Here is a 54,959-nt window from a genome sequence, read left to right on the forward strand (position 1 = left end):
CGTCGCCGATACGCTCAAGCAACCTACCCGGAGACACCGCGGGCCGCGGCATCGTCTCCCTATTTGGTCTTGCTCCCGGTGGGGTTTGCCGTGCCGGTCCGTTGCCGGACTCGCGGTGCGCTCTTACCGCACCATTTCACCCTTGCCCGCATCCCGAAGGACCGCTGGCGGTATCTTTCTGTTGCACTTTCCGTCGACTCGCGCCGCCCAGGCGTTACCTGGCACCGTGCCCTGTGGAGCCCGGACTTTCCTCGGCATGCGCCCCCATCGAAACGGGAACGCATGACGCGACTGTCTGACCGGCTCTGCGCGGGCATTGTCGCACGAACCGCAGTGCACCCTCCGTCGCGTTTCCGCCGCCGGCGCATCGACCCTCGCGTGAAACACTTCCCGCGCCCGGTTGCGCTACGCTAGGCCTGCCGGCGGTCGACCGCCCGCCAGCGACGACAGGACGTCCTTTCCCGCCCGCCGTGGCCCGGATCATGCCGGGTCGCCGGCATCGTCCGATGCGAGGATCACCGATTGCCGATTGCGCGCGCAGCACGAGACACCCCCGGGACGACCGCCACCGCTCGGCGCAGAACATCCCGCCTGTCGCGTACCACCGTTTTCGCCTTGGCTCTGCTGCTCGTCGGTGTCGTCTGCGAGACCGTCGCCGCGACCGGCGATGGCGCCACCGACCAGCGTCATCCGCTGGAAGTGCGGGCGCTGACCGAACCGCGCGAGGTGCTTGCGGCACTCCCCGCCGCCCGCGGCGCGCTCGCGAAGAACGATCACGAAGGCCTGGCGAAGCTCGCGTTGGCGGAGGCCAATGCCTGCCGCGTCATCGCGGACTATCGCTGCCAGCGCCGCGCCGGCAGCGCCGCCATGGCCGAAGCCGACCGTACCGCGAGCGTCTATCTGCAGGTCCGCGCGCGGATCGCGCAGGGACGCGCGCTGTCGCGGCTCGGCGACTACAACAGCGCCGGGCGCACCCTGGCCGAAGCGCAGCAGCGCCTCGGCACGGCGCCCGACGACGAACTGATGGCCGATGTGCTGCTGGCGTATTCGTCCATCAGCGAGCGGCTGGGCAAACTCGACGAATCCTACCGGTACGCGAAACAGGGGCTGGACCACGCCCCCGCCGCCCGCCTCCCGGAAATGCGGCTGCGGTTGCTGCGCAACATGGCGCACATCGCCTCCGACCAGGGGCGGCCGGAGGAAGCGCGTGCGTTGATGCAGGAAGCCAAGGCGATCCTGCCGACCAACCGCGACCCCAAGCTGACCGCGGAAGTCCTGCTGGAGGAAGCGCGCGCGGCGCGTGCGATGAACGACGCCGATGCGGTCGAGGATCTGGGCAGACGCATCAGCCGCATCGGCGACGACCTGCAGAACACCCAATTGCACGGGCTCGGCTACGAAACCACGGCGCAGGCGCTGCAGATCCGCGGCGAAAACGTCGCGGCGCTGGCGCTGTACCGCAAAGCACGTGCCGAATTCGCCGAATTGAAACTGCAGCAGGACGAGTTGCGCACGACGCGTGCGATCGTCGACCTGCAGCTCAAGGGCACGCAGCCGGAGACGCTGCCCGAGTCGATCGCGCGACTGATCGCGCTGGGCGACCAGACCAATCGCACGGAGCGCGAAGCGGCGGCCGCGGACTTCGAGGAACGCCTGCGGTACGCCGAGAGCGACGCCGAGCTCGCGCGCGCCAACGCCAAGGCCGAGAACGAACGGCTGCGCGCGGCGGTCAGCGAGAACCGGTTCCGCTTCACGCTGGTGGTCGGACTCCTCGTGCTGTGCACGCTCGGCGTGGTCGTGGCCCTGTACGCCCAGCAGCGCAGGCACGCGGCGATGATGCGCGAGCGCGGGCGCGAAATGGAGATCGCGATCTCCACCGATTTCCTCACCTCCGTCTACAGCCGCCGCTACATCACCGAAGCGGGAGAGCGCGCCTTCCAGCGCACGCGCGACGATCCGAGCGGCCATGGGCTCGCGGTGGCGATCGTCGACATCGACCACTTCAAACGGATCAACGACCGCTTCGGGCATGCGGTCGGCGACGACGTCCTGAAGGCCGTTTCCGCCGCGATGCGGGCGGTCTGTCGCGATTCCGACCTGCTCGGCCGCTACGGCGGCGAAGAGTTCGCGGTGCTGTTGAACGGCATCCAGCCCGGACATGTGGCCCCCGCTGCCGAACGCCTGCGGGCGGCGGTCGCCGGCGCCATCCTGTCTCACGAGGGCGAGACCATCGCGCCGACCGCATCGATCGGCATCGCCTGCCTCACGCCCGAAGATCGCGACTTCGATCAATTGCTGATCCGCGCGGATCGCGCGCTGTACGAAGCGAAGGCGCAGGGGCGGAACCGGGTGGTGCTCGCCTGAGGGATGCGCGGTCGCGACTCAGCCGGTCGCGACCGCGTACAGCGCCTTCCTCGGCGCGCCGGTCAGCTCCGCAGCCAGCTTCGCCGCGGTCGACGGCGGCAGGTGTTCGATCAATTTGGCGTAGACGCGTCGGCCTTCGGCGAGCTGCGCGTCGGCCTCATCGGTGATGCCCTGGATCAGCAGCACGAACTCGCCCTTGCGCTGGTCGGCGTCGGCGACGACCCGGGCATGGAGTGCGGCAAGGCTGCCGTCGAGCACGGTTTCGAACAATTTGGTGAGTTCGCGGGCGATCGCGGCGGGACGGTCGGGACCGAAGGCGGCGACGGCGTCGGCGAGGGTCTCGTCGATCCGGTGCGAGGATTCGTAGAAGATCAGCGTGCGCGCTTCGCCGGCCAGCCGCGCGAGGCGCTCCCGGCGGGCGCCGGCCTTGGCCGGGAGAAAGCCTTCGAAGGCGAAGCGATCGCTGGGCAGCCCGGCGACGCTGAGCGCGGCGATCAGCGCGCTGGGGCCGGGAATCGGGCTGACCCGGAGGCCGGCCGCGCGGGCGGCGGCGACCACGCGGAAGCCCGGATCACTGACCAGCGGGGTGCCGGCGTCGGAGACCAGGGCCAGCGATTCCCCGGCCTGCAGCCGGGCGACGATGCGCTCGGCCAGGCCGGCCTCGTTGTGTTCGTGCAGGGCGACCAGCGACTGCTCGACGCCGTAGTGCGCGAGCAACTGGCGGGTGTGGCGGGTGTCTTCGGCGCAGATCGCGGCCACCCCGCGCAGGGTGTCCAGCGCCCGCGGCGACAGATCGCCGAGGTTGCCGATGGGCGTGGCGACGACGAAAAGGGTTCCGGCGGCGCGCGCGGCGGTGGGGCTGGACATGGCGTGCGGCTCGCTCGGCTTCGTCGTGGGCGGGTAGAATCCTAACAGGCGGTCGATCGACCCCTATTCACTATTCCAAGGGTTGCGGCGATGGCGAAGGCGATGCGGTCGAAAAAGACGATGGCGTGGTTGTGTGCAGGCATGATGACCCTGGGCCTGTCCGCCTGCGTGCCGACCCAGACCAAGCCGAACAAACCGGTCGCCCATCGCGTGAATCCGGCCATCGCCCAGGCCTCGGCGCTGGCGAAGAACCACGAAACCCTGAGCGGCCAGGCGAAGACCGACGCCGCGCACGAGATCGAGCGCCTGATCGCCGGTCTCGACAACGCGACCCTCAGCGCCGAGGCGGCGATGATCGGCAGCGGCGATCCGGTCTACAACTTCATCGGCCGCGAACTGCTGCGCCGCGGGCTGCCGCTGCCGCGGCCGTTCGACCGCGAAGGCAACTGGCGCTTCAACGCCGGCGACCGCGCGCCCGCCGACCGCGACGGCTATCGCCCGCCGCGCAAGCTCGCGGTGCTGCTGCCGCTGACCGGCAGCATGGCCACCGCCGCCTCGCCGGTGCGCGACGGCCTGCTCGCCGGTTACTACGGCGAACACCGCCAGCGCCCGGAAATGGTCTTCTACGACACCACCGGCACCCCGGCCGGCGCGGTCGCCGCCTATCAGAAAGCCGCCGCCGAGGGCGCCGATTACGTGCTCGGCCCGCTGGGCCGCGACGAAGTGGGCGCGCTGTTCAAGGACACGTCGCTGACCGTGCCGTTGCTCGCCCTCAATCGCGGCCCCGTCGCGCCGCCGAACGGCAACGCCAGCTTCGCGCTGGCGCCCGAGGACGACGGCATCGCGGCCGCCGAATATCTGCTGTCGCGCAAGGTGCGTCGCGTGCTGGTGCTGGTCGGCGGCGACGACGGCATGCGCCGCAGCGTCGCCGCGTTCCGCGAGCACCTGGGCAGCCGCGGCGGCAGCGTGGTCGACACCGTGGTCGTCGCCGAGAAGCCCGCGGACAGCACCGCGGCGCTGCAGGCCGCGATGCAGAAGGAAGGCGGCGTCGACGCAGTGTTCATCGCACTCAAGGGCGCACAGGCACGCGCACTGGCGCCGCAGCTCGCCGCGGCCGGCCTCGGCGCGAAGCCGCGCGTGGCCACCGCGCAATTGCTGTCGGGCACCGGCAAACCGGAGCAGGACAAGGCGCTGGACGGCATCGCCTTTCCGGCCGAAACCTGGTCCGTGCAGGGCATCCACGGGCTGCCGTCGGCGGAAGCCACCGGCAAGGGCCTGAACACGGCGCGCGGCCCGGCCGCCAAACTGTTCGCGTTCGGCTACGACGCCTGGCTGCTCACCGGTTATCTCGAACGCCTCGCGAGCGACGCCAACGGCAAGGTCGACGGCGCCACCGGCGCGCTGCGCATCGACGGCTTCGGCAACATCGTCCGCAGCCCGGCCTGGTCGACCTTCAGCGACGGCCAGGTCGTCGTCGCGCGCAGTGGCGACTGAAAACCGGCGCACGCAGGGCGCGCGCATCGAAGCGCTCGCCCGCGATTTCCTGCAGGACCGGGGCCTCACGCCGGTCGCCGCCAACGCGAACTACCGCGGCGGCGAACTCGATCTGGTGATGCGCGACGGCGACACGCTGGTGTTCGTCGAAGTGCGCTATCGCCGAAGCGCGGGTTTCGGCGGCGGTGCGGCATCGATCGGTGCCGCCAAGCGGCGCAGGACCGTGCTTGCGGCCGAACTCTTCCTCGCCGGTCACCGCGAATACGCCCGCCTGCCCTGCCGCTTCGACGTGATCGATGCCAGCGGCGATGCCGACGCGCCCGATTTCGACTGGCTGCGCGACGCGTTCCGCGCGGACGACGCGTGATCCGCGAACGCTTCCACGGCCTTGGCGAAGCGCCGACCGGGATGCTGGCGGTCGATCGCGTCTGCTGGTTCTTCGCGGTCTGAACCGCGGCCATGCCGACCATCTTCACCCACGTCGCCGTGCCGCTCGCGCTGGCACTCGCGCTCGGCCGCAAGGCGCTGTCGCCGCGACTGGTGGCCGCCGGTGCGTTCGTCTCGATCCTGCCGGACTTCGACACCGTCGCATTCAAGCTCGGCATCGCCTACGCCGATCAGTTCGGGCATCGCGGCGCCAGCCATTCGCTGGCGATCGCGCTGGCGGTCGGCCTGCTCGGCGCGATGGTCGCGCCGTGGCTGCGGACGACGCGCGGACGGGCGTGCTGTTTCCTCGCGTTCTGCACCGCGTCGCATCCGCTGCTGGATGCGCTGACCAGCGGCGGACTCGGCGTCGCGCTGCTGTGGCCGTGGTCGCACGAGCGCTTCTTCGCGCCGTGGCGGCCGATCGCGGTGTCGCCGATCGGCGTCGGGTTTTTCAGCGCCCGCGGCATCGCGGTGCTGTGGTCGGAATTGCAGTGGGTGTGGTTCCCGTGCGCGATGCTGGCGCTGCAATGGGCGGCGATCCGCAAGCATGTCGTCGAACGCCGCGCCTGGCGGCAACGACCGTAGCCGCGAGGCATACAATCCGGTCATGAGCGACCTGCCCGACGACCTGCTCCGCACCCTCGCCGCAGCGCTCGGCGACGGCTTCCGCCTCGATGCGGACGAGCGGTTGACCTACGGTTACGACAATTCGCGGCGGCATGCGCTGCCGGATGCGGTCGCGCTGCCGACCACCCGCGAACAGGTCGTCGCGCTGGTCCGCGCATGCCGCACGCATCGCGTGCCGGTGATCGCGCGCGGGCGCGGCACCAACACCACCGGCGCGGCGGTGCCGACCGCAGGCGGCATCGTGGTCTCGTTCGAACGCATGCGACGGATCGTCGACGTGCGCCCCGGCGACCGCTGCGCGGTGGTCGAACCGGGCGTGCTGAACGGCGATCTGCAGCGCGCGCTGAAGGCGCACGGGCTGTTCTGGCCACCGGACCCGACCAGCGCCGACTTCTCCACCGTCGGCGGCAATCTCGCCTGCAACGCCGGTGGTCCGCGCGCGGTGAAATACGGCGCCAGCCGCGACAACGTGCTGGCCCTGACCGCGGTGACCGGCAGCGGCGCACTGATCCACTGCGGCAGCGCGACCACCAAGGGCGCGACCGGTTACGACCTGCAGCGGCTGCTGGTCGGCAGCGAAGGCACGCTGGCGCTGATCGTCGAAGCGATGCTGAAACTCGCGCCGCTGCCGGCATCGCGTCGCGCCATCCGCGCGCGCTATCGCGACGTCGAATCGGCCGCGGCCGCAGTGGCGCGACTGATGGCGCAGCCGACGACGCCGTCGATGCTCGAATTCATGGACGGCGACGCGGTGCGGCTGGCGCGCGAGATCGGCGGCGCCGATCTGCCCGCGGACACCGGCGCGCTGCTGATGATCGAAGCGGACGGCGACGCGCACACGCTGCCGCATGCCATCGACGCATTGATCAGCGCGGCCAGGGGCGATGGCTGCCTGGAAGCATTGCCCGCCGCCGACGAGGCCGCGCGCGAACGCCTGTGGGCCGCACGCAAGGCGCTGTCCCCGGCCCTGCGCAGTCTCGCGCCGGGCAAGATCAACGAAGACGTGGTGGTGCCGGTGTCGCGCATCCCCGCGCTGGTCGCGGGCGTCCGCACGATCGCGCGCGACCGCGCGCTGCCGATCGTCTGCTTCGGACATGCCGGCAACGGCAACCTGCACGTGAATCTGATGTACGACCCCGCCGACGCGGATCAGCGCGCGCGCGCGCAGACCGCGATGGCCGACGTGTTCGCGCTGACGCTCTCGCTCGGCGGCACGCTCTCCGGCGAGCACGGCATCGGCCTGGCGAAGCGCGACTTCATGCCGCAGGCCATCGACGCGCCGACGCTGGCGATGATGCGCGCGGTGAAAACGGCGTTCGACCCTGACGGCATCCTCAACCCGGGCAAACTGTTGCCGCCGTGAGCGATCCGCCGCGCGGTGCGGCCGATCAATCCACGAAGTGATCGTAGCCGCGAGCCGGCGGCGACCATTCGACACCCGTCGCATCGCGGACGACGATGCGTCCCGCGTCCGCGGCGACGATCCGCCCGATCCGCGTCGCGGCGACGTCGCAGCAATCCATCGCGGCCTGCACGGCGAGGCGCGCGGTCTTCGGCGCGGTGAAGCAGAGTTCGTAATCGTCGCCACCCGCGGCCTGCAGCGCGCGCAGCGTCGCGCGATCGCAGGCGGCGCGCAGCGCGTCCGACGCCGGCAGCGCATCGATGTCGATCTCGGCGCCGACGCGGCTCATCGCGCAGACATGGCCGAGATCGGCGAGCAGACCGTCGGAGACGTCGATGCAGGCATGGGCGATGCCGGCCAGCGCCCGTCCCGCGGCGACCCGCGGCGTCGGCCGGTCGAGGCGCGCGCGCAGCGTCGCATCGATGGCCTCGCCCGCCCGCCACTGCCGCAACGCACCCGCGGCATCGCCGAGCGTGCCGGTGACCCACACGTCGTCGTCGACGCGCGCACCGTCGCGACGCAATGCGCCGCGCGGTTCGATCAGGCCATGCGCGGTCACGCACACCGAGAGCGGTCCGCGCGTGGTGTCGCCGCCGACCAGCGCGACCGCGTGTTGCGCGGCGAGCGCGAGGAACCCATCGAGGAAGGCATCGATCCAGGCCGCGTCGGACTGCGGCAACGACAGCGACAGCGTGCACCACGCCGGCTGCGCGCCCATCGCAGCGAGATCGGACAGATTCACCGCCAGCGCTTTCCAGCCGATGTCGGCGGCCGCGGTCTCCGCCGGGAAATGCACGCCCGCGTTCAGCGTATCCATGGCCACGACCAGATGCCGGTCCGGCGGTGGCACGAGGATCGCGGCATCGTCGCCGATGCCGAGCATCACGTCGTCGCGAACCGCGATGCGTGCGCGGATGCGGGCGATGAGGTCGAATTCGGAAGCGCGGGCGGCCATGCGCTATGGTGACACAGGCCCGTCGAACGCTTCGGCGCTCGACGCCCGGCGCCTTCGCTCGACCGATTGGCGAAGCCGGAGGGTTTCTGGAACCATACCGGCTCGCCCGCCGCGACGGTCCCGCGGCGATGCATTTCGGCGGCATGGAGGACGTGGATGACGGACAACCTGTTCAGGCCGGAGGTGAGCCAGGCGCGCGGGGATGCCTGGCTCGGCACCACGCGCCTGCCGTCGACGCGGATCGCCTGGCCGATGACCCTGCTCGCGCTGGCGCTGATCGCCTGCGTGGCCGCGCTGCTGATCTTCGGCCAGCACGTGCGCAAGGTGCGCGTGCAGGGCCTGCTGGTGCCGTCGCAGGGCCTGCTCGCGGCGGTCGCGCCGAACACCGGCGTGGTGACCGCAGTGAAGATCGCGGAAGGCGACACCGTCGATGCGCGTCAGCCGCTGATCGAAATCGCGTCCTCGGTCGAAGGCGCGCGCTGGTCCGCCGGCGAGGCCGGCGCCACCGTCGCCGGCCAGCTCGAACGCCAGCGCGGGCTGATCGAAGCGGACATGGACGTGCTCGCCGCCACCCAAGCGCGCGACACCGGCGCATTGCGCGATCGTCTGGTCGCGCTGCGCGGCGAAATCGCCGCCACCGAACGCACGCTGCAGTTGCGCGAACGCCAGGCGACGCAGGCGCGCGAACTGCTGGAACGCATCCGTCCGCTGCAGCGCGAACGCATCGTCAGCGACGTGCAGATCGCGCAGTACGAAGCCGCCGCCACCGAGGCGCGCGCCGCCGCCGAGGATGCGCGCCAGGCGCGCTCGCAGGCGCAGCGGCGGCTCGACGACGCCGAGACCGCGTTGTCGGCCATCCAGTCGTCGTCGACGCTGCGACGCAACGATCTCGAACGGCGGTTGGCCGATTTGTCGCAGGTCGCCGCGCGCAACGCCGCCGACGGCGGCGCGCTGGTGCGCGCGCCGCGCCGCGGCATCGTCTCCGGGCTGGCGGTGGAGGCCGGACAGTCGGTCGCCCGCGGACAGCGTCTGCTGTCGCTGATTCCGGAGGGCTCGGTGCTGCACGCCGAACTGTGGGCGCCGAGCGATGCGATCGGCGAGCTGGGGCCGGGCACGCGCGTGGCGCTGCGCTACCGCGCGTTTCCGTTCCGCCGCTACGGCGTGCAGTCCGGACACGTGGTGTCGGTCTCGCGCTCGGCGCTGTCGCCGGAGGAAATCCGCAGTCGCAACGGCCTGAAGACCGACGCGCCGGCCTATCGCGTGCTGGTCGCGCTCGACCCGCAGGTCGACCGCAGCAACGGCCGCGCGCTGCCGCTGCGCGCGAGCATGACGCTGGACGCCGATCTGCTGCTGGAAAAGCGCCGGCTCTACGAATACGTGTTCTTCCCCGGCGGCAACACCGGCGAACGCGGCGGGAGCGGCACATGAGCGGCTTCGGGCGGCGCGGCGAGTTGCCGGTGATCCAGCAGAACGAGATCGCCGAATGCGGCCTCGCCTGTCTGGCGATGATCGCGGCGTATCACGGCCACGATGTCGACATGGCCGGCATGCGCCGGCGCTTCGCGGTGTCGATCAAGGGCGCGACGCTCTCGCGGCTCATCGCCATCGCCGACCGTCTCGATCTGGGCGCGCGGCCGCTGCGCGCCGAGCCCGAACATCTGTCCGACCTGCGCATGCCCTGCATCCTGCACTGGGACATGAATCATTTCGTGGTGCTGAAACGCGTCGCGCGCGGCATGGCCGAGATCCACGATCCGGCGCGCGGCGCGGTGACGATGCCGATGGCCGAGCTTGGCCGTCACTTCACCGGCATCGCGCTGGAGCTCACGCCGACCGCGGAGTTCCGCCCGGTGCGCGCGCGCGAACCGATCCGCCTGCGCGCGCTGATCGGCGATGTCGTCGGCTGGCGGCGCGCGCTGGTGCAGGTGTTTTCGCTGGCGCTGGCGCTCGAACTGTTCACCCTGCTGCTGCCGATGTCGATGCAGTGGGTGATCGACCGCGTGCTGGTCTCGGCCGATGCCGAACTGCTGACCCTGCTCGCGCTCGGGTTTCTCGCTGCCGTCGTGTTCCAGTCGGCGATCGCGGCCGTGCGCGGCTGGGTGGTGGCCGACATCGCCGCCGCGTTCGAGGCGCAATGGTCGACGCACCTCGCCGGGCATCTGCTGCGGCTGCCGCTGACGTTCTTCGCGAAGCGCAGCGTCGGCGAAGTGCTGTCGCGGTTCCTGTCGGTGCAGAGCGTGCAGCAGACGCTGAGCACGAGTTTCGTCGAAGCCCTGCTCGACGGCCTGACCGTGGTCCTGGTGCTCGCGCTGCTGCTGGTCTATTCGCCGACGCTGACGGTGTGGGTGATCGTCGGCTTCGCGGTGTACGCGCTGCTGCGCGCATGGAGCTACCGGCGGCTGTGGCGGCTGAAGGAAGGCCATCTCGCCGCCCTCGCCCGCCAGCAGTCGCTGCTGATCGAATCGGTGCACGGCGTGCAGGCGATCAAGCTCGCGAACCAGCACGCGGAACGGCGCGCGCGGCTGGCGAACGCGGCCAACGACGCCTCGCGCCAGGACGCGGCGGTGCGGCGCGCGACCGCCACCTACTCGGCGCTGTCGCGGCTGGTGTTCGGCGCGCAGCGCGTGCTGCTGACCTGGCTCGGCGCGAAGATGGCGCTCGACGGCGGCATGACCGCGGGCACGCTGGTGCTGTGCGTCGCGTATGCCGACATGTTCGCCGCGCGCGCCGGCGGGCTGATCGACAAATTCATCGATCTGCGCCTGCTCGGCGTGCACGCGCGGCGGATCGCGGACATCGCACAGCAGGCGCCGGAGCGCGACACCGTCGGCGAATACGCCGGCCCGACGCCGGAACCGTCGCTGGAGGTGGAGAACCTCGGCTTCCGCTACGGCGAGGACGAAAACTGGATCGTGCGCGACTGTTCCTTCCGCATCGCAGCGGGCGAATCGGTCGCGATCGTCGGCCCGTCCGGCGCCGGCAAGACCACCCTGGCCAAGCTGCTGCTGGGCCTGCTGCCGCCCGACGAAGGCACGGTGCGGATCGGCGGCGTCGACATCGCCCGCTACGGGCTGTCGGCGTTCCGCGCGCGGGTCGGCGCGGTGATGCAGGACGATGCGCTGTTCGCCGGCTCCATCGCCGACAACATCGCCTTCTTCGACCGCGGCGCGCAGCCGGACGCCGTGATGGCCGCCGCGCGACGCGCCGGCATCCACGACGACATCGCGGCGATGCCGATGGGCTACGAGACCCTGGTCGGCGACATGGGCTCGGCCTTGTCCGGCGGGCAGAAGCAGCGCGTGCTGTTGGCGCGGGCGCTGTTCCGCAACCCGGACATCCTGCTGCTCGACGAGGCCACCAGTCATCTCGATGTCGCGCGCGAGCGCCGGATCAACGCCGAGATCGCGGCGCTGCGCATCACCCGGCTGATCATCGCCCACCGTCCGGAAACCATCCGCAGCGCGGACCGCGTGCTGATGGTCGACAACGGGCGCGTCGAAGCGTGGTCGCAGGCGCAGTTCCACGCACGCTCGCATTCGCCGTCCTTGTCGGAATGCGACGCCGTCGACATCCGCTTACGGGAAGTTAACACCCGTCCGGATCGCGCCGAATAGACTCGAATCGTTCCCGCACGGCGCCGACACGGACGCTGCGGGAGCCGGGTCCGGACGTCGTTCCGGATCGTGGTCCGCGTCGCCTGCGATCGCTCCGATCGACGGCGACGCATCAGGACACGATCGTCGGCGAAGGACACCGCAGTACCGCGGCCGGAATTTTCCGGCCGCCGATTCTTCCTCAGGATGATTGAAGGAGTGCACGCAATGTCGAAGTTCGACGAGTCCCAGGACACCACCGTCCGTCCGATCGCCCGTACCGTCGCGCGCGAACTGTCGCAGCAGGAGATCGAGCAGATCGCCGGCGGCAAGTTCCCGATCCACACCCACGCCACCGGCCCGAACGGCGACGATCCGGGCGATCCGGGTACCGCCATCTGAGTTCCAGATCGGTCGCGATTCGACCCGCATGCCGGTGACTCGCCGGCACGCGACACATCGCCCGACACGCCGCGCGACCGCAAGGCGCGCGGCGTTTTCATGTCGTCCCAGCGCCGCGACGGAGCGCGCATGCCGACCCACGCCAGCCCCGGAAACGCACACCTGCGACACGACCGACAACCGCTGATCCTTTCAGGTCTGGCGCACGACGTGCATGCCGCCGCCGTGTGCTGGGCCCTGCGCCGCAGCGGTTACCGGCCGGTCTGGGCGCGGACCCTGGCCGACGACGCGATGACGCCGGTATCGCTGCATGCCGACGATCGCGACGGCCTGCGCTTTTCCGGCGGAATCGATCCCGCGCGCACCTCCAGCGTGTGGTACCGCCGACCGCGTCTGCCTGATGCCTTCGACCGCGTGGCGCCCGCCGATCTCGATTTCGTGCGCGACGAATGGAAACGCCACGTCGAAAACGTGCATGCGACCTGCGCGGCGGCCGGCGACGTGCTCTGGGTCAATCGCCCCGACCGCGGGCGCGCGGCCGAGAACAAACTGCTGCAACTGCAGGCGGCGCATCGCTGCGGTCTGCGCTTCCCCGCGACCCTGATCTCGTCGGATCCCGACGAGATCAGGCGTTTCTTCGCCGCGCACGAACGCATCGTCTACAAGCCGTTCGCGACCCACAGCTGGCGCGATGGCGACGGCCGGATCTACAGCACCTACACCCGCGCGCTCGATGCCGAGGCGTTGCAGGACGACGCCGCGCTGCGGCTCTGCCCCGGCATCTACCAGGCCTGCGTACGCAAGCGCTACGACCTGCGCGTGACCGTCGTCGGGCATCGCATCTTCGCCGTGCGCATCGATACGCCGGCCGCGGAGGACGGCGTCGTCGACTGGCGCGCCGCGTCCCTCGGCGGCGGGTCGATGTCGTCTCGGGTGGCGCTTCCGCACGCTTGGGAAGTCGCGGTGCGCCGGCTGATGAGTACGCTCGGCCTGGTCTTCGGCTGCATCGATCTGGTGGCCGACGAACACGACGAACTGCATTTCATCGAGATCAACCAGGCCGGCCAGTTCCTGTTCGTGGAACACGACGTCCCTGGCGTGCCGCTGCTGCGCGCGGTCGCGGCGATGCTCGCGGAAGGTCGCCCGGACTATGCCCTGGACACCATCGCCGACGTGTCCTACGCCGGCTTCCTCGAAGACCCGGAGCAGCAGGCCTGGTGGGCCGAAGTCGCCCCCGGCATCCGCGGCGCGGACGGCAGGATCCCCGGGGTCAGCGAGGAATGATCGCGTCGAGGCTCAGCGCCGCGACGCCTGCATCTCGACGCTGCGCAACACCGCGGCGACATGGTCGAGCACGCCGTTGACATAGGTGTGGCCGTGCTCGGAACCGAAACGCTTCACCGACTCCACCGCTTCGTTCAACACCACGCGGTACGGCACGTCCGGGCGATGCTTCAGCTCGTAGGCGGCGATCCGCAGCGCAGCGCGTTCGATCGGATCCACTTCCTCGATCGTGCGGTCCAGATGCGGTTCCAGCGCGGCGTCGAGATCGGCGCGATGCGTTTCGATGCCGTGGATGATGTCTTCGAAATAGGCGAGATCCGCGATTTCGCGGGCCTGCTCGTGCGCGAACTGGGTGACGATGTCGCGCGCGGTGGCGCCCGACAGCTGCCATGCGTACACCGCCTGCAGCGCGCGTCGGCGCGCGCGGGTGCGCAGTACGGGATCGACGCCGTCAGGCCGGCGATGATGCGGTTTGCTCATGAGCGGGCCTCCGAAGCGGGCCAGGGACGGCCCGCGCGTTGCTGCGCGGAGCGCTGCAACGGAGTCGCGTCCGGACCTGCGCCGGACGCGGCGAGCGAGCGTCGGACAGGATGTCCGATCGCGCGCGAAAGCATGGCACGGCGATGATGCGGTTTGCTCACGACAATTTCTCCATCAGGTTCGCCATCTCGATCGCGACCAGCGCCGCCTCTTCGCCCTTGTTGCCGTGATTGCCGCCGGCGCGGGCCTCGGCGTGTTCGTAGTGATCGACCGCGAGCACGCCGTTGGCGACCGGCAGGCCGAAGTCCAGCGACACCCGCATCAGCGCGTCGGAACAACCGTCGGCGACCTGCTCGTAATGGCGGGTGTCGCCGCGGACCACGCAGCCCAGCGCCAGGATCGCGACATGGCCACCGGCCGCGGCCAGACGCGCGGCGGTCACCGGCAGTTCCCAGGCGCCCGGCACGCGGATCACGTCCACCGCATCCTCGGCCACGCCGTGGGCGAGGAAGGCCTCGCGCGCGCCCGCCACCAGTTGCTCGGTGATCCGCGGGTTCCAGCGGCTGGCGATGATCGCGAAACGGGCGCCCTCGGGGGCACGCAGATCGCCTTCGAAGTGAGGCATGCGGAGGGCTCGATACGGGGCTCCGCATTATAGGGTGCGCCCCGGCGCACCGGCTCTCCCCGGGGCGAAGATCGCGGCCGATGGCGAAGGATCCGGGCCCCTCAGGGCGCCACGTACTCCACCACTTCCAGCCCGAAGCCGGCCAGGCCGACTTGTTTGCGCGGCGTTCCCAGCACCCGCAACCGGCCCAGGCCCAGATCGGCCAGGATCTGGCTGCCGGCGCCGTTGCGCCGCCATTCGGCCATCGCGCCGCCGCGGGCGGCCGGCGTCTGGCCCTGATCGCCGCGGATGCGAGCGAGCAGGTGCTCCGGCGTCTGCGGCTCGCCCAGCAGCACCAGCGCGCCGCGGCCTTCGGCGGCGATCCGGGCCAGCACATCGCCCACCGCCGGCCCGAAATCGGCCCGCCGCCAGTGCAGGGCATCGGCCAGCGGATTCTGCATGTGCACCCGCACCAGGGTCGGCACGGCGGCATCGGCCTCGCCCTTCAGCAGCGCGAAATGCAGGCAGCGGCTGATCTGGTCGCGATAGGTATGGAGCTGGAACGGCCCGTGCTCGGTCTCGATGCCGCGCACGTCCAGCCGCTCGATGGTGTGCTCGTTGTGCAGGCGATAGCGGATCAGTTCCTCGATCGAGCCCATCTTCAGCCCGTGCTCGCGCGCGAAGACTTCGAGCTGCGGCCGGCGCGCCATGCTGCCGTCGACGTTGAGGATCTCCACCAGCACGCCCGCGGGTTCGAAACCCGCCAGCAGCGCCAGATCGCTCGCGGCCTCGGTGTGGCCCGCGCGGTTGAGCACGCCGCCGGGCTGCGCCATCAGCGGGAAGATGTGGCCCGGCTGCGACAGATCCTCGGGCCTCGCGTCGGGCCGGACCGCGGTGCGGATGGTGTGCGCGCGATCGTAGGCGCTGATGCCGGTGGTCACGCCCTCGGCGGCCTCGATGCTCACGGTGAAGTTGGTGCCGTGCGGCGAGGTGTTGTCGCGCACCATCGGCGGCAGGCCGAGCTGGCGGCAGCGCTCGCGGATCAGCGACAGGCACACCAGGCCGCGCGCGTGCGTGACCATGAAATTGATGTCCTGCGGCCGCACCAGTTCGGCGGCCATGATCAGGTCGCCCTCGTTCTCGCGGTCTTCGTCGTCGACGATGACCACCATGCGGCCGGCGCGGATTTCTTCGAGCAGCTCGGGAATGCTTGCGAAACTCATGACACCTCTCGTGCGGACAGCAGTCGCTCGACGTAGCGCGCGACCAGATCGACTTCCAGGTTCACCGCGTCGCCGACCGCGGTGCCCGCGAATGCGGTGTGCGACACGGTATGCGGGATCAGCGCGACCTCGAAGCCGGCATCGTCCACCGCGTTGACGGTGAGACTGACGCCGTCGACGCAGATCGATCCCTTGGTCGCGATGTACTTCAGCAGCGGCGCCGGCGCGGCGAAGCGCCAGCGCTGCGCGCGCGCGTCGGCATGCACCGACAGCACGCGACCGATGCCGTCGACATGGCCGCTGACCAGATGACCGCCGAGACGGTCGGTGGGGCGCATCGCGCGTTCGAGGTTCACCGCATGGCCGACCGCCAGCCCGCCGAGCGTGGTCAGCGCCAGCGTCTCGGTGGACGCATCGGCGGCGAAGGACGCCGCATCGAACTCGACCACGGTGAGGCAGACGCCGCTCACCGCGATGCTCTCGCCCAGCGCCACGTCGGCGAACGGCAGGGTGCCGACGCCGATGCGCAGGCGCAGATCGCCGCCGCGCGGTTCCAGCGCGAGCACCTGGCCCACGCCCTCCACCAATCCGGTAAACATCAGGGTTTCCTTCTCGCATGTACGAACAGCGGCCAACGCAGCGGCACCGGGCCGGCATCGCCCCAGGCCTGCGCGATCGCCCAGGCGTGCGCGGCGACCGGGTCGACGCCATGCGCCTCGCGATGGCGCTTCACCGCGGAGTAACTGGAAAAATAGTCGAGCATGCGCAACAGCGGCCACGCGACCGCGATATCGGACGGCGGCGGCTCGGCGGCTTCGACGGCCACGAAGGGGAACGCGATGTCGGCATAGGCGCGATCCACCAGATGGCGCTCGGCCGGCCACGCATCGCGGATGCGCGCGGCGAACGCGCCGACGCTGTCGCGCAGCGCATCCGGGACCTCGATGTCCTGATAGCCCCAGGCCACCAGCACGCCGCCCGGCCGCAGCACGCGCGCGCATTCGGCGAAGAACGCGCCGCGATCGAACCAGTGCAGCGCCTGCGCGACGCAGACCGCGTCGACGCTGGCATCGGCGAGGCTGCAGCGTTCGGCCGGCTCCATCGCGAAGCGTACGTTGCCGATCTCCGGCGCCTGCGCGATCTGCTGCGCGCTGGGATCGGTCGCGAACACTTCGGCGAACACCGATGCCAGCCCGGCGGTGGCCTGACCGCTGCCGCAGCCGGCCTCCCAGACGCGGCCGTGCGCCGGCGCGATGTCCGCGATCCAGTCGAACAGGGCCTGCGGATAATCGGGACGCGCGCTGGCGTACTGCGCGGCGACCGCCGAGAAGTGATCGGAAAAATGGTCGGGCGAACGAGCGTCCCCCGGCCCCGGATGGCCGGTCCCGCTCACGCCTCGCGCTCCGGCCGCAGCAGCAGGCGCAGATCGTCGCCGAGATGGCGGGTCTCCACCGTCCGCAGGTGCAGGCGCTGGGCCATGTCGTCGATGCGCAGGCCGTCGAACAGCGGGCGCGCCTCGGCGCCGAGCAGGATCGGCGCGACATACAGCAGCACTTCGTCGACCAGCCCGGCACGCAGCAACGCACCCGCCAGGGTCGCGCCGGCTTCGACCTGGACCTCGTTGATCTCGCGCGCGGCCAACGCCTGCAGCACCGCATCGAGATCGAGCAGGCCGTCGCGCATGCCCACCGCCGCGTGCGCGGCGTCGAACATCCGCGGCGGCTTGGCGTCGGGCGCATGGAAATACAGGGTGGACGCATCGCCGGCGCGGACATGGCCGCGGCCGACGGTGGCGAGGCCCGGATCCAGCACCACGCGCAGCGGCGGCACGAACGGCGTGTCGTCGTCGAAGCGCACGGTCAGCTGCGGATCGTCGGCCAGCACGGTGCCGGCGCCGGTAAGCAGCGCGCCGGCACGCGCACGCCAGCGCATCACGTCGCGGCGCGACGCTTCGCCGCTGATCCATTTCGAGTCGCCGTTGGCGAGCGCGGTGCGGCCGTCGAGACTCATCGCCAACTTCACCCGCACCCACGGGCGCCTGCGCTCGATCCGCGACAGGAAGCCATGATTCAAGCGTCGCGCGGCGGCGGCCATCAATCCGTGTCCGACCACGATGCCGGCCGCACGCAGGCGCTCGAAACCGGCGCCGTCGACCTGCGGGAACGGGTCGCGCATCGCCGCGATGACGCGGCCGACGCCGGCGGCGATCAGGGCATCGGCGCAGGGCCCGGTGCGCCCGGTGTGCGCGCAGGGTTCCAGGGTCACGTAGACCGTGGCGCCGCGCGCGCGATCGCCCGCGGCCTGCAGCGCGACGACCTCGGCGTGGGGACCACCGGCGATCGCATGCCAGCCTTCTCCGACCACCTCGTCGCCATGCGCGATCACGCAGCCGACCATCGGATTCGGTTTCGTGGTGTAGGCGCCGCGCTCGGCGAGACGCAGCGCCTGCGCCATCATCGCGTGGTCGGTCGCGGAAAAGGCCATCGCATCAAAGGTCATCGCATCACTCGCGGACATCGCGCCCCCGTTCGTCGCCATCGGGCCAGGTGGGAATCGGCGCATCGCCATCCACCCGCAGTTCCATGCGCTCGAATGCCGGTGCCGAATGACGCACGCAGCGACACGCCACGCACCGCGGGAGCGCGTTCACCGCTTCTTCTTGTCCTTGTCGGCGTGCCGGTCGAACGGCACCACCTCGCCGCCGAGCAGCGGCAACTGCCCCTCGCCCGGCAGTTCGCGCTCCAGCCGATCGAGTTCCTCGCGGAAATCGGCCACGTCCTCGAACGCGCGATAGACCGATGCGAAGCGCACGAAGGCGACGTGATCGAGCTTGCGCAGTTCGCCCATCACGAATTCGCCGACGCGCCGCGACGGCAGCTCGCGTTCGGTGGTCATCCGCAGCTGATGCACGACCGAGCGCACCGCGGCCTCGATCTGCTCTTCCGACACCGGGCGCTTGTGCAGCGCGCGATCGAAACCGTGGCGCAGCTTGCGCGCGTCGAAGTGCTCGCGGCGGCCGTCGGACTTGATGATCGCCGGCAGCTTGAGTTCCACCGTTTCCAGCGTGCTGAACCGCTCGCCACAGGCCTCGCACTCGCGCCGGCGACGGATCGTCGCGCCGTCTTCGCTGACGCGCGAATCGATGACGCGGGTGTTCTCGTGCTGGCAGAAGGGGCAATGCATGTCGGATCGACGTAGGGCGGGCGCAAACCCGCCGATCTCCATTGATCGACCGATACGGCGGGCCGGGGCCCGCCTCACGGGTCGCGTGGGTTCAACCGTAGACCGGGAATTTCCGGCACTGCGCCGTCACCGCCTCGCGGACTCGGGCGATCACCGCCTCGTCCGTCGGCGCGTCCAGCACGTCGCAGATCCAGTGCGCCAGTTCCACGCAGTCCGCTTCCAGGTAACCGCGGGTGGTGACCGCGGGCGTGCCGATGCGCAGGCCCGAGGTGTAGACCGGCTTCTGCGGATCGTTGGGCACCGCGTTCTTGTTGACGGTGATGTGGGCGCGGCCGAGGGCTTCCTCCGCATCCTTGCCGGTGATGCCTTTGCCGATCATGTCGACCAGCATCAGGTGATTCTGGGTGCCGCCGGAGACGATCTTGTAGCCGCGCGCGATGATGGTGTTCGCCATCGCCTGCGCGTTCTTCACCACCTGCTGCTGGTAGGTCTTGAACTCCGGCTCCAGCGCTTCCTTGAACGCGACCGCCTTGGCCGCGATCACGTGCATCAGCGGGCCACCCTGCAGGCCGGGGAACACCAGCGACTGGAACTTCTTCTCCAGTTCTTCGTTGGCCTTGCAGATGATGAAGCCGCCGCGCGGACCGCGCAGGGTCTTGTGGGTGGTGGAGGTGACGACGTGCGCATGCGGCACCGGGTTCGGGTATACGCCGGCGGCCACGAGGCCGGCCACGTGCGCCATGTCGACGAACAGATAGGCGCCGACCTTGTCGGCGATGGCGCGGAAACGCGCCCAGTCGACGACCTGCGAATAGGCGCTGAAGCCGCCGATGATCATCTTCGGCCTGCTTTCCAGGGCGATGCGCTCGACTTCGTCGTAATCGATGAAGCCCTGATCGTTCACGCCGTAGGACACGATGTTGAACAGCTTGCCGGAGATGTTGGCCTTGGCGCCGTGCGTCAGGTGGCCGCCGTGGGCCAGCGACATGCCCAGCACGGTGTCGCCCGGCTTCAGCAGCGCGAAGTAGACGGCCTGGTTGGCCTGCGAGCCGGAATGCGGCTGCACGTTGGCGTAGTCGGCACCGTAAAGCTGCTTGAGGCGCTCGATGGCGAGCCGCTCGGCGATATCGACGTACTCGCAGCCGCCGTAATAGCGCTTGCCGACATAGCCCTCGGCGTACTTGTTGGTGAGCTGGCTGCCCTGCGCTTCCATCACCCGCGGGCTGGCGTAGTTCTCGGACGCGATCAGTTCGACGTGGTCTTCCTGACGGCGGTTTTCCGCCGCGATCGCCGCGGCCAGTTCGGGATCGAAACCTTCGATGCGGGCATCGCGCGGGAACATCGGAACTCCAGGGGGATGGACGATCCGGACATTGTAGCCCACCCCCGGGGCCGGCCCTCCCACGAAAAACGGCGCGCCCGGGAGGACGCGCCGTTCCAGTCGCAGGTGACCAGCCCGGCCCGGCTTCGGGCCGGGCCCGAACTCAGCGGAAGATCACGCTGGCGATCAGGCCGGTGGCGACGGCGACCAGGATGAAGTCGCCGCGGTCGTCCCGACGCCAGTGGTAGCCGCGGGGCGGCGCATACAGGCCGTAGTCCCGGTATTGGCGGTAGTCGTGGACGACATAGGTCGGGGCGTAGCCGCGGGTGTCGTAACGGACGCCGCGCGACCATCGCGGATAGGCATGAGGCGGCGGGCCCGGACGGTAGATGACTCGCGGCGGCGGATTGACATACACGACGCGGTCGCGGTGGTGGCGGTAGCGGCGGTCGTCGTGGCGGCGGTCGTCGTAACGGCGGTCGTAACGATCATCGTCGCGTCGGTCGTAGCGATCATCGTAGCGATGGTCGTAACGGCCATGGTGGTCGCCGCGATCGCGGTGGCCACCGTCCCGTGCCATCGCGGGCGCCGAGACGGCGGCGGCGATCGCGAGGGCCAGGGCCGGAACAATGCGGGTGGCGTATTTCATCGGAGCCTCCTGTCGGCAGGCGTTGTGGTGACGGGCCGAGCATGGCGCGGTTCCGCTGAACGCGTTCCGTCCCGGAGGCGCCCCTTGAAGCCGCCTTGAGCGCGCCTTGAGCGGCCGTTCAGGCCCATCGGCCTGCCGTCACCACGCCCCGGCCCGGTATAATCGCCGGCTATCCTCGACCTTTTTTCGCGGCCCCTGCCCTGCGCAGGCGGCTGCGGCCCGCCCCCGCGGCGGCCACCGTCCGCCGGTGGGGCCGCGTTCGACCGGAAACCCCCATGTCGCAATACATCTACACCATGAACGGCGTCAGCAAGATCGTGCCGCCGAAGCGTCAGATCATCAAGGACATCTCCCTGTCCTTCTTCCCGGGCGCGAAGATCGGCCTGCTCGGCCTGAACGGCGCCGGCAAATCGACCGTGCTGAAGATCATGGCCGGCGTGGACACCGACTTCCAGGGCGAAGCCCGTCCGCAGCCGGGCATCAAGGTCGGCTATCTGGCGCAGGAACCCGAACTCGATCCCAACAAGACCGTGCGCGAAGCGGTCGAGGAAGGCGTCGGCGAAGTGCTGCAGGCCCAGGCCGCGCTCGACGCGGTCTACGCCGCGTACGCCGAGGAAGGCGCCGACTTCGACAAGCTCGCCGCCGAACAGCAGCGGCTCGAAGCCATCCTCGCCTCCGGCGACGCGCACATGCTGGAGCAGCAGCTCGAAGTGGCCGCCGACGCCCTGCGCCTGCCGCCGTGGGATGCGGTGATCGGCAAGCTCTCGGGCGGCGAAAAGCGCCGCGTCGCGCTGTGCCGTCTGTTGCTGCAGAAGCCGGACATGCTGCTGCTCGACGAACCGACCAACCATCTCGACGCCGAATCGGTGGAGTGGCTGGAACAATTCCTCGCCCGCTTCCCGGGCACCGTGGTCGCCGTCACCCACGACCGCTACTTCCTCGACAACGCCGCCGAGTGGATCCTCGAACTCGATCGCGGCCGCGGCATTCCGTGGAAAGGCAACTACACCGAGTGGCTGATCCAGAAGGACGAACGCCTCAAGCAGGAAGAAAACCAGGAGAAGGCGCGCCAGAAGGCGATCGCGCGCGAACTCGAATGGTCGCGCCAGAACGCCAAGGGCGGCCGCAGCAAGGGCAAGGCCCGACTCGCCCGCCTGGAAGAACTGCAGTCGGTCGATTACCAGCGCCGCAACGAAACCAACGAAATCTTCATCCCGCCGGGCGAGCGCCTGGGCAACTCGGTGATCGAGTTCAAGGGCGTGTCGAAATCGTTCGGCGACCGCCTGCTGATCGACAACCTCGACATGCTGGTGCCGCCGGGCGCGATCGTCGGCATCATCGGCCCCAATGGCGCCGGCAAGTCGACGCTGTTCAAGATGCTGATGGGCATCGAGAAGCCGGACAAGGGCACGATCAACGTCGGCCCGACCGTGAAGCTGGCCTACGTCGACCAGAGCCGCGACAAGCTGGAAGGCAACCACAACGTCTTCCAGGAAGTGTCCGGCGGCCTCGACATCCTCAACATCAACGGCGTCGAGATCCAGTCGCGCGCCTACATCGGCCGCTTCAACTTCAAGGGCCAGGACCAGCAGAAGATGGTCGGCACGCTCTCGGGCGGCGAACGCGGTCGCCTGCATCTGGCCAAGACCCTGCTGCAGGGCGGCAACGTGCTGCTGCTCGACGAACCGTCGAACGACCTCGACATCGAAACCCTGCGCGCGCTCGAAGACGCGCTGCTCGAATTTCCGGGCAACACCTTCGTGATCTCGCACGACCGCTGGTTCCTCGACCGCATCGCCACGCACATCCTGGCCTTCGAAGGCGACTCGCACGTCGAGTTCTTCCAGGGCAACTACCGCGAATACGAGGAAGACAAGAAGCGTCGCCTCGGCGAGGAAGGCGCCAAGCCGCACCGCCTGCGCTTCAAGGCCCTGAAATGAGACCCGCGCCCGCCTTCATGGCGGGCGTTTCGCATCCGCCGCGGACGACTTTCCCGAACTGAGGCACAGTTCACCGGATCGGCGCCGTGGGAACGGCCGCAAGTCCTTACGCCCGACACGCGACTTTGAAATCATGACCGAGACCCCGAGCAAGAAGACGCCCGAGCCGATGCGAGGCTTCATCGACCGACTGCAGGACCGCTGGCAGCACGCCGACACCCTCGTGTGCGTCGGGCTGGATCCGGAGCCGGCCAAATTCCCGGCGCGCTTCGCCCACGACCCCGACGCGATCTTCAACTTCTGCCGCGACATCATCGACGCCACCGCGCCCTATGTCTGCGCGTTCAAGCCGCAGATCGCGCACTTCGCGGCGGCGCACGCCGAGGAAGCGCTGCGCATGTTGATCATGCACATCGGCTTCCGTTATCCGGGCATTCCGGTGATCCTCGACAGCAAGCGCGGCGACATCGGCAGCACCGCGCAGCATTACGCCAGCGAAGCCTTCGAGCGCTATGCGGCGGACGCGGTGACCGTGAATCCGTATCTCGGCCGAGATTCGGTACAGCCTTTCCTCGACCGCGGCGACAAGGGCGTGGTGATCCTGTGCCGCACCTCGAATCCCGGCGCGGGCGATCTGCAGGACATGGTCGTGGGCGGCCGCCCGCTCTACCAGCACGTGGCCGAGAAGATCGCCCGCGAGTGGAACGACAACGGCAACTGCGCGCTGGTGGTCGGCGCGACCTGGCCGGACCAGCTGCGCGACGTGCGTGCGCTGGTCGGCAACGTGCCGTTCCTGGTGCCGGGCATCGGCGCGCAGGGCGGCGATGTCGAAGCCGTGGTGCGCAACGCGAAGACCGCGGACGGCACCGGGCTGATCGTCAGTTCCTCGCGCGCGATCCTGTATGCCTCGAACGGCGACGATTACGCCGAAGCCGCCGCGAACGCCGCGCGGACGCTGCGCGACGAGATCAATCGTCACCGCTGAGGTACAGCGGCCTTCAGGCCGCTGCCCTTTGCGGGAGGCGCAGCGGCCTGAAGGCCGCTCTACCTTGCGCGAATTGACGGCTGTGCTACCTGCGCGGCAGCGGCGTTGCGGCGCGCTCCTCGCGCAACACCAGGATACCGTCGAGCATCTCGGCCCATGGGGCCGCGTGGGTCGTGCGGTAGTTGATCGGCCGCGCGGCGATCGTGCCGAGCTTGCGCAGACGTTTGCGGTCGACATACCGCAGTTGCGCGTCGCCGTCGCCGAGCGCGACGGCTTCCAGCGCGTGCGGGGCCGCAGGCGTGAGCGCGTTCGGCGTGCCGGAGGCGCCGGGATTGCCGAACGCTCCGGACCGGGCGGTGAAACCGATGGCCGCCGCGCGGTCGCCGTACGCGGCATGGACATGCGCGCCGAGCGGGCGCATCTCCGGCGCGACGCCATCCAACCGCTTCGCCGCATGCACGGTCGCGCACCACACCATGATCTTCGTACCCTTCGGCCAGCGCGCGCGATGCCACTGCAGCGCTTCGAACATGCCGAGGTCGCGCATGTCGCCATCGCCGTCCAGCGCCATGTCGAGATAGCGCGCATAGGCCACGGCCATCGCCGCGAGCTCGGAGGCCGGATCGATGCCTTTCGATGCGATGGCGGCGCGGATCGCGTCGCTGCATGCGCGCAGGCGACGCTGCGCCGCGTCGTCGAACGGTTGCGCATCGTCGTACCGCCAGCCGTTGTGACGATCGATCTCGGCCCGGCAGGCCGCGACGGGTTCGCCATCGAGCGCGGCCGCGAGCGCGCCGCCGAGTTCGCGACGCGTGTAGTGTCCGCTGATGCCGCCCACCTGCGGGTCGATGCCCGCCACCCGCAGTCGCCCGGCCATCGTCTCCGCGTGCAGGAATGCGATCAGCGGCTGCGCCTCCTGCGCGCGCGACCACAGCGGACCGATGGCGTCGGCCAGATCGCCCGCGGTCGCGGTGCCGGCGTCGACCGCGCGCGCATGCGCCAGCAGATCGTAGAACTGACTCTCGAAGACCACCGCGCCGAAACCGCAGCGCGCGGCCAAGCGCTTCACGAGTTCGGTCTTGATCTCGAACGTGTGCCCGCCGCCATGGTTCGCGTCCTCGCCGAGCAGCACGATGTCCCTGCGGCAGACGTCGCGGACGAGACGATCGATCTCGGCGGATGCGCGCCGATCGAAGACGACGGCAGCGTCGACGGACGCATCGCTGGCGCGCGCCGCGCCGGCAACGGCGGCGAGGAGCCCGAGTGCGAACGCCAGCGCGGCGAACATCGTCGGCGTGTCGAGACCGCCCGCGCTGCGCGCGGGATGACGGAGGCGTTGCGCGAAGATCAGGAAAGTCATCGAAGTCCTTTCGTCCGCACTACGTGCGGCCGGAGACGACCAGCACGACGATCACGAGAACGGACAACAACGCCATGTTGATGAGCAGATACAGCACATAGCCCAGGATCGCGCGGAGCGCCGAATTCCAGCGCGGCAGGGTCGCGAACAATTGCACCATCGAAAACACGCCGTAGGCGATGGACAGCCACAACATCCAGCCGGCCGCGCCGGGATACCAGCGCTGCACCGGAATCGACAGCCCCCACAGGACGAAGGTCTGTGCGGTCAGGAAGGCCGTGATCACCAGCCATTCCGGATAATTCAGATTGCGGCACCGCCAGAACGCCAGCTTGAACGCCGCGGCCTCCAGCGGCAACAGAAGCAGCGTGACCGCGGCGAAATGATGGCTCATCCATCGATTGACGGCATTGACGACTTCGAGAATCCGCGCGGGATCGGCGGTGCCGCCGGCGTCGGCGCCGCCCCCTGCCCGGAAAAGGTTTCCGCCCATGACCTCGCTGCCGATGACGAATCGGCTGAGGAAGACCACTGCGGCGGCCGTGATCATGATCAGCAGCAGTGGTTTCACGTGATGCGCCCGCCGCCCATCGATGTAATCGCGGATCAGATGGCCGGGGCGGATCATGAGGTTCTTCAGCGTGTACAGGAGGCCGCGATCCATGTGCAGCACGCTGTGCTCGATTTCGTGGCCGAGGAAATGCCAGTCGATGCGATGCGCCGGCGTGGGCTGACCACAGGCCGGGCAGAACGTCTGGTCCGCGCCGTCGATGGCGCGGTCGCAGTTGGCGCAAAGGCCCGAATCCGACATCTTCACTGTCCCCAGCGAGCGATGGCCCGACCGATCTTCTTCATCAGCGCGAACGCACCGCGCGCCCATATCATCATCCACACCGCCGCGCGCGTCGACACGCCGTGACGCGGCGCGTCGAACTTGCGGAAGTAACGCCAGAGGCCGCGGTGCTTGTGCCATTCGACGAACAGCGGCCGGCTGCGGCTGGAGACACCGCGCACGTGCACCACGCGGACATCGTTGGCGACCGCGACGCAGGCCCCGGCGTCGCGCGCGCGGCGGCACAGGTCGAGGTCTTCGGCATGCAGTCGATATCCCTGATCGAATCCTGCGAGACGTTGCAGCAACGTGCGCGGCAGGTACATCAGCGCGCCGGAGATCGCGGGCACGCGTTGCAGCGGCTGCGCGTCGTCGACGGCGATCTCGATCCGCCGCGCGGCGGCGCTGCGGAGCATGGCCGCGAAGTCGGGATCGCGCCTGCGCGCGGCGCCGTCGCGCACGCCGGCCTCGTCGACAAGATCGGCGCCCAGCAGCGATTCGCCTTCGCAGGTCCGCGCATGCGCGCGCAGCCGCGACAGCGTATCGGCCTCGACCAGACAATCCGGATTGACGAACGCCACCCACGGAGCGTCGCAATCGTCCGCACCCTGATTGCAGGCGGTGCCGAATCCCGGGTTGTCGGGGTTGGCGATGAACCGCAGGCGCGCATCGGCCAGCGCATGCCGCTGCACGATCTCCAGGGTGCCGTCGTTCGATGCGTTGTCGACAACGCGGATCTGGGCGACGCCGGCGGCGGCGCGCAGGCGCCCCAGGCATTCGCCGATGGTCTCGGCGCTCTGGTAGGTCACCACGACGACGGCGATGTCCGGCGCGTCGTTCATGCCGCGCCCTCGCCCGCCGCGTCCTCGCCCGCCGCGTGCTCGTTCTCGCCGGCATCGCCGAACAGATCCGGCTGGGTGCGGAGCTCCGCATTCTCGAAGGCGTGGCCGAGCGACGCGCGCAGCGCGTGCAGCGGATCCTGCATCAGGAACTGCGCCAGCCGCGCATGCCAGGTGGGCCAGCGCACGCCGAGGGTTTCGACGTCGTCGCCCAGCGGCCGGCCCTCGCCGCGACGGGCGACGAACGCGGTCTCGCACAGCGCGTTGCGCCAGCCCAGTCCGGCCATGCGCAGCGACAGATCGATCAGCGCGACGTAGGACGAGGCGTAGCTGGCGGCGTCGAGACCGCCCGCCTTGCGCCGCGCGCTGCCGCGCAGGAACAGGGCGTGATCCACCGCGGCGGGCAGTTCGGGATGATGCGGCGGCAACGTGGCGGCGGCGCGCGCCAGCCGCGCGGGTTCGTCGGGCACCGGCATCACTTCGCCGACGCGCGGCCAGGCCGCGGTTTCGCCGGCATTGCACCAGGGCGTGGCGGTGGCGATGGCGGGATCGCGGGCGGCGCAGGCGGCCAGCTGGTTCGCCCAGCCGGGGCACGGCACCGCGTCGCTGGACAACACCAGCACGTCGACGTCGCCGCAGGCCTTCAGCATGTCGTCCAGATGCGCCGCCTCGCCGATGCTGCGCGGGCGGCGGGTGTAATCGGCCTGCAGCGCGGTGCGCGCGAGCCAGCGTTCGACGATGGCGAGGCCGCGCGGACCGGCCTGCGCGTCGTCGGCGAGCCACACGCGCGTGCCGGCGGGCGTACCGGCGTCGAGCGCGGCGAGGCAGGCGTCGAGGGCGTCGTCGTCGACGCCCACGGGGACCAGCACGACCGGGAGCGCGCTCATGCCACGCCCGTCTTCACGCCCCGGCCTTGGCCGCCGCCGTCAGCGATGCGGCTGCGAAACGGGCGGATCCGCCTTCGGCAGCGGCTGCATCGCGCGGAAGCGACGCGAGTACTCGTCGGTCATGTCGCGCGCGGCGCGCGGATCTTCGATCAGCGTCGGCGTGATCAGGATGATGATCTCGCTGCGGCGCTTGGTCGTGCTCTGGCGTCCGAACAGGCCGCCGACCACCGGCAGCCGGCTGAGGCCGGGGAAACCGCTGGACCCCTTGCTGTCGGTATCGGTGATCAGGCCCGCCAGCAGCACGGTGTCGCCGCTCTGGATGACCGCGCTGGTCTTCATGCGGTTGGTGCTGATGCGCACGTTGCCGTTGTCGTCCGGCTCGCCGCGCGGCGCGCTGACTTCCTGCACCAGCTCGACGAATACCGTGCCGTCCTTGGTCACGCGCGGACGGACCTTGAGGATGGTGCCGGTGTCGAGGTACTGCACCTGGCTGGTGGTGTTGTTGCTGCCGAGGATCGGATTGATCGAGACCGACGTCACCGGGATGCGGTCGCCGACGTTGAGCGTCGCTTCCTGGTTGTTGCGGACCATGATCGAGGGGGTCTGCAGCAGCTTCACGTCGCTGACCGCATCCAGCGCCGAAATCACCGCCGCGGCGTTGCGGCCGAGGAAGGTCCAGGCCAGGCCCGGATTGGTGCCGCCGGCCGGCTTCACGCTGCCGGCGAGGGTGCTCCAGGTGTCGCGGCCGACGGCGCTGGGCAGACCGTTGTCGGTCACCGCGCGCTCGAAGAACCAGTTCACGCCGTAGGACAGGTCGCCGCTGAGGTCGACCTGCACCACCTGCGCTTCGATATGCACCTGCAGCGGCAGCACGTCGAGCTTCTCGATCACGTCGAGGATCGAGCGCCACGCCGACGCGGTCGCGCGCACCAGCAGGGTGTTGTTCTCTTCGATCGCGGAAATCGCGACCTTGTCGCCGCCGACTTCGAGGGTCACGCTGCTGCTGCCGCCCTGCGACGGACCGAGCGAGAGCGAACCGCTGCCGAGACCGCCGCCACTGTTGCCGCTGCTGCCGAGGCTGCCGCTGGCGCTGCCGAGATCGCTGCCGTCCTTGCTGCCGCCACCGTCGCCGCCACCGATCATGGTGGTCTGCGCGCCGGGAATCAGCGAAAAACCGCCGCTGTCGCCGCCGCCGCTGCGGCCGCCGCCAGCGCCGAACACCTCGCTCAGACGCACGGCGAGTTCCTTGGCGGTGACGTACTTGAGTTCGTAGGAATACAGACGCACGCCTTCGCCGGCGCCGTCGATGCGTTCGATCCACTGCTCGATGTCGTCGAGGTAGTCGGCCTGCGACGTGATCGCCAGCACCGCGTTGGCGCCGTCCAGCGGCATGAAGCGGAACATGCCGGCGACCGGCGACTTGCTCTGCTCGCCGAAGACCTTCTCCAGATCCTGCACGACCTTGTTGGCCTTGCTCGACTGCAGCGGGAACACGCCGACCGACATGCTCGACATCCAGTCGACATCGAAGATCTCGATCGTGCGCAGGTAGTTCTCCAGCTCGGCGCGGGTGCCGGCGATGGTCAGCAGGTTGCGGCCGGCATCGACGGTGACGATCGCGTTCGGACGGGCATAGGGCGTGAGCAGCTTCTTCATCTCCTCCGCGGAGATGTAGCGCAGCGGCACCACCCGGGATTCGAAGCCGCGCGCGCCCTCGGGCGAGCCGGTGCGCGGGGTGACGACGCCGGTGCCCAGCGCCTGGTCGGCGGGCACGATGCTGTAGCGGCCGTCGCCGTAGATCATGCGCGCGTTGTTCCAGCCGAGGATCATCTCCAGCACCGACAGCGCCTGCGCCGCGCTGACCGGCTTGGGCGTGGAATAGGTGACGGTGCCCTGCACGTTCGGGGCGATGGTGTAGTTCTGGCCGAGCATGTCGCCGAGGATCGCCTTGACCACGGCGTGCAGCGATTCGCCTTCGAAGTTGAAGCGCGCTTCGCCGCCGGTGGCGCCGATGTCGGGCATCGGCGCGCTGGCCGCGGCGCTGTTGATGACCTGGCCGTTGCCGCGGCGGATGCGCGGACGCGGGCGACCGTTCTCGTCGAGCGCGTCGTCCTGCGCGGCCAGGGGCTCCTTGCGCACGGCATCGGCGTCCGCGGCCGGCACGTCGCTGCTGCGCACCGGCCGGTCCTCGGCGCGGTACAGCTTCGGCATCGGCGTCGCGGCGCAGGCGGCGAGCATCGCGCTGAGCAGGGCGGCGAAGAAGGCGGTGGCGGTGGATCGCAGGGTCATCGTGGAGATCTCAGGGAGTTTGTCCCGGTGCGGCACCGGGGGACTGCGCTTCTTGCGCGGCCTGTTGGCGGAGCTGGGCGCGACGCGCCTCGATCCGCCGGCGGATGGCGTCGAGCTGGGCTTCGGTGGACGCCGGAGCGGCGGGCGGCGGGGCCGGCGCGGCACCGGCGACCTGGGTCGGCGGCGGGGGCGGCGGGACCACGCCCTGCGGGCCCACGCCGGCGCCCGGCTGACCGGGCTGCGGCGTTTCGTTGATCACGCCCGAACCCGGCGGCGGCGGTACGGCGGCGACCGGCGGCGGCGCTGCGCCCCCCACACCGTTGAACACCCGCAGTTCCAGGGTCTTGTCGCCGTCCGGGCCGCGGAACACGGCCTGGCGGGGCAGCAGCGAGGCGAGAGTCCACTGCGGCGCGGTTTCCACCGCATCGCCCACCTTCACCCGGACCGGCTGCGCGCCGTCGGCGGCCGGCTTGAGAATGGCCAGTTGCAGGTCGCCGGCGATCATCACGCTGGTCAGCGTGTAATCGAAGGTATTGGCCTGGGCCTCGTCGCCACCGCCGCCGATCCGGAACTCCTGCGGCTTGCGGTTTTCGGCGAACACCGGCCGCGCCGCGATCTCGGCGTACATCGCCTGAGGGCCCGGACGGTCGGCACGGGGAATCGTGGTGGACGGCAATGTCTGCGGTGCGGTGTCTTCGGACACGTCGCCGAGACGTCCACCCAGGCCGAACAGCGCGGCCACCCAGAGGCACACCGCCCATCCGGCGACGCCGGCGAGCAGCCAGGTGCGGGGGCTGAGACTATCGACGCGCATCGGCGGAGCCTCCTGCGGCGGGCGCGACATAGCCGTACAGATCGAAGCTCACGTCCAGACCGCCGCCGGTGGGCGCCTGATCCGGCGTGAAATAGAACCGCTGCGCGGTGACGTTGAGGTTGTCGACGAACAGCCGCGGCGAACCGCTTTCCAGCGAATGCAGCACGCTCGCGAGCTCCGGCGTGCCGCACTGCAGACGGACCTGCACCACCGCGCGGGCGAAGCGTTCCTTGCGCGGCTCGGTCAGCGGCGAACGGTTCTGGATCGCGCAGCTGCGGTTCTTCGGGCTGGCCTGCTGCACCGCGGTTTCGAGGCGCTGGATCAGCGCCGCGGTCGCGAGTTCGGTGCTGCCTTCGGCCATGAAGCCGGGCAGTCGCGCGGCCTGTTCGCGCACCGCGCCGAGGCGCTTGCGGATCTCCGGCGCCTGTTCCAGCGTGGCGAGCGCACGCGCATCGCGCTCCTTGAGGCTGTCGATGCGGTCCTGCAGTTCCAGCATCGGCACCGTCCACCACGGGTGGACCAGCACGAAATAGGCGACCAGCAGCAGCGCAGCCAGCAGGCCGAGCGCGGCCCAGCGCTCGCGCGCGGGCACGGTCGTCGTGGACGAGGTCGCGGCGACCGGGGTCATGGTGCGCGCTCCGTGTTGCCGCCGTTGCCGCCGCGGGGTTTGTCCTTGCCGCCAGGGGGCGCGGTGACGGCGAGCTCGGCGGAAAGATTGAAGCGGTCCTTGCCCTTGGTCGGATCGGGCATCAGCGCGCCGGTGATGTTCATCGAACGCCAGAGCTTCGAGGATTGGAGGCGTTCGACCAGTCGCGGCGCTTCGGGGCTGAGACCGATGATCATGATCCGCTCGCCTTCGATCGAGATCTTCTCGAGATAGGTGTTGTCGGGCAGGCGGCGGGTGATGTCGTCCAGCACCTCGACGGTGCTGGGGCGGCCGCTGCGGGTCTGCTGCAGGAAGCGCATGCCCTCGACCAGATCGACCAGTTGCTTCTTCTCCGCCGAAACCTTGCGCGCCTGCGCGCTGCGGCGCTTGGCTTCGGCCTCGAAGGCGTCGGCCGCGGCCTCGCGGTTTTCGCGGATCTGCCACAGTCCGGCGCCCACCGCGACCAGCGCGACCGCCGCCAGCGCGGCGTTCCAGACGGCGCGGGGGTCGCGGCGACGGCGGCGCTGCGCGCCCGGCAGCAGGTTCACGCCCAGCGGCAGGCCATCGGCGCCGGCCATGTCCACGCCCGAGAGCGTGGCGCCGATCGACTCGCCCATCGCGGCCAGCGCCTGGGTCAGGCTGGCGCGCGGCACCACCACCAGTTCGGCGTCGATCTGCCCGTCGCCGCGGCGGCCGAGCAGGCGGGCGTCGTAGTACACCTCGTCCGGCGAGAACGGCGTTTGCCGGTCGATTTCGAAGCCCAGCACCTCGCGCAGGCGATCGGCGGCGGCGGCGGGCAGGGTCAGGCGGCGGCGCAATCCGCTGCGGGCAGGCAGCAACAGCCAGCGCGGCAGGCCGTTGATCCGCGGCGACAGGATCCGGGTCAACGGTTCCTCGCCTGCCGCTTCGGCGGCGCCCCAGGGCAGTTCGGCGAGTTCGCGCAGCGCGACGCCACCGGGCTGCGCAGGCAGGGTCAGGGCCAGCGACAGCTGGTCGCCCTCGCCGCGCAGCAGCAGGCGCTGCTGGGCCAGGCCGAACACCGCCCGCAGCCGCGGCGGCAGCCAACTGCCCAGCGCGTTCAGCCACCAGGCGAGGAAGCCGCGCAGGCCCGGCCATGCACGGCCGAATCCGGCCTGCGGAGTCTTCGGGGCGCCCCGGGCGGGTGTCGCGTTGTCGGCGGAAGTGCTCAGAACCAGTCCTCTACCAGTGTGTCCTCGATCAATGAGAAAGCGGGCCGCCGGAACGGCTCGCCACGGATGCACGACCACGAATGCGCGACCACGGAAAGCATGACCTCCGGGGCCCCGAAAGGTTCGACGCGCCGACGGACATGCGACGGTGCGGGGTCGAGGCGCGTCCCGGAGTCATCGCAGGACGGCACCTTCTTCCCAGCGCAGCGGCGTGTAGGCCGAGCCCGGCAGGCCGCTGTTGCCGGCGCGCACGACGGCGCGCAGGACCGAGACGCGACCGCCACGCAACCGCGCCCGGCTGTCGATACTATACGTGCCCGTGCCGGCACCGACGAGCGCCCCGGCCTCGCCCGGCTGCCTCGGTCGGCGACGTTCGGCCAGCGTGCGCTCCGGGTCGATGCCCAGCGCCTGCAGCACTTCCGCGCTGGCGTACTGCTCCGACGGCCGGCCCTGTCCGCTGTAGACGGTCAGATGCGGCGCCAGCTTCGCGAACAGCTCCGGGGTCATGCCCAGCACCAGTTGCAGCTCGGCCACGGTCTCGAACGGCGCGTCCTTGGCGCCGTAGGGCAGATCCTCGCTGGCGTAGTCGCCGTCTTCCGCACCGCCTTCGATCTGGGTGAGGCTGTCGGGATCGCGCCAGTCCAGGATCGCGGTCGCGAGCTTCCGCGCCGGCTGGCGTTCGACGCCCACCGCCTGCATCAACCCGGCCAGCAGGTCCAGATCGGCGGCGTTGATGTCGACCTTGCCGGATTCGTCGACGATCAGGATGGTCACGTCGGCATCGCCGAAGCGCCAGGCGTACTCGCGCCCGTCCGGGAGCCATTGCCGGGACTGGTCGAGATCGACCACCCGGGTCATGGCGTATTCCAGCCCGGCGCGCGCGGCCTGATCGGCGACCACGCCCTGGCTGAGCGTGCGTCCCTGCAGATATTCCACCCGCGCGAGCATCGCGAACGCGCCGACCACCGCGGTCAGCAGCGCGATCAGCCACAGCACCAGCAGCAGCGCCGCGCCGGACGCGGTGCGCGGGAGCGACCCGTGGAAACGCGGACGCATCGCCATCAGATCTGCGCCTGCGAGAAGCCGCCGAAGCTGCCGGCCTGCGGCATCGACACCACCACCGGCGGCCAGCGGTCGCCGCGACCGTCGATGATCTCGATCTTCACCTGCAGCGGCATGCGGTCGACCTGCTGCCAGGTGTCCTGCCAGTCGCCGACGCGGTTCTGCGCATCCAACGCGCGGTAGGACAGCTTCACTTCGCGCAGGCCGTCGGCCAGCAGCTCGGGCGGGCGCGGATCGGGCTCCTCGACGATCTCGTTCGCCAGCACCACCGCGAATTCGACCTGCAGGCGGAGGCTGTCGCCGTCCTGGACCACGCGGATGTCGTGCACGTGCGGACCGCCGCGACCGAGATACGCCGGCAGGTCGGCGACGAAGCGGATGCGGTCCGGTTCGCCGGAAAAACGCGCCGGAATGCCGGTGCGCTCGTCGACGTCGTAGGCCACCGGCAGCGCCGAGGCGATGCGCCGGCGCAGGAACCCTTCGACCGCGCGCATGCGCTCGTTGCGCTGCGCCTGCTGCTCGCCGCGGGTGGCCGCGGTGGACGCCGCACGCAGGGTCGCGAAGCCGAGACTCATCGCCCCCGCCAACAGCGCCGTCGCCACCAGCACTTCCATCAGGGTGAAACCATTGGCAGCGCGACGACTCACGGCCCGCCTCCCGTCGCATTGAGGTCGGTGGGCGTCACCAGTCGCAGCGAGCGCAACTGCAGGGTCTGCCGCGGCCCGCCATCGCCCCAGCGCAGGGTCAGATCCAACTGCAGCAATTTCGGCGCACCGAGAATTTCCGTCTGCCGCGGCGGTGCGGAGGGATCGACATACGGCTCCACCGTCATCTCCCACCGGTAGCGCCCGTTCTCCAGCGCGCCGCCGCGCTGGCCCACGGCCAGCGCCTCGCCCACGCCCGCCTGGTCCAGCAGCGATTGCGCATGCAGCGCGGCGCGGCCGTACTCGTCCGAGGCGCGGACCTGTTTCGTCGCATTGGTGAGCGAGCCGAGCAGCAGGCTCATGGCGAAGGCGAGCAGCGCGAACGCGACCACCACTTCGATCAGCGTGTAACCGCGCTGGGTGGCGCGGCGGCGACGCGAGGCGGCGTTCATCGCTGCGCCTCGTTGCGGCGCAGCGCGACTTCGCCGGTCAGCCAGGTGACATCGATGTTCCAGGCGGCGTTGTCGCGGCGCAGTTGGATCTGGCCGCCGGTGGAGGCACCATCCTCGAAGAACAGGATCACGCCCTCGCCTTCCTTCGACTGCACTTGGCGCACGCCGGTGAACACGACTTCGAACGCTTTCGGCAGATCGCCGTGGCGGCCCTTGGCGCCGGTCCAGGTGCGCTGGGCGGGCACGATCGAAAATGTCTGAACGGTGCCGGTGGCGATGGCCTGGGCGCGTGCGAAGCGCAGCTCGGCCACGAGTTCCTTGGCGGCGGATCGCATGCGCAAACCGTCCATGCCGCCGGTCATCGCGCCGACCAGGATCAGGCTGAGCGCGGCGATCAGGGTCACCACCACCAGGATTTCGAGCAGGGTGAAGCCGCGCGCGATGCGCGGCCGGCGCATGCGGAGTCGGCGCATGGCGGGGCCGGGCATGGAGCGCCGGGCGCGCGCGATGGTCATGCGGAACGTGTCCGGCGGCAGACGACGGCGACGCGTGGCGGCCCGTTACTGTCCGTAGTGGATGTCGCTGTCGACGCTGCTGCCGCCCGGCTGCCCGTCCTTGCCGTAGCTGATCAGGTCGAAATCGCCGTTCTCGCCGGGCACCGCGTACTGCAGCGGCTTGTTGAACGGATCCTTGAGATCCTTGGTCTGGGCATACGGCCCCAGCCAGCCGTTGATCTGCGGATCGGTCACCAGATCGTCGAGGGTGCGCGGGTACTCGCCCACGTCGGAGTTGTACTGCTCGATGCTGGCGGCGAGCTTGTCGACCTGCAACTTGGCGAGCTTGTGGTTGGCCTTGTCCTTGTTGCCGAAGACCTGACTGCCGACCACCGCCAGCACGCCGCCGATGAGCACGATCACGATGATGATCTCGATCAGCGTCATGCCGGCCTGGGAACGGCGCGGAGCGGGACGGCGGAAGGGGCGGTGATGGCGCATGTCGTGAGGTCCGTTCGTGAAAGTGGGCGGCGCGAACGCCGGATTATAGGGACAAGATCAAATGGAGCCGGTGAGCTGGTACATCGGCATCAGTACCGCGAGGATGACCCCGCCGATCACCACCGCCAGCACCACCGTGATCAGCGGCACCAGCGCGGCCAGCATCCGGTCCAAGGCCTGACCGGTCTCGGCCTCGAAGGTGTCCGCGGTCTTCAGCAGCATGGCGTCGAGCGCGCCCGACTCCTCGCCGACCTGGATCATCTGCAGGGCCAGACGCGGGAAACGCTTGCCCTTGCCCAGCGCGGTGGACAGGCCGACGCCGTTCTTGACGTCGCCCGCTGCGGATTCGACATCGGCGATCAGCGCTTGGTTCCCCAGCACGCGGCCGCCGATGCCCAGCGCGGTGAGCAGCGGCACGCCGTTCTTCAGCAGCGTCCCGACGGTGCGCGCCAGGCGCGCGGTTTCCATCCGGGCCACGATCGGTCCGGCGAGGCGCTGGCGCAGCAGCCATTCGTCGAAACGGGCGCGGAACGCCGGCTGCCGCCACTTGCGGCCCAGCCACCAGACCCCGAGCGCGGGCAGGCCCACCAGCACCCACCACCAATCGCGCACCAGCAGCCCGATGGCCAGCACCATGCGCGAGAACAGCGGCAGTTCGGCGTCGAGGTTCTCGTACATCGCCGCGAACTGCGGCACCACATAACCGAGCAGGAACAGCAGCGAGAAGCCGACCATGGTCACCAGGATCGCCGGGTAGATCATGGCGTTGATCACGCGACCGCGCAGCGCGCGGCTGCGTTCGAGGTAATCGGCCAGCCGCTGGAGGGTTTCGTGCAGGCTGCCGCCGGTCTCGCCGGCGCGGATCATGTTGATGTACAGCCGCGAGAACACGCCGTGCTGGCGCTCCAGCGCCACCGACAGCGAGGTGCCGCCGCGGACGGCGTCGCGGATGTCGGAAATGGTGCGGCGGGCGGCCTCGTCTTCCGGCAGTTCGAGCAGGATGGAGAGCGCGCGGTCCAGCGGCTGCCCGGCGCCGAGCAGAGTCGCGAGCTGCTGGGTGAACTGCACCAGACGGCCGCCGGCGAACGGCTTGGGCTTGAACAGGCTTCCCCAGGCCACGCCGGTCGCGGCCGCCGCCAGGATCGCCTCGACCGGCAGATGCCCCTGTTCCTGCAGGCGCAGCACGACTTCGGTGTCGCTGGCGGCCTCCATCTGGCCATCCAGGACTTCGCCGCGGCTGTTCAGGGCTTTGTAGCGGTACAGAGGCATGGGGCTCGATCTGCGGGCGATGCGTGGGTGGGCCCGGATCGGGTCGACCCGGGGCGGGACAGGCAGGATATCGGCGGCCACCCGCGATTGGGAGCCTTCGCGGCCGCGAAGGTTCCCGGCCGGCCCGTTCGACGGGCCGCCAGGCGCCGCAGGGATGTCACTGGGTCGGCTGCATCTGCAGGATGTCGCGCTCGATCAGCGTCACCAGCCGGGTCAGCTCCGTGCGCTGCGCCGGGGTGTCGTTGTTGAACCAGAGATAGCGCTCGTAGTCGGGATGCGAGCAGGTGAACATCGTGATGCAGACCATGTTCAACGCACGGGAACCGCGGGCGCAGTCGAATCCGGCGCGACACGCCGCCAGCATCCAGGCGCTCTGCGCGCTTTCGCCCCGGAACGCGGACGCCATGGCCGGATCGGGCCAGGACTCGTTCGCCTTCGCCAGCAGCAGGGCCATTTCGAAGATCGCATCGGGGTCGCCGGACGCGCGCAGTCTGTCGACGAAATACTTCAACTGGCCGCTGTTGAGGGTGGGGACCGTGCGTCCGAAATAGCGCATTTCCGACGCCAGATCCCCGGCCTTGGCGCTCTTGTGCAGCCAGTAGCGGCCGGCATCCGGGTTCTTCCGCAGATCGGCATCGGCCTGAACGCAGAAATGCTTGTAGTCGGTGTAGATGCCCTTCACCGTGGGCTGTGCGGCAGGATCGGCCTTGGTCAGCGTGCCCAGCATGCGCAGAGCGACGTTCATCTGACCGGCATAGGCCAGACAGTCCTCGTAGATCTCCGACAGCCGGCGCTGGGCGACCACATCGCCGCCCATGGCCGCATCGCGGATTTCGACATAGGTCGTTTCGCGCCACAGGCGCCGGTGGTGGGCGACCGCCGCGCGGACGCGTTCGGCGCGTTCGCCGCGCTGCGCCGGCGACAGCGCCGAGCCGGTCCTGCGGGCGGACGCGGGCGCGGCGTCTTCCTGCGGCGTGCCGCCGCGATCGCGCATGAACCACCACACGGTCGCTGCCGATGCGATGGCCACCAGGGCCACGGCTGCGACGAGAACTCCCTTCTTCATTCACGCCCCCTCTTGCGGAAAACGGTTCGACTCTCCGGCCGCGCGGACGCGCGACGGCCACGCATCAGGCATCTTCGGTCACGCGCAGCACTTCTTCGATCGTGGTCACGCCGGCCAGGGCCTTGGCGATGCCATCTTCATACATCGTGCGCATGCCGGCCTGTTTCGCCAACTGCTCCAGTTCGCCCATCCCGGCGTGGCGCATCACCGCACGGCGGATCTCGTCGTTCATCACCAGGAATTCCATGATCGTGGTGCGGCCGAGATAGCCGGTGGGCGCGATCGCGGAACCGCGCGGCCGGAACAGATGGATCGTGCCTTCCGGCTGCCAGCGGCGCAGGCCGAACTTCTCGATCTCCTCCGGCGAAGCTTCGTAGCGTTCGGCGTGGACGGGCTCCAGTCGGCGCACCAGGCGCTGGGCGAGGATGCCGTTGATGGTCGAGGTCAGCAGGTAGTCCTCGACGCCCATGTCGAGCAGGCGGGTGATGCCGCCGGCGGCGTTGTTGGTGTGCAGCGTGCTGAGCACCAGATGGCCGGTGAGCGCGGACTGGATCGCGATCTTGCACGTTTCCAGATCGCGCATTTCGCCGATCATGATGATGTCCGGGTCCTGGCGCACGATGCTGCGCAGAGCATGGGCGAAATCCAGCCCGATCTGCGGCTTGGCCTGGATCTGGTTGATGCCTTCGATCTGGTATTCGACCGGATCCTCGACGGTGATGATCTTCACGTCGGGGGTATTGATCTTGCTCAGCGCCGTGTACAGCGTGGTGGTCTTGCCCGAACCGGTGGGGCCGGTGACCAGCAGGATGCCGTGCGGCTGTTCCAGCACGTGCTGGAACTGCGGCAGGAAATCGTCTGTGAAGCCGAGCTTCTTGAAGTCGAAGACCACGGTCTCGCGGTCGAGCAGACGCATCACCACCGATTCGCCGTGCGCGGTCGGCACCGTGCTCACGCGCAGGTCCAGTTCCTTGCCCTGCACCCGGATCATGATCCGGCCGTCCTGCGGCAGGCGGCGCTCGGCGATGTTGAGCTTGGCCATGATCTTCACGCGCGAGATGACCGCCGCGGTGAGGTTGGCCGGCGGGCTTTCGCCCTCCTCCAGCACGCCGTCGATGCGGTAGCGCACCTTGAGCCGGTTCTCGAACGGTTCGATGTGGATGTCCGAGGCGCGCAGCTCGACCGCGCGCTGGATGATGAGGTTCACCAGGCGGATGACCGGCGCTTCCGAGGCCAGATCGCGCAGGTGCTCGACGTCGTCCATGTCGCCGGACTCGCCCTCGGCGGTCTCGACGATCGCGCCCATCGCGCTGCGGCCCTGGCCGTGCCAGCGCTCGATCAGATCGCCGATCTCCGAGCGCAGGCCGACCAGCGGGCGGACTTCGCGCTGGCTGGCGAGGCGGATCGCATCGAGGGTGTAGGGGTCCTGCGGGTCTGCCATCAGCGCGGCGACATGGGCCTCGCTCTCGCCGACCGGCACGACCGCGAACTGTTTCATGAATTTCAGGCTGAGCTCGACCCCTTCCGGCGGCAGGTCGGGCAGTTCCTTCACCGCGATCAGCGGCAGCCCCAGGACCTCGGCGCAGGCTTCGGCGTGGTCGCGCTCGGACACCAGCCCCATGCGGGCGATGAGGGCCAGCAGTTCGCCGCCGGTTTCGTCCTGCACGCGCTGGGCGCGGACCAGATCGGCTTCCTTGAGACGTCCCTTCTCGATCAGCGCGGCGACGACCCGCTCGCCATCGCTCGGCGGAGGCATCGCGGCCTGCGGTTCGCCCATGTCCACATCGGCTGCTGCTGCATTCACACCGTCACCCTCGTCCTGCCCTTGCGGCCGGCGGTCCCGGCGCGTCTTCGAAGATCGTTACTGTAACCCGCGGTCGGCAGCTTGTTGAAAACCCGGCTTGCGGCTCCGTCCCGGCCGTCCCCGGAAACGAACGCGCCGCCCGAAGGCGGCGCGTTCGCTGTTCCATCCCAAGGGTCGTTCCTTCGTCCCTGCCGCGTGTGACCGGGCATCGGGCCGCAAGTTCCCGCACGCCTTCATCCGCGGTTTCAACGCAGCATCGTCACACCGCCCGACGGTGGCGGCACCACCGGCGGGCTCAGTTCGGACAGCAGAAGCCCCTCCCCGGGTTTGGACGTGCAGGCTTCGGGGGTGATCTTCGCGGTGCTCTGCTCCACCGAGCGGGCGACCGCCTCCGCGTAATCCACGGTTGCCCGTCGCGCTTCCGGCGCGTAGGGATTCGGACCTTCGATCGCGATGAATTTTCCGCCGTCCCTGCCGGCGACGACGTGGTCGATCCCCTTCAGACCGGCCTCCTTGGCCTCGGCCGCGATCGCCGCCGCGACCCGCTCACGCTGCGCCTCGGAGTTGAACAGGCCGCACAGCCCGGGTTGCTGCAGTTCCGACAATGCCTGCTTGAACAGCTTGTGATCGGGGTGGGCCGGAGCGTTCAGCAGCGGCGTCTCCGGCACCCATTTCCCGCCTTCCGAGCGCCCTTCGGACGACAGCGGCGCGCAGGGGTTCGGATCCCAGGTCTCGGGCGCCGGCTGCGGATCCTGCTCGGGAAGCTTGGGGCACCAGTCGATGTCCGGTCTCGGCGCCGGCGTGTCGCCTCGCGCCGGCGGCGCGTCGCCGGGCGGGGATTCGTTCGTCCGCGACTCCGCCCGTTCCCGCGGACGGGGGTCCGGCAGCTCCGGGAGCGGATCACGGCGCGGCTGCCCCGGCTGCAGCGGTTCGCCCTCGGCGAGCCATATCCCCCCGGCGCCGTTCCCGCCGTGGGGCGGAAAACCCGTTCCGTCTTCGATCCGTGCGTCGCGCATGCTGGCGTTCCTTCTTCGATCGATCCGGATCGCGACGCCGCGATCGGCGGCGCCAGCGATGGATCAGCGATGGGTCAGCGCACCTCGGCCACTTCCACGCCGTCCAGGCCGGCGGCCAGGGTGCGGGCGTCGCCGCCCTGGGCGAGCTTGATCTTCAGGCGGACCTCGTTCTGCGAGTCGGCGTAGCGCAGCGCGTCCTCGTAGGTGATCTCGCCGGCCTGGTACAGCTCGAACAGGGCCTGGTCGAAGGTCTTCATGCCGAGGTTGGTGGACTCCTTCATCACTTCCTTCAGCTTGTGGATCTCGCCGTCGCGGATGTAGTCCTGCACCAGCGGCGTGCCGAGCAGGATTTCCATCGCGACCTTGCGGCCCTTGCCGTCCGGAGTCGGGATCAACTGCTGCGCGACCACGCCCTTCATGTTCAGCGACAGGTCCATCAGCAGCTGGCTGCGGCGATCCTCGGGGAAGAAGTTGATGATGCGGTCCATCGCCTGGTTGGCGTTGTTGGCGTGCAGCGTGCACAGCACCAGATGGCCGGTTTCGGCGAAGGCGATGGCGTAGTCCATGCCCTCGCGGGTGCGCACCTCGCCGATCATGATCACGTCCGGCGCCTGGCGCAGGGTGTTCTTCAGCGCGTTCTCCCAGCTGTCGGTGTCGATGCCGACTTCGCGCTGGGTGATGATGCAACCTTCATGCTTGTGCACGAATTCGATCGGATCCTCGATGGTGATGATGTGGCCCGAGGAATTCTGGTTGCGATAGCCGATCATCGCCGCGAGCGAAGTCGATTTGCCGGTGCCGGTGGCGCCGACGAAGATGATGATGCCGCGCTTGGTCATCGCCAGGGTCTTGATGATCGGCGGCAGCGCCAGCTCCTCCACGGTCGGGATCTTCGACTCGATCCGGCGCAGCACCATGCCCACCTGGTTGCGCTGGTAGAAGCAGCTCACGCGGAAGCGGCCCACGCCCGAGACGCCGATGGCGAAGTTGCACTCGTGGGTCTTTTCGAACTCCTCGCGCTGCGCCGGCGTCATCACGTTCAGCACCATGTCGCGGCTCTGCTGCGGCGTGAGCGCGCTCTGGGTGATCGGCGACAGCTTGCCGTGCACTTTCATCGCCGGCGGCATGCCCGCGGTGATGAACAGGTCCGACGCCTTCTGGTGCGCCATCAGCTTGAGGAAGGAAGTGAAATCGGTGGTGCTCATGGGGGAACTCCCTGAATCTGGACGCTGAGCGCTGGACGCTGGACGCGGAGGTGGCGGCCGGAGGATTATTCGAACAGCCGCTTGTCCTTGGCGTAACCCTTGGCCTGCTGGCGGGTGATGAGGCTGCGCTTCACGAGATCCTGCAGATGCTGGTCGAGGGTCATCATGCCGAAGTTCTGGCCGGTCTGGATCGACGAGTACATCTGCGCCACCTTGTCCTCGCGGATCAGGTTGCGGATCGCGGGGGTGCCGACCATGATTTCCCACGCCGCGGTGCGGCCGCCGCCGACCTTCTTCAGCAGCGCCTGCGAAATCACCGCGCGCAGCGATTCGGACAGCATGGAACGCACCATCGGCTTCTCGCCGGCCGGGAACACGTCGATGATGCGGTCCACGGTCTTCGCCGCCGAGCTGGTGTGCAGGGTGCCGAACACGAGGTGGCCGGTTTCCGCGGCGGTCAGCGCCAGGCGGATGGTCTCGATGTCGCGCATTTCGCCGACGAGGATGTAGTCCGGGTCTTCGCGCAGCGCGGAGCGCAGCGCCTCGTTGAAGCCGTGGGTGTCGCGGTGGACCTCGCGCTGGTTGATCAGGCACTTCTGCGAGGTGTGGACGAATTCGATCGGATCCTCGACGGTGAGGATGTGCGCGTATTCGCTCTTGTTGACGTGGTCGACCATCGCCGCCAGCGTGGTCGACTTGCCCGAACCGGTCGGGCCGGTCACCAGGATCAGGCCCTGCGGCTGGTCGATCAGCTCGCGGAAGATCGGCGGACAGCCGAGATCCTCGAGGGTCAGCACTTCCGAGGGAATCGTGCGGAAGACCGCGCCGGCGCCGCGGTTCTGGTTGAACGCGTTGACGCGGAAGCGGGCCAGGCCGGGGATCTCGAACGAGAAGTCGCACTCGAGGAATTCCTCGTAATCGCGACGCTGCTTGTCCGACATGATGTCGTAGACCAGCGCATGGACCTGCTTGTGGTCCAGCGCGGGGATGTTGATGCGGCGCACGTCGCCGTCGACGCGGATCATCGGCGGCAGCCCGGCGGACAGGTGCAGGTCCGACGCCTTGTTCTTGACCGAGAATGCCAATAGTTCGGCGATATCCATGCAAACTCCCCGCGTAGCGATGTCGTGCGAGTCCGGAGACCCGGGATGCGCCGGAGTATAGCCCCGCACTCCGGATTTGCACCCGGTGCGGCGCGGTCGCCCTGCCGGTGGATCGCCGGTTCGCTGCTTCTTTCGGCATACACTGCTCCTTTCCCGCGCCATTCCGCGACGCCCGTCGCATCCGAACGCACGCCATGTCAGACGCAACGCCGCCGCATCCCGCACTCGACGCCCTCCTCGCCGGCATGGCCGCAGCCGCGGGCGATGCACCGGCGCGGCTGCTGGCGGTGAGCAAGACCCAGCCCGCCGAAGCCATCGCGGACGTCGCCGCCGCGCTGCGCGCACGGCCCGCCGCCGGCCCGGTGGCCTTCGGCGAAAACTACGTGCAGGAAGCGCTGGCGAAACAGCCGTCGCTCGGCGGGCTCGGCATCGAATGGCATCTCATCGGCCACCTGCAATCGAACAAGGCGAAGGAAGCCGCCGCCGCGTTCGACTGGGTGCAGACCGTGGACCGGCCCAAGCTGGTGGAGGCGCTGGCGAAGCATCGCGCGCCCGGGCAGCCGCCGCTGAACGTGCTCATCCAGGTCAATATCGACGACGAGGCCAGCAAGCACGGCTGCCGGCCGGACGACATCGACGCGCTCGCCGCCGCCATCGCCGCCCAGCCGGCCCTGCGCCTGCGCGGACTGATGGCGATCCCGGCTCCCGACCCCGACATGGCGCGTCGACGCGCCGCCTTCCGGCGCATGCGCGGCCTGTTCGACGCCCTCGCCGCCGGCCGGCCGGGCATCGACACCCTGTCGATGGGCATGAGCGAGGACTACGCGCTGGCCATCGCCGAAGGTGCGACGATGGTCCGCGTCGGCAGCGCGCTGTTCGGCGCGCGTCCGCCGAAACCTTCCACAACCGTTGCTCCGGAGATCGCATGAGTTCCGCATCGACCCTCGCCTTCATCGGCGGCGGCAACATGGCCCGCAGCCTGATCGGCGGCCTGATCGCCCGCGGCACCCCGGCCGCCGACATCCGCGTCTCGGAACCCGTCGACGTCCTCCGCGAGGCGCTCGCCCGCGATTTCGGGGTACAGGTCGGCGCCGACAACGCCGAAGCGGCCGGCCCGGCCGGCCTGTGGCTGCTGGCGGTGAAACCGCAGATCATGCGCGCGGTCTGCGAAGCGCTGGCGCCGCTGGCGCAGGCGAACCGGCCGCTGGTGGTGTCGATCGCCGCCGGCATCACCGCGGCCCAGCTGCAGCGCTGGCTCGGCGGCGGCGTGGCGGTGGTCCGGGCGATGCCGAACACCCCCGCGCTGCTCGGGGCCGGTGTCACCGGCCTGTTCGCCAGCGTCGAAGTGGACCGCAACGGCCGCGAACACGCCGCCAACCTGCTCGCCAGCGCCGGCAGGACCGTCTGGATCGACGACGAGGCGCGGATGGACGCGGTGACCGCGACGTCCGGCAGCGGCCCGGCCTACATCTTCCTGCTCGCCGAGGCGATGGAGGCCGCCGCCATCGCCGAAGGCCTGCCAGCCGACGCCGCGCGCACCCTTGTGCAGGAGACCGTGCTGGGCGCCGCGCGGATGCTCACCGAGTCCGGCGAAGATCCGGCCGAACTGCGCCGCCGGGTGACCTCGCCGGGCGGCACCACCCAGGCCGCGGTCGAGACATTCGAAGCCGGCGGCTTCCGCGCACTGGTGGCGCAGGCGATCGCCAACGCCACCGAACGCGGCCGGCAACTCTCCGCCGCCAACGATTGAGCGCGCCGCGCGGTCGTACCGCATTGCCGGCATCCGGACGTCGCGTCGGACCGTATCGACCGGGCAGCCACCGCGCCAACGCCGACAGGATCGACCGATGACATTCCGCCTGCTGATCGCCCCCGCCCTGCTCTGTCTCGCCCTCGCCGCCTGCGGGCCCGACAAACCCCGGGTCGGCAAACGCCTCGATACTCCACAGGAAGCGGTGAGCCGGATCGGCGACATCACCGTCCGCGCCAATCTGGTGCCGACCGCCAGCCTCAACGAAGGCGTCGCCCGCAGCTACGGGATCGAACGCGGCGACCGCCGGCTGATGCTGCTGGTCTCGGTGCGCCAGGGCCCGGACGGTCTGGAGACCGCGCTGCCGGCCACGATCACCGCCACCGTCGCGAACCTGCACGGCCAGCGCGAAACGCTGGCGATGCGCGAGATCCGCTCGGGCGACTACATCGACTACGTCGGCGCCACCGAGGTGTCGCCCCCGGACACGCTCACCTTCGATCTGAAGATCGTGCGCGAGGGCGGCGCGGCGTCGACGATGCGGTTCTCGCGGGATTTCTCGCCACAGTGAATCTTCGTCGCGCGGCTCAGCGCGCGGACCAGGCCTGCACGATCGCGGCGATCGCGCGCACGCCGTCGGTCAGCGCCGCCGGCCCGGGCTGCAGGATGATCGGCGACTTGATCTCGTGCAGGGCGCCGTCGCGGACCGCGGGAATCGCATCCCAGCCCGGTCGGGCGGCGACTTTTTCCGGACGGAATTTCTTGCCGCACCACGAGCCCAGGATGATGTCCGGCGCGCGCCGGATCACCTCGGCGGGATCTTCGAGAATGCGGCCCCTGGCCAGCGACGACGCCGCGCGTTCGGGAAAAATGTCGTCGCCGCCCGCGATCGCGACCAGCTCCGACACCCAGCGGATGCCGCTGATCATCGGTTCGTCCCATTCCTCGAAATAGACCTTCGGCCGTCGCGGCAGCGTCGCCGCCTGCGCGGCGATGGCATCGAGCCCGCGCACGAGTTCGTCGGCATACGCGTTGGCCTTGTCGGTCGCGCCGACCAGCGCGCCGAGCCGGCGAATGTAATCGAGGACGCCATCGACACTGCGGTGATTGCTGATCCAGACCTCGACGCCCTGCCTGATCAGCGCCGAAGCGATCTCCGCCTGGATGTCGGAAAATCCGATCACGAAATCCGGTTCGAGCCGCAGGATCTCGTCGATCTTCGCCGAGGTGAAGGCGCTGACCTTCGGTTTTTCCCGGCGCGCGACCGCCGGCCGCACCGTGAACCCGCTGATGCCGACGATGCGATGCTGCTCGCCCAGGGCGTACAGCACCTCGGTCGGCTCTTCGGTGAGGCAGACGATGCGCTGCGGGCCGCGCGCCGACGCGGGTCTCACGGATACAGCATCCGCTTCGTCCACACGCCATCCACGCCGCGTTCGTAGAGATGGCGCTCGTGCAGCCGGAACTGCGCGCCGTACCAGAACTCGATCTTGCGCGGCACCACCCGGAAACCGCCCCAGCGCGGCGGCCGCGGCACGTCGACGCCTTCGAACCGGGCCTTCGCATCCTCGAAACGACGCTCGAACGTCTCGCGCGCATCGAGGGTTTCCGACTGGTGCGAGGCCCAGGCGCCGAGCTGGCTGTCGCGGGGGCGCCGGGCGAAATACGCTTCGACCTCGGCGTCGTCGACGATCTCCACGTCGCCCTCGATCCGCACCTGCACGCCGTCGTCGCCCAGCGCCTTCCAGAAGAACAGCAGCGCGGCCTTCGGATGCGCCTGGAGTTCGCGGCCCTTGCGGCCGTCGAGGTGGGTGTAGAAGACGAAACCGCGTTCGCCGTAGTCCTTCAGCAGCACCATCCGCGCGGAAGGTTGGCCGTCGGCATCGACGGTGGCGACGGTCATCGCGGTCGGTTCGGGAACGCCCACACCCTTGGCCTGGGCATACAGGTCGTCGAACGTGGCGAGGGCTTCGGCATACAGCGTCATGGCGGGAGATCCGGGTAAATGCCGGCGTCGGCGTTGGGGTATTGTCGCCCGATGGCGCAGGCCCCGCACCCGATCCGGATCAAATCGGCGCGAGCACCGGCGGCGGAGCGACCGCCGGGCTTCGCGGCGACCGTGGTCGCGCAGGCGCTCGACGACGCGCTGGCCCACGACGCCCGGGTGTTCGCCATCGCCGGGCTGCAGGGCGCCGGAAAATCCACGCTCGCCGCACAGATGGCCGCACTGGCGCGTTCGCGCGGACTGCGGGTCGCGACACTGTCGATCGACGACGTGTATTTCGGCCCGCGCCAGCGCGGACGGATGGCGCGCGACATCCATCCGCTGCTGGCGACGCGCGGCCCGCCGGGCACCCATGACCTCGCGCTGGCCTGCGACACGCTGGACGCGCTTCGCGCGGGCCTCGCGACGCGGCTGCCGCGCTTCGACAAGCGCAGCGATCGCCGCCTGCCGCCTTCGCGCTGGCCGGCCGCGGGCGTCGTCGATCTGGTGCTGTTCGAGGGCTGGTGCCTGCAGGTCCCGCCGGAACCGGCCGCCGCGCTGCGCACGCCGATCAATGCGCTGGAGCGCGACGAGGACCCGGATGGCGTCTGGCGCACGTACTGCAACGAGGCGCTCGGCCGCGACTACCCGACCCTGTGGAACCGCATCGACCGCCTGCTGTGGCTGCAGCCGCCGGGCTTCGCGCCGGTGCTCCGCTGGCGCCGCGAGCAGGAGGTCCGGATCGGCGGAACGATGTCGCCGGCCGGGGTCGAACGCTTCGTGCAGCACTTCGAACGCCTGAGCCGCCAGGCGCTGCGCACGCTGCCGGAGATCGCCGCGCGCACGCTGACGCTGGACGCGCGGCGACGCATCCGGGCCGATCGGGCATGAAACGCGCGGCGGCGCAATTATTCGACGACGAAACTCACGCGCATGTTCACCCGCCACTCCAGCACGTTGCCGGCATCGTCGATGACAACCTTGGTCTCGTTCACCCATGCGCCCTTGATGTTCTTGACCGACTCGGCGCATTTCTTCAGACCGGTGCGGACGGCGTCTTCGAAGCCGGTGGCGGATGCGGCGTTGATTTCGATGATCTTGGCGATGGACATGGCGCGATTCCTCGACCGATCCGGCGAATGCCGGACCGGTAGCGTACGCCTGCGCTGTTAAAATGCCGTCCATGGAATCCGCACCGCATCTCGTCCTGGTCGGCCCGATGGGCGCCGGCAAGAGTTCGATCGGCCGCCGGCTGGCGCGCACGTGTGGGCTGCCGTTCGTCGATCTGGACCGCGAGATCGAAACCCGTGCCGGCACCGACATTCCGATGATCTTCGCCCACGAGGGCGAGGCCGGTTTCCGCCGCCGCGAGCGCGAAACCTTGGCAGACCTGCTGGAAGGCGCGCCCTGTGTCTTGGCCACCGGCGGCGGCGCGGTGCTCGATCCCGACAATCGCGCACGCATGCGTCGGCGGGGGTTCGTGGTGTACCTGTGCATCGACGTGGACACACAGTTGGCGCGCCTGGCCAACGACCGCAGTCGCCCGCTGATCGTTGCCGACGACCGCGAGGCGGTACTCCGCCGACTGGCGGCCGAACGCGGCCCACTGTACGACGCCGTCGCCGATCTGACATTCCCGCCCACCGACCCCGGGCCGGCCGAAGCGACGTCACGATTGGCGGCTATGCTGGCGGACCGCTGGCCCCGCACCGTCGCCCCTGCCCCCGCTCCGGACCCGACATGACCGCATCCGCTCCGCGCATCGTCCACATCGGCGGCGCCCACCCCTACACCATTTCGATCGGCGAGGGCCTGCTGGACGACGGCAGCGCGCTGACCGCGCGCATCCGCGGCCGCCACGTGCTGATCGTGAGCGACGAACACGTCGCACCGCTGTTCGCGCGTCGGGTCGAGATCGCGCTCCACAACGCCCGCCCCGACCTGCGCGTGGACCGGTTCGTGATCCCGCCGGGCGAACAGGCCAAGACCCTCGCCCGGTTCGGCGACGCCATCGACGCGCTGGCCGCGCTCGGCGCCACCCGCGACGCCTGCGTCCTCGCGCTGGGCGGTGGCGTGGTCGGCGACCTCGCCGGCTTCGCCGCGGCGTGCTGGATGCGCGGCATCGACTGCATCCAGTTGCCCACCTCGCTGCTGGCGATGGTGGATTCCTCGGTCGGCGGCAAGACCGCGGTCGACCTGCCGCAGGGCAAGAACCTGGTCGGCGCCTTCCATCCGCCGCGCGCCGTCTTCGCCGACCCCTCGGCGCTGGACACGCTGCCGGAGCGCGAACTGCGCGCGGGCCTGTCCGAAGTGATCAAGTACGGCGCGATCGTGGATGCGCCGTTCCTCGACTGGCTGGAAGCGAACGCCGCGCCCCTGCTGGCCCGCGAACGCGAGGCGCTGGTCGAGGCCATCGCCCGCAGTTGCCTGCACAAGGCCACGATCGTCGAACACGATCCGTTCGAACACGGCGAGCGCGCGCTGCTGAATTTCGGCCACACCTTCGGCCATGCCATCGAGGCCGAGCAGGGGTACAGCGGCGCCGGCAACGATGCCCTCAATCATGGCGAGGCCGTGGCCGTGGGCATGGTCTTGGCGACACGGCTGTCCGCGCACCTCGGCATGGCCCCGGCCGCCGACGCCGAACGTCTGCGCGCGCTGCTGACCCTGTACGGCCTGCCGACGACGCTGCCGGCCGGACTGGACGCCGACCGGTTGATCCAGCGCATGCGCCTGGACAAGAAGGCCCATGCCGCCGGCCTGCGTTTCGTGCTGTGGGAACGTGCCGGCGCGGCGCGGATCGTCGACGGCGTGCCCGAAGACGCGGTGCTGGAAACCCTGCTGGAAGGCTGAACCGACCCCGGAACGGGCGGCTGCCCTTACAATCCGCGGATGCGCATCCTTCTGCAACAACGCCCTGACGGCCCCGAAGCCCCACGCTTCGTGCAGTTGCAACTCGAAGCCGACCTGCTGGGCGGCTGGACCGTGATCCGCGAAAGCGGACAAATCGGCAAACGCAGCACGTTGAAGCGCGAGCAGTATCTCGATCAGGCCAGCGCGCTCGCCGCATTCGAGCGCGCCCGCGATCAGACGCTGAAGAAAGGTTTCCAGCTGGTCTTCGCGCAAGGCGTCGACGCACCGAACTGACCCGCACGCACGGCCGCCCGAACGGCACCGCCGCGCCCCACCCCGCACCCAGAGAGCTTCCGTGACCCAGGCCTCCCCGCTTCGCAACGATCGTTTCCTGCGCGCCCTGCGCCGCGAATCCGTGGACCGCACGCCGGTCTGGCTGATGCGTCAGGCAGGACGTTATCTGCCGGAATACCGCGCCACCCGCAAACAGGCCGGCAGCTTCCTGGCGATGGCGAAGAATCCCGAACTGGCCTGCGAAGTCACCCTGCAACCGCTGCGCCGCTTTCCGCTGGACGCCGCCATCCTGTTTTCCGACATCCTCACCGTGCCCGATGCGATGGGCCTGGGCCTGTATTTCGCCGACGGCGAAGGCCCGAAATTCGAACGCCCGGTGCGGACCGCCGAGGACGTGGCGAAACTCGCCGTGCCGGACATGGAAACCGAGCTGCGTTACGTGATGGACGCGGTGCGCACGATCCGCCGCGAACTCGATGGCGCCGTGCCGCTGATCGGCTTCTCCGGCAGCCCGTGGACGCTGGCCTGCTACATGGTCGAAGGCGGCGGCAGCGACAACTTCTCGAAGATCAAGGCGATGGCGCTGAACGCGCCCGGGCTGCTGCATCGCATCCTCTCGGTGAACACCGACGCGGTGATCGCCTACCTCGCCGCACAGCGCGCGGCCGGCGCGCAAGCACTGCAGGTCTTCGACACCTGGGGGGGCGTGCTGAGCCCGGCGATGTATCGCGAATTCTCCCTGCCTTATCTCGTGCGCATCGCCCGCGAACTCGAACGCGGCGACGGCGCCGAGCGCACGCCGCTGATCCTGTTCGGCAAGGGCAACGCCGCGTACCTCGAAGACCTCGCCGCCTCCGGCAGCGAAGCCGTGGGCGTGGACTGGCTGATCGAACTGGGCGACGCCGCGCGCCGCACCGGCGGCCAGGTCGCGCTGCAGGGCAATCTCGATCCCGCGACGCTCTACGGCTCGCCCGCCGCGATCCGCGAGGAAGTCCGCCGCGCCCTCGACAGCTATGCCGCCGGCAACGGCGGCTCGCGCGACGGCCACGTCTTCAATCTCGGCCACGGCATGTCGCCGGACATGGATCCCGACCACGTCGCCGCGCTGGTGGACGCGGTGCACGCGATCAGCGCGAGGTAAGGCGGCTACTGGCGAATCCGCAGCCGGATCGTCGGACATGCAAGGACCTCGTACCCTCCGCGCACGTCATCTCTAGGGAGTCGACTATCCATCCGTCGGCGACGGAGACGATTGCCCCGCGATGGCCTCCGCAAGCAGTTCGCCGGTCAGCGGCTTGCGCAGGAACGCATCGAAGCCGGCATCCATCGCCTGCGGCTCCGCCTCGGCGTCGGCACGGGCGGTGATCGCGATCATCGGGCGATCGAAGCCCTGCGCACGCAGCTGGCGCGCGAGCGCGAGGCCATCCATGCCCGGCAGATCGAGATCGATCAGCGCCAGATCGAAACGCTGCGTGGCGTTCGCGGTCAGCGCCGCCAGTGCGTGGCCGACATGGGACGCGCGATGACTCTGCGCCTGCAGCAGGCCGATGATCACGTCGGCGACGATGGCGTCGTCTTCCACCAGCAGGACGTTGCGGGGAACCGCTTCGCGGGTGCCCGCCACCGCGGGCGAAGACAGCGGGCGCACGGCGCGCTCGATCGGCAGGCGCACGACGAAGCACGCACCCTCGCCCGGCACGCTCGAAACATCGATGCCGCCGCCCATCGCCACGGCCAGTTCCTCGCAGATCGCCAGTCCCAACCCGCTGCCGCCATAACGACTCGCGGTGCGCGCGCCTTCGGCCTGTTCGAAACGTCGGAACAGGCGCTGCTGCTGCTCGGCGTCGAGCCCCGGGCCGGTATCGCGAACGATGCAGCGCAGGCCCTGCGGCAGCAGCGGCTCGATCGACAGCGAGACTTCGCCCCGGGCGGTGAATTTCACCGCATTGCCCAGCAGATTGAGCAGAATCTGGCGGACGCGCGTCGGGTCCCCGCACCAGCCGCCGCGCGCTTCTTCCGCGACGACGACGGCGAAGCGCACGCCCTTGCGCTCCGCCAGCGGGCGCATCAACTCCGCGACCTCATCCACCAGCGCATCGAGCGGGAAATCCACGGCATCCAGTTCGAAACGCCCGGCCTCGATCCGCGCCAGATCCAGCGCGTCGTTCACCAGCCGCAGCAGATGCTCGCCGGCACGGCGGATCGCCCAGACCTGTCCCTGCTGCCGGTCGTCGAGCCGCGTCGTGAGCAGCAGCTCGCTCATTCCGAGCACACCGGTCATCGGCGTGCGCACCTCATGCCCCAGATTGGCGACAAAGCGACTCTTCGCCTCGGACGCCGCTTCAGCCAACTCGCGCTTCTGTCGGATCAACTGATACTCGTGCCGACGCTTCAGCCGCATGCGATCCAGATACGCCAGCCACCACACCAATGCCGAAGCGATGAAGGCATACAACAGCAACGCCCACCAACGACGCCACCACGGCGCTTCGACCACCAGCGAGATCCGCTGCGTCGGCGACCATACGCCATCGGCATTCGCGCCCTGGATTTCGAGGCGGTAATCACCGGGCGGCAGCGAAGAGAACACACGCTCGCCGCGATCGCCCTGCATCACCCAGTCCGGATCGTAGCCTCTGAGGCGGAAGCGATAACGATGCGCCGCGGGATCGACAAACGACATCACCCGCGCGACCACGCGAAGGTCGCGGTCACCGGGTCGCATCGTCACGCCGACACCATCCGCACCGGTGCGATCGAATGCCACCGTATCCTCGCCGCGGCGCAGTTCGATCGCCTCGATCGCCAACGGAGATGCCCGCGGCTCCGGCAGAGGCCGCTCGGGATCGAAGAGCACGAGCCCGTGCTTCGAGATGGCGAGCGCCGGTCCGGAGGCTCCCCTCTGCGGCGCATCGATCGAATAGTCGATATCGGGGAGCCCGTCGTGAGGCCCGTAGCTTCGCGCCCGCTTCGCCTCGATGTCGTACTGGATCAGACCGCGCGTCGTCGACAGCCACAGATGGCGATCTCCAGCGGCGAGAATGCCGGACACGCGCACCGCCGGCAGATCTCCTTCGCCCAATCGCGCTTTGAACACCAGACGCCCGGCCTGCCATGCGTAACGCTCGATCGCCCCGGCACGCGCCAGCCAGAGATCATTCGCGGGCGTGATCGCGAACGCGTCGACGCCCTCGCCCGAGGAAATCGGAACGGGCACGAAACGCGCGCCGTCCCAACGCCGAAGCACTCGCCCATCGGACAACCACGGCTCGCCGTCGGGGCCGAGCTGCAGTTTTGCGTAGTCCCGCTCGGAAGCACCGATAGTCAATTCAGGCGAGATATCTCGAAACAATATTCCGTCCCGGCCATAAACCCGGATCGCCCCGCCAAAGAACGAAACCCATAGACGACCATGGCGATCACAATAAACAGACCTGGGCGTACGTGATCCATCATCGGGGAAATCTATATCTCGAAGGCCGACATAATTTTTCGCATCAAACTCCAAGAGACTTTCAAAGCTTTGAATCCAGACCCGGCCATCATCACATTTTGCTATGGATTGAAACCACTCCACCCCCAGAGAATCAGCGCTCGCTATTGGCTTCAACTCTTTTTTGTAGCTACTTATTTTATACAGCATTCGACTACCAACAACCCAAAAACCACCATTGCCATCCTCAACTGTAGCAGCCATATCTGCCTGTTCGGCAGGCTGCCCGCCAATTTCATCTATAACCGAAAACCGACCTTTATTTATAGGCAAGAAAGAAATTCCTTGAGAGTATGAAGCAGCCCAAATTCCACCCTCATTATCAAAAACCATGGCGAAGACACCGCTACTCAGGCCATTACTTTCTTTGCCACCATGCAGCAATACCGGAGAATGAGCTCTGGAGTTTGCATGAAATAAACCAATAGCCGTTCCAATCCAATATCCACCAACTGCATCCCTACGAACGATAGCATTATCAGAAAGCGGTGGAAGACGCCAGGGTGAGCGCATTATATTTTCACTTGAATCGACAAAGAAAAGCCCACGATCCGTCCCAATCCACAAGCCACCATCATCACCATTCGTGATAGAAAAAACCTGCGCTCGACCAAGCACTTCTGGAGCCAGCTCTATCAGAAGACCACCACGGCGTCGCCATAACCCAACATCCGTACCGACAAGCCACTCACCCGGAGATATGTAAGTTAAGGCAGTCGGTACCGCAGAGACCGAAGACTTCTTCGAGGTGACGACTGTCAGACGAACGCGACCAACCATATCCAGCTCACAAATCACGCCTGAATAAGAACTGATAATCACGCCATCATTGCCAGCACTAACCGCAGTAACTTCTTTCCCACATTGTGAATTTTCATCGCTAAATACTATTTTTTTGAAAAAACGACGCTCGCGATCTAAAACACTCAGATAATCGGACGAAATCACCCACACCCGATCCTCGCCATCGATCGCCAGGGAAATCAGGTCGTTGTCGGGCAATGAAGTATCGACGCCGACCTCGTGGCGCCAGAACCGGAAGCGTTCACCGTCGTAGCGGGCGAGACCGTCGCTGGTCGCCAACCAGACATAACCCTGCCGGTCGACGGCAAGGTCGTTGATGTACATCGGCAGGCCGTGCTCGGGGCCGAAACGGACGAAACGCGGCTCGACCGCCGGCAGCGTCGTTTCCGGCCGAGCGGCCTGCGACGCGAATGCCGCCAGCAGCGCGCACAAGCCGCATATGACGGAGGCCACGCCCCGCATCGTCCTGCGCAGTCCCATGCTGCGTGCGCTTCCGTCGCCCATGCGTC

Annotated in this window: 53 protein-coding genes and 1 other RNA gene; 19 read left to right on the forward strand and 35 right to left on the reverse strand. The window is 69.2% G+C overall.

Features of this window, described 5'->3' with window-relative positions; genetic code table 11:
* An RNA gene (rnpB, locus tag ABD974_RS09220) (RNase P RNA component class A) lies at positions 1-307 on the reverse strand; the annotation flags it as partial.
* 308 nt (positions 308-615) lie between these two features.
* Between rnpB and ABD974_RS09225 the strand changes: the two genes are divergently transcribed.
* A complete protein-coding gene (locus tag ABD974_RS09225) occupies positions 616-2,364 on the forward strand; it encodes a diguanylate cyclase (protein ID WP_345303025.1) in 1,749 nt (582 codons plus the stop codon).
* Positions 2,365-2,382: 18 nt separating this feature from the next.
* Here the strand turns inward: ABD974_RS09225 and rsmI are convergent, their stop codons facing one another.
* Complete coding sequence (gene rsmI, locus ABD974_RS09230) at positions 2,383-3,231, reverse strand: 16S rRNA (cytidine(1402)-2'-O)-methyltransferase (RefSeq protein WP_345303026.1); 849 nt, start codon at positions 3,229-3,231, stop codon at positions 2,383-2,385.
* A 120-nt stretch (positions 3,232-3,351) separates the two neighbouring features.
* Between rsmI and ABD974_RS09235 the strand changes: the two genes are divergently transcribed.
* The 4 genes from ABD974_RS09235 (at position 3,352) to ABD974_RS09250 (ending at position 7,141) form a co-directional block, all read left to right on the forward strand.
* A complete protein-coding gene (locus ABD974_RS09235; RefSeq protein WP_345303027.1) occupies positions 3,352-4,725 on the forward strand; it encodes a penicillin-binding protein activator in 1,374 nt (457 codons plus the stop codon).
* Positions 4,715-5,092 carry a YraN family protein gene (locus ABD974_RS09240; protein WP_345303028.1) on the forward strand — a complete coding sequence of 126 codons (378 nt, stop codon included), beginning with the start codon at positions 4,715-4,717 and terminating at the stop codon, positions 5,090-5,092. The genes ABD974_RS09235 and ABD974_RS09240 overlap by 11 nt, the downstream gene beginning before the upstream one ends.
* 92 nt (positions 5,093-5,184) lie before the next feature.
* Positions 5,185-5,736: a metal-dependent hydrolase gene (locus tag ABD974_RS09245; protein ID WP_345303029.1), complete on the forward strand. Its 552-nt coding sequence runs from the start codon at positions 5,185-5,187 to the stop codon at positions 5,734-5,736.
* Positions 5,737-5,758: 22 nt separating this feature from the next.
* On the forward strand, positions 5,759-7,141 hold the full coding sequence (locus ABD974_RS09250) for an FAD-binding oxidoreductase (protein ID WP_345303030.1): 1,383 nt from the start codon (positions 5,759-5,761) through the stop codon (positions 7,139-7,141).
* A 25-nt stretch (positions 7,142-7,166) separates the two neighbouring features.
* Here the strand turns inward: ABD974_RS09250 and thiL are convergent, their stop codons facing one another.
* Positions 7,167-8,135 (reverse strand): thiamine-phosphate kinase, encoded by a 969-nt coding sequence (gene thiL, locus ABD974_RS09255; protein ID WP_345303031.1) that lies wholly within the window; start codon positions 8,133-8,135, stop codon positions 7,167-7,169.
* A gap of 156 nt (positions 8,136-8,291) precedes the next feature.
* On the opposite strand from thiL, the gene ABD974_RS09260 reads away from it, so the two are divergent.
* The 4 genes from ABD974_RS09260 to ABD974_RS09275 all read left to right on the forward strand — a co-directional run bounded on the left by ABD974_RS09260 (position 8,292) and on the right by ABD974_RS09275 (position 13,414).
* Positions 8,292-9,563: an HlyD family secretion protein gene (locus tag ABD974_RS09260; protein WP_345303032.1), complete on the forward strand. Its 1,272-nt coding sequence runs from the start codon at positions 8,292-8,294 to the stop codon at positions 9,561-9,563.
* Positions 9,560-11,749 (forward strand): peptidase domain-containing ABC transporter, encoded by a 2,190-nt coding sequence (locus tag ABD974_RS09265; protein ID WP_345303033.1) that lies wholly within the window; start codon positions 9,560-9,562, stop codon positions 11,747-11,749. The genes ABD974_RS09260 and ABD974_RS09265 overlap by 4 nt, the downstream gene beginning before the upstream one ends.
* Before the next feature lie 207 nt (positions 11,750-11,956).
* On the forward strand, positions 11,957-12,130 hold the full coding sequence (locus ABD974_RS09270) for a hypothetical protein (protein WP_345303034.1): 174 nt from the start codon (positions 11,957-11,959) through the stop codon (positions 12,128-12,130).
* Positions 12,131-12,259: 129 nt separating this feature from the next.
* Complete coding sequence (locus ABD974_RS09275; protein WP_345303035.1) at positions 12,260-13,414, forward strand: MvdC/MvdD family ATP grasp protein; 1,155 nt, start codon at positions 12,260-12,262, stop codon at positions 13,412-13,414.
* Positions 13,415-13,426: 12 nt separating this feature from the next.
* Here the strand turns inward: ABD974_RS09275 and nusB are convergent, their stop codons facing one another.
* The 9 genes from nusB to ABD974_RS09320 form a co-directional block, all read right to left on the reverse strand.
* Entirely contained in the window at positions 13,427-13,894 is a 468-nt protein-coding gene (nusB, locus tag ABD974_RS09280; protein WP_345303036.1) for a transcription antitermination factor NusB, read from the reverse strand.
* 157 nt (positions 13,895-14,051) lie between these two features.
* The gene (gene ribH / locus ABD974_RS09285; protein ID WP_345303037.1) at positions 14,052-14,519 is read right to left on the reverse strand and encodes a 6,7-dimethyl-8-ribityllumazine synthase; all 468 of its coding nucleotides are present in this window, start codon (positions 14,517-14,519) and stop codon (positions 14,052-14,054) included.
* Positions 14,520-14,620: 101 nt separating this feature from the next.
* Entirely contained in the window at positions 14,621-15,721 is a 1,101-nt protein-coding gene (gene ribB, locus ABD974_RS09290; RefSeq protein WP_345303038.1) for a 3,4-dihydroxy-2-butanone-4-phosphate synthase, read from the reverse strand.
* Entirely contained in the window at positions 15,718-16,320 is a 603-nt protein-coding gene (locus ABD974_RS09295) for a riboflavin synthase (RefSeq protein ID WP_345303039.1), read from the reverse strand. Before ABD974_RS09295 ends, ribB begins: the two co-directional genes overlap by 4 nt.
* Complete coding sequence (locus tag ABD974_RS09300) at positions 16,320-17,114, reverse strand: methyltransferase domain-containing protein (RefSeq protein ID WP_345303040.1); 795 nt, start codon at positions 17,112-17,114, stop codon at positions 16,320-16,322. The genes ABD974_RS09295 and ABD974_RS09300 overlap by 1 nt, the downstream gene beginning before the upstream one ends.
* Positions 17,111-18,220 (reverse strand): bifunctional diaminohydroxyphosphoribosylaminopyrimidine deaminase/5-amino-6-(5-phosphoribosylamino)uracil reductase RibD, encoded by a 1,110-nt coding sequence (gene ribD, locus ABD974_RS09305; protein WP_345303041.1) that lies wholly within the window; start codon positions 18,218-18,220, stop codon positions 17,111-17,113. Before ribD ends, ABD974_RS09300 begins: the two co-directional genes overlap by 4 nt.
* 147 nt (positions 18,221-18,367) lie before the next feature.
* A complete protein-coding gene (gene nrdR / locus ABD974_RS09310; protein WP_345303042.1) occupies positions 18,368-18,904 on the reverse strand; it encodes a transcriptional regulator NrdR in 537 nt (178 codons plus the stop codon).
* 91 nt (positions 18,905-18,995) lie between these two features.
* A complete protein-coding gene (gene glyA, locus ABD974_RS09315) occupies positions 18,996-20,246 on the reverse strand; it encodes a serine hydroxymethyltransferase (RefSeq protein WP_345303043.1) in 1,251 nt (416 codons plus the stop codon).
* 142 nt (positions 20,247-20,388) lie between these two features.
* Positions 20,389-20,874: an RcnB family protein gene (locus tag ABD974_RS09320; RefSeq protein ID WP_345303044.1), complete on the reverse strand. Its 486-nt coding sequence runs from the start codon at positions 20,872-20,874 to the stop codon at positions 20,389-20,391.
* A 275-nt stretch (positions 20,875-21,149) separates the two neighbouring features.
* Here ABD974_RS09320 and ettA point away from each other — a divergent pair, with 275 nt between their 5' ends.
* Positions 21,150-22,814, forward strand: a complete 1,665-nt coding sequence (ettA, locus tag ABD974_RS09325) for an energy-dependent translational throttle protein EttA (protein ID WP_345303045.1) — start codon at positions 21,150-21,152, stop codon at positions 22,812-22,814.
* Positions 22,815-22,947: 133 nt separating this feature from the next.
* The gene (pyrF, locus tag ABD974_RS09330; RefSeq protein ID WP_425562668.1) at positions 22,948-23,799 is read left to right on the forward strand and encodes an orotidine-5'-phosphate decarboxylase; all 852 of its coding nucleotides are present in this window, start codon (positions 22,948-22,950) and stop codon (positions 23,797-23,799) included.
* Between the two features lie 85 nt (positions 23,800-23,884).
* On the opposite strand, the gene ABD974_RS09335 is transcribed toward pyrF, so the two are convergent.
* The 19 genes from ABD974_RS09335 to ABD974_RS09425 form a co-directional block, all read right to left on the reverse strand.
* The gene (locus ABD974_RS09335; protein ID WP_345303046.1) at positions 23,885-25,159 is read right to left on the reverse strand and encodes an erythromycin esterase family protein; all 1,275 of its coding nucleotides are present in this window, start codon (positions 25,157-25,159) and stop codon (positions 23,885-23,887) included.
* 19 nt (positions 25,160-25,178) lie between these two features.
* Complete coding sequence (locus ABD974_RS09340; RefSeq protein ID WP_345303047.1) at positions 25,179-25,970, reverse strand: DUF3667 domain-containing protein; 792 nt, start codon at positions 25,968-25,970, stop codon at positions 25,179-25,181.
* Positions 25,971-25,972: 2 nt separating this feature from the next.
* Positions 25,973-26,833 carry a glycosyltransferase family 2 protein gene (locus ABD974_RS09345; RefSeq protein WP_345303048.1) on the reverse strand — a complete coding sequence of 287 codons (861 nt, stop codon included), beginning with the start codon at positions 26,831-26,833 and terminating at the stop codon, positions 25,973-25,975.
* Positions 26,830-27,717: a glycosyltransferase family 2 protein gene (locus ABD974_RS09350; RefSeq protein ID WP_345303049.1), complete on the reverse strand. Its 888-nt coding sequence runs from the start codon at positions 27,715-27,717 to the stop codon at positions 26,830-26,832. The genes ABD974_RS09345 and ABD974_RS09350 overlap by 4 nt, the downstream gene beginning before the upstream one ends.
* A gap of 39 nt (positions 27,718-27,756) precedes the next feature.
* Entirely contained in the window at positions 27,757-30,006 is a 2,250-nt protein-coding gene (gene gspD, locus ABD974_RS09355; protein WP_345303050.1) for a type II secretion system secretin GspD, read from the reverse strand.
* A gap of 10 nt (positions 30,007-30,016) precedes the next feature.
* Positions 30,017-30,820: a hypothetical protein gene (locus tag ABD974_RS09360; protein ID WP_345303051.1), complete on the reverse strand. Its 804-nt coding sequence runs from the start codon at positions 30,818-30,820 to the stop codon at positions 30,017-30,019.
* On the reverse strand, positions 30,807-31,448 hold the full coding sequence (gene gspM / locus ABD974_RS09365; protein WP_345303052.1) for a type II secretion system protein GspM: 642 nt from the start codon (positions 31,446-31,448) through the stop codon (positions 30,807-30,809). The genes ABD974_RS09360 and gspM overlap by 14 nt, the downstream gene beginning before the upstream one ends.
* Positions 31,445-32,728 (reverse strand): PilN domain-containing protein, encoded by a 1,284-nt coding sequence (locus tag ABD974_RS09370; protein WP_425562669.1) that lies wholly within the window; start codon positions 32,726-32,728, stop codon positions 31,445-31,447. The genes gspM and ABD974_RS09370 overlap by 4 nt, the downstream gene beginning before the upstream one ends.
* A gap of 102 nt (positions 32,729-32,830) precedes the next feature.
* A complete protein-coding gene (locus ABD974_RS09375; protein WP_345303114.1) occupies positions 32,831-33,712 on the reverse strand; it encodes a type II secretion system minor pseudopilin in 882 nt (293 codons plus the stop codon).
* Positions 33,713-33,717: 5 nt separating this feature from the next.
* Positions 33,718-34,365 (reverse strand): prepilin-type N-terminal cleavage/methylation domain-containing protein, encoded by a 648-nt coding sequence (locus tag ABD974_RS09380; protein WP_345303053.1) that lies wholly within the window; start codon positions 34,363-34,365, stop codon positions 33,718-33,720.
* Positions 34,362-34,814 carry a type II secretion system protein XpsI gene (xpsI, locus tag ABD974_RS09385; RefSeq protein WP_345303054.1) on the reverse strand — a complete coding sequence of 151 codons (453 nt, stop codon included), beginning with the start codon at positions 34,812-34,814 and terminating at the stop codon, positions 34,362-34,364. The genes ABD974_RS09380 and xpsI overlap by 4 nt, the downstream gene beginning before the upstream one ends.
* Complete coding sequence (gene xpsH, locus ABD974_RS09390) at positions 34,811-35,329, reverse strand: type II secretion system protein XpsH (protein ID WP_345303055.1); 519 nt, start codon at positions 35,327-35,329, stop codon at positions 34,811-34,813. The genes xpsI and xpsH overlap by 4 nt, the downstream gene beginning before the upstream one ends.
* Before the next feature lie 45 nt (positions 35,330-35,374).
* Positions 35,375-35,809, reverse strand: coding sequence for a type II secretion system major pseudopilin GspG (gene gspG, locus ABD974_RS09395; protein WP_345303056.1), 435 nt, complete (start codon positions 35,807-35,809; stop codon positions 35,375-35,377).
* Between the two features lie 57 nt (positions 35,810-35,866).
* On the reverse strand, positions 35,867-37,078 hold the full coding sequence (gene xpsF / locus ABD974_RS09400) for a type II secretion system protein XpsF (protein WP_345303057.1): 1,212 nt from the start codon (positions 37,076-37,078) through the stop codon (positions 35,867-35,869).
* Between the two features lie 157 nt (positions 37,079-37,235).
* Positions 37,236-38,144 carry a hypothetical protein gene (locus tag ABD974_RS09405; RefSeq protein WP_345303058.1) on the reverse strand — a complete coding sequence of 303 codons (909 nt, stop codon included), beginning with the start codon at positions 38,142-38,144 and terminating at the stop codon, positions 37,236-37,238.
* 64 nt (positions 38,145-38,208) lie between these two features.
* On the reverse strand, positions 38,209-39,900 hold the full coding sequence (gene gspE, locus ABD974_RS09410) for a type II secretion system ATPase GspE (RefSeq protein ID WP_486346768.1): 1,692 nt from the start codon (positions 39,898-39,900) through the stop codon (positions 38,209-38,211).
* 293 nt (positions 39,901-40,193) lie between these two features.
* Positions 40,194-40,964 carry an XVIPCD domain-containing protein gene (locus tag ABD974_RS09415; protein WP_345303060.1) on the reverse strand — a complete coding sequence of 257 codons (771 nt, stop codon included), beginning with the start codon at positions 40,962-40,964 and terminating at the stop codon, positions 40,194-40,196.
* A 74-nt stretch (positions 40,965-41,038) separates the two neighbouring features.
* The gene (locus ABD974_RS09420; protein ID WP_345303061.1) at positions 41,039-42,169 is read right to left on the reverse strand and encodes a PilT/PilU family type 4a pilus ATPase; all 1,131 of its coding nucleotides are present in this window, start codon (positions 42,167-42,169) and stop codon (positions 41,039-41,041) included.
* 65 nt (positions 42,170-42,234) lie between these two features.
* Complete coding sequence (locus ABD974_RS09425; RefSeq protein ID WP_345303062.1) at positions 42,235-43,272, reverse strand: type IV pilus twitching motility protein PilT; 1,038 nt, start codon at positions 43,270-43,272, stop codon at positions 42,235-42,237.
* Positions 43,273-43,466: 194 nt separating this feature from the next.
* Here ABD974_RS09425 and ABD974_RS09430 point away from each other — a divergent pair, with 194 nt between their 5' ends.
* The 3 genes from ABD974_RS09430 to ABD974_RS09440 all read left to right on the forward strand — a co-directional run bounded on the left by ABD974_RS09430 (position 43,467) and on the right by ABD974_RS09440 (position 45,593).
* Complete coding sequence (locus ABD974_RS09430; RefSeq protein WP_425562670.1) at positions 43,467-44,201, forward strand: YggS family pyridoxal phosphate-dependent enzyme; 735 nt, start codon at positions 43,467-43,469, stop codon at positions 44,199-44,201.
* Complete coding sequence (gene proC, locus ABD974_RS09435; RefSeq protein WP_345303063.1) at positions 44,198-45,022, forward strand: pyrroline-5-carboxylate reductase; 825 nt, start codon at positions 44,198-44,200, stop codon at positions 45,020-45,022. Before ABD974_RS09430 ends, proC begins: the two co-directional genes overlap by 4 nt.
* Before the next feature lie 97 nt (positions 45,023-45,119).
* The gene (locus ABD974_RS09440; RefSeq protein WP_345303064.1) at positions 45,120-45,593 is read left to right on the forward strand and encodes a DUF4426 domain-containing protein; all 474 of its coding nucleotides are present in this window, start codon (positions 45,120-45,122) and stop codon (positions 45,591-45,593) included.
* Between the two features lie 16 nt (positions 45,594-45,609).
* On the opposite strand, the gene ABD974_RS09445 is transcribed toward ABD974_RS09440, so the two are convergent.
* Together ABD974_RS09445 and pdxH are read right to left on the reverse strand one after the other, a co-directional pair.
* Positions 45,610-46,416, reverse strand: coding sequence for a cobalamin-binding protein (locus tag ABD974_RS09445; RefSeq protein WP_345303065.1), 807 nt, complete (start codon positions 46,414-46,416; stop codon positions 45,610-45,612).
* On the reverse strand, positions 46,413-47,009 hold the full coding sequence (gene pdxH, locus ABD974_RS09450) for a pyridoxamine 5'-phosphate oxidase (protein ID WP_345303066.1): 597 nt from the start codon (positions 47,007-47,009) through the stop codon (positions 46,413-46,415). The genes ABD974_RS09445 and pdxH overlap by 4 nt, the downstream gene beginning before the upstream one ends.
* Positions 47,010-47,060: 51 nt before the next feature.
* Here pdxH and ABD974_RS09455 point away from each other — a divergent pair, with 51 nt between their 5' ends.
* On the forward strand, positions 47,061-47,897 hold the full coding sequence (locus tag ABD974_RS09455) for a kinase (protein ID WP_345303067.1): 837 nt from the start codon (positions 47,061-47,063) through the stop codon (positions 47,895-47,897).
* A gap of 17 nt (positions 47,898-47,914) precedes the next feature.
* On the opposite strand, the gene ABD974_RS09460 is transcribed toward ABD974_RS09455, so the two are convergent.
* Complete coding sequence (locus ABD974_RS09460; protein ID WP_345303068.1) at positions 47,915-48,118, reverse strand: dodecin family protein; 204 nt, start codon at positions 48,116-48,118, stop codon at positions 47,915-47,917.
* 71 nt (positions 48,119-48,189) lie between these two features.
* Between ABD974_RS09460 and ABD974_RS09465 the strand changes: the two genes are divergently transcribed.
* The 4 genes from ABD974_RS09465 (at position 48,190) to hemE (ending at position 51,294) form a co-directional block, all read left to right on the forward strand.
* The gene (locus tag ABD974_RS09465) at positions 48,190-48,750 is read left to right on the forward strand and encodes a shikimate kinase (RefSeq protein WP_345303069.1); all 561 of its coding nucleotides are present in this window, start codon (positions 48,190-48,192) and stop codon (positions 48,748-48,750) included.
* Complete coding sequence (gene aroB, locus ABD974_RS09470) at positions 48,747-49,859, forward strand: 3-dehydroquinate synthase (protein ID WP_345303070.1); 1,113 nt, start codon at positions 48,747-48,749, stop codon at positions 49,857-49,859. Before ABD974_RS09465 ends, aroB begins: the two co-directional genes overlap by 4 nt.
* A gap of 39 nt (positions 49,860-49,898) precedes the next feature.
* Positions 49,899-50,153: a WGR domain-containing protein gene (locus tag ABD974_RS09475; RefSeq protein WP_345303071.1), complete on the forward strand. Its 255-nt coding sequence runs from the start codon at positions 49,899-49,901 to the stop codon at positions 50,151-50,153.
* A gap of 61 nt (positions 50,154-50,214) precedes the next feature.
* On the forward strand, positions 50,215-51,294 hold the full coding sequence (gene hemE / locus ABD974_RS09480) for a uroporphyrinogen decarboxylase (protein ID WP_345303072.1): 1,080 nt from the start codon (positions 50,215-50,217) through the stop codon (positions 51,292-51,294).
* Positions 51,295-51,378: 84 nt separating this feature from the next.
* Here the strand turns inward: hemE and ABD974_RS09485 are convergent, their stop codons facing one another.
* Positions 51,379-54,954, reverse strand: a complete 3,576-nt coding sequence (locus ABD974_RS09485) for a sensor histidine kinase (RefSeq protein ID WP_345303073.1) — start codon at positions 54,952-54,954, stop codon at positions 51,379-51,381.
* Positions 54,955-54,959 lie beyond the last annotated feature (5 nt).

Origin of the sequence: Lysobacter hankyongensis (genome assembly GCF_039543145.1) — a bacterium.
In the GTDB taxonomy this organism is placed as follows: domain Bacteria; phylum Pseudomonadota; class Gammaproteobacteria; order Xanthomonadales; family Xanthomonadaceae; genus Lysobacter_I; species Lysobacter_I hankyongensis.

What these genes read in the sequence shown, in the direction of transcription:
- ABD974_RS09260 (WP_345303032.1), top strand. Translation starts at nt 8,292, where the DNA reads ATGACGGACAACCTGTTCAGGCCGGAGGTGAGCCAGGCGCGCGGGGAT.
- ABD974_RS09350 (WP_345303049.1), bottom strand. Translation starts at nt 27,717, where the DNA reads ATGAGCGCGCTCCCGGTCGTGCTGGTCCCCGTGGGCGTCGACGACGAC.
- ABD974_RS09420 (WP_345303061.1), bottom strand. Translation starts at nt 42,169, where the DNA reads ATGAGCACCACCGATTTCACTTCCTTCCTCAAGCTGATGGCGCACCAG.
- ABD974_RS09340 (WP_345303047.1), bottom strand. Translation starts at nt 25,970, where the DNA reads ATGTCGGATTCGGGCCTTTGCGCCAACTGCGACCGCGCCATCGACGGC.
- gspM (WP_345303052.1), bottom strand. Translation starts at nt 31,448, where the DNA reads ATGACCCCGGTCGCCGCGACCTCGTCCACGACGACCGTGCCCGCGCGC.
- ABD974_RS09425 (WP_345303062.1), bottom strand. Translation starts at nt 43,272, where the DNA reads ATGGATATCGCCGAACTATTGGCATTCTCGGTCAAGAACAAGGCGTCG.
- ribH (WP_345303037.1), bottom strand. Translation starts at nt 14,519, where the DNA reads ATGCCTCACTTCGAAGGCGATCTGCGTGCCCCCGAGGGCGCCCGTTTC.
- ABD974_RS09295 (WP_345303039.1), bottom strand. Translation starts at nt 16,320, where the DNA reads ATGTTTACCGGATTGGTGGAGGGCGTGGGCCAGGTGCTCGCGCTGGAA.
- ettA (WP_345303045.1), top strand. Translation starts at nt 21,150, where the DNA reads ATGTCGCAATACATCTACACCATGAACGGCGTCAGCAAGATCGTGCCG.
- proC (WP_345303063.1), top strand. Translation starts at nt 44,198, where the DNA reads ATGAGTTCCGCATCGACCCTCGCCTTCATCGGCGGCGGCAACATGGCC.
- xpsI (WP_345303054.1), bottom strand. Translation starts at nt 34,814, where the DNA reads ATGAACGCCGCCTCGCGTCGCCGCCGCGCCACCCAGCGCGGTTACACG.
- ABD974_RS09345 (WP_345303048.1), bottom strand. Translation starts at nt 26,833, where the DNA reads ATGAACGACGCGCCGGACATCGCCGTCGTCGTGGTGACCTACCAGAGC.
- xpsF (WP_345303057.1), bottom strand. Translation starts at nt 37,078, where the DNA reads ATGCCTCTGTACCGCTACAAAGCCCTGAACAGCCGCGGCGAAGTCCTG.
- ABD974_RS09415 (WP_345303060.1), bottom strand. Translation starts at nt 40,964, where the DNA reads ATGCGCGACGCACGGATCGAAGACGGAACGGGTTTTCCGCCCCACGGC.
- ABD974_RS09270 (WP_345303034.1), top strand. Translation starts at nt 11,957, where the DNA reads ATGTCGAAGTTCGACGAGTCCCAGGACACCACCGTCCGTCCGATCGCC.
- gspE (WP_486346768.1), bottom strand. Translation starts at nt 39,900, where the DNA reads ATGCCTCCGCCGAGCGATGGCGAGCGGGTCGTCGCCGCGCTGATCGAG.
- gspD (WP_345303050.1), bottom strand. Translation starts at nt 30,006, where the DNA reads ATGACCCTGCGATCCACCGCCACCGCCTTCTTCGCCGCCCTGCTCAGC.
- pyrF (WP_425562668.1), top strand. Translation starts at nt 22,948, where the DNA reads ATGACCGAGACCCCGAGCAAGAAGACGCCCGAGCCGATGCGAGGCTTC.
- ABD974_RS09460 (WP_345303068.1), bottom strand. Translation starts at nt 48,118, where the DNA reads ATGTCCATCGCCAAGATCATCGAAATCAACGCCGCATCCGCCACCGGC.
- xpsH (WP_345303055.1), bottom strand. Translation starts at nt 35,329, where the DNA reads ATGACCATCGCGCGCGCCCGGCGCTCCATGCCCGGCCCCGCCATGCGC.
- rsmI (WP_345303026.1), bottom strand. Translation starts at nt 3,231, where the DNA reads ATGTCCAGCCCCACCGCCGCGCGCGCCGCCGGAACCCTTTTCGTCGTC.
- pdxH (WP_345303066.1), bottom strand. Translation starts at nt 47,009, where the DNA reads ATGACGCTGTATGCCGAAGCCCTCGCCACGTTCGACGACCTGTATGCC.
- ABD974_RS09250 (WP_345303030.1), top strand. Translation starts at nt 5,759, where the DNA reads ATGAGCGACCTGCCCGACGACCTGCTCCGCACCCTCGCCGCAGCGCTC.
- ABD974_RS09455 (WP_345303067.1), top strand. Translation starts at nt 47,061, where the DNA reads ATGGCGCAGGCCCCGCACCCGATCCGGATCAAATCGGCGCGAGCACCG.
- nusB (WP_345303036.1), bottom strand. Translation starts at nt 13,894, where the DNA reads ATGAGCAAACCGCATCATCGCCGGCCTGACGGCGTCGATCCCGTACTG.
- ABD974_RS09475 (WP_345303071.1), top strand. Translation starts at nt 49,899, where the DNA reads ATGCGCATCCTTCTGCAACAACGCCCTGACGGCCCCGAAGCCCCACGC.
- nrdR (WP_345303042.1), bottom strand. Translation starts at nt 18,904, where the DNA reads ATGCATTGCCCCTTCTGCCAGCACGAGAACACCCGCGTCATCGATTCG.
- ribD (WP_345303041.1), bottom strand. Translation starts at nt 18,220, where the DNA reads ATGACCTTTGATGCGATGGCCTTTTCCGCGACCGACCACGCGATGATG.
- ABD974_RS09265 (WP_345303033.1), top strand. Translation starts at nt 9,560, where the DNA reads ATGAGCGGCTTCGGGCGGCGCGGCGAGTTGCCGGTGATCCAGCAGAAC.
- ABD974_RS09465 (WP_345303069.1), top strand. Translation starts at nt 48,190, where the DNA reads ATGGAATCCGCACCGCATCTCGTCCTGGTCGGCCCGATGGGCGCCGGC.
- ABD974_RS09235 (WP_345303027.1), top strand. Translation starts at nt 3,352, where the DNA reads ATGGCGTGGTTGTGTGCAGGCATGATGACCCTGGGCCTGTCCGCCTGC.
- glyA (WP_345303043.1), bottom strand. Translation starts at nt 20,246, where the DNA reads ATGTTCCCGCGCGATGCCCGCATCGAAGGTTTCGATCCCGAACTGGCC.
- ABD974_RS09245 (WP_345303029.1), top strand. Translation starts at nt 5,185, where the DNA reads ATGCCGACCATCTTCACCCACGTCGCCGTGCCGCTCGCGCTGGCACTC.
- ABD974_RS09440 (WP_345303064.1), top strand. Translation starts at nt 45,120, where the DNA reads ATGACATTCCGCCTGCTGATCGCCCCCGCCCTGCTCTGTCTCGCCCTC.
- aroB (WP_345303070.1), top strand. Translation starts at nt 48,747, where the DNA reads ATGACCGCATCCGCTCCGCGCATCGTCCACATCGGCGGCGCCCACCCC.
- gspG (WP_345303056.1), bottom strand. Translation starts at nt 35,809, where the DNA reads ATGCGCCATCACCGCCCCTTCCGCCGTCCCGCTCCGCGCCGTTCCCAG.
- ABD974_RS09375 (WP_345303114.1), bottom strand. Translation starts at nt 33,712, where the DNA reads ATGCGTCCGCGTTTCCACGGGTCGCTCCCGCGCACCGCGTCCGGCGCG.
- ABD974_RS09320 (WP_345303044.1), bottom strand. Translation starts at nt 20,874, where the DNA reads ATGAAATACGCCACCCGCATTGTTCCGGCCCTGGCCCTCGCGATCGCC.
- ABD974_RS09275 (WP_345303035.1), top strand. Translation starts at nt 12,260, where the DNA reads ATGCCGACCCACGCCAGCCCCGGAAACGCACACCTGCGACACGACCGA.
- ribB (WP_345303038.1), bottom strand. Translation starts at nt 15,721, where the DNA reads ATGAGTTTCGCAAGCATTCCCGAGCTGCTCGAAGAAATCCGCGCCGGC.
- thiL (WP_345303031.1), bottom strand. Translation starts at nt 8,135, where the DNA reads ATGGCCGCCCGCGCTTCCGAATTCGACCTCATCGCCCGCATCCGCGCA.
- ABD974_RS09430 (WP_425562670.1), top strand. Translation starts at nt 43,467, where the DNA reads ATGTCAGACGCAACGCCGCCGCATCCCGCACTCGACGCCCTCCTCGCC.
- ABD974_RS09335 (WP_345303046.1), bottom strand. Translation starts at nt 25,159, where the DNA reads ATGACTTTCCTGATCTTCGCGCAACGCCTCCGTCATCCCGCGCGCAGC.
- ABD974_RS09405 (WP_345303058.1), bottom strand. Translation starts at nt 38,144, where the DNA reads ATGAAGAAGGGAGTTCTCGTCGCAGCCGTGGCCCTGGTGGCCATCGCA.
- ABD974_RS09485 (WP_345303073.1), bottom strand. Translation starts at nt 54,954, where the DNA reads ATGGGCGACGGAAGCGCACGCAGCATGGGACTGCGCAGGACGATGCGG.
- ABD974_RS09360 (WP_345303051.1), bottom strand. Translation starts at nt 30,820, where the DNA reads ATGCGCGTCGATAGTCTCAGCCCCCGCACCTGGCTGCTCGCCGGCGTC.